We start from the raw sequence: 56931 nt of genomic DNA, 5'->3' as shown, positions 1-56931 counted from the left end.
CCGACGATGAGTACTGAGCGCTGGACACCATTTGGACACAAAACGTGTCCAAGCAGGCCGATTCCCGTTGATCTAGGTTGACCAATAATGCCAGGTGAGGGCACATATCGGCAGGTGTCAACGGGGCCATTTTCTAGTTCACACCGGGAAGGTCGCTGGTTCGATCCCAGCCGGGACCACAAGGTCACAGCGATATTCAGCCGGCCCGGCAATAAGCGGGCAATTTCCGAGGGAAGTGCCCACCGTGAGCGCCGCCTCGAGTCCATGCGGAGCTCCCCAGCCTCATGGCCGACGCCCTCTGGCGAGACGCCGCTGACCGGCTGCCGTCGCCGCGACATTCCGGGTTGACCGTCGAGTTCAACGAGGCCGCGATCTCCACTGACCCGAGTGCCTGTCCTGCGAAGCTCCTCGGGTAGGGCGACGGTCCGCCGTGGGCAGTTCGTCGGTGGTGCGGCTGAGGGGGTCCCACCCGCAGCATCCTGCTTACGAGCGCTCGAACCCAGATGCGCTGTGGAACAGGTGATTACTCCTCACCGGTGTGCGCTGTGCGGAACCAGCGATACGAGCACCCCCATGAGGCCATGGGGTAGTCGTGTGTTCAGCTCCCTGATTCGAAATAGGGTGTGATCTCGCGGACGAAACCCTTTGTGCCAGAGGCGGATAGGGATTCCAGGAATGCCTCCGTGGTCACCGGCGGGTGACCACGTTCGTCTGCGGTTTGGGCTACGCGGGCCACTGCGCGCGCCGGGTTGCGGTGGAGCAGGTCCACGAGGAACCGGTCGGAGCTGCGTGTGTGGAGCCCCGGCGGCTCTAGGACCGCCTTCGGGAAGTGCTCGGTGTTGTCGGTGACGATTGCAGATGCGTGGCTTCTCACGGCGGCTGCGACAACGTGGCGGTCGTCGGGGTCGGGCATCCCGGTGATCGCCGCTTCGACCGGCTCCCAACCTTCCACGCAGGCGTCCTCGAACGCGTCGTTCCTGGCATCGACTCGTGTGCGCGCTCGCTCCTCGGAGGCACGGCCCTTCGTCGCTCGGTGGATACCGCGCACAGTCTCGTCCATGATGCGGTCGCTCCACAGAGGGAAACACGCCTGTTGCCCGGCGAATGTGAGGAGCAGATCGACTCTGCGGATCGGCACCAGGACACAGGCGTCGAGCACCACGCGAAACCCTGCCAGGGTGCGGCGGCTGTGCTCATGTGGCCGGCTTTCCGACCAATCGAAATAGACGCAATACCTGGCGGTCGGCTGTGGATAGTCCACGGCTACCCACGAAGGTCGAGAGGAACAGGGCAGTTGCCGCTGGTGTCGGCAACCATCGGCGTTCGACGCCGATCGCAACGAGGGCCGCAACGTTGTGGAACGGTCTTTCTCCTGGCCATGGCAATGGCGGGGGCCGGCCACCTGATACGGCACACTCGCCGTCACCTACCGGGCAGGTGTGACCCGCAACGCCATCGTCCAGTGGCTACCGCACTGAGGGGACATGCCCGCTCACAGAGCGGAAGTGACCGCCCGTCCCAGACCAGAACCTTCGGGAGTGGTCCTCGGTCTGTCGGGAAGGGCGGTCGCGGCACACCTACCGTCCGAGGAGATGGTCTGAGATCAACTTCAGCTGGATTTCCGAGGTGCCCTCGAAGATCTTGGTCAGGCGCGCATCCCGCCAGTACCGTTCAGCGGCGTACTCACTCGTATAGCCGGCGCCGCCATGGATCTGGAGTCCCTCGCTGGTAACCCGCTCCGACATCTCACTCGCGGAGTACTTGACCATTGAGGCCTCGAGGTCGGCGCGACCGCCGGCATCTATCGTGGTGCACACGTGATACATCATCTGGCGGTTCGTCTCGATCTGCGTGGCCATGTCTGCGAGTTTGAAGCGGATCGCCTGCAGGTCGCTGATCGGCCGGCCGAACTGTCGCCGGTTGAGCGCATACTCGGTGGCGTCCTCGAGGGCGCCGCGGGCGAGCCCGATGCTGCGCGCGGCGGTGTGGGCGCGCGCGGTCTCGAGCTTGTGCATCGCCGCATAGAAGCCGCGGCCCTCCTCACCGATGAGGGCGTCCGCTGGAAGGCGGAAGCCGTCGAAGGAGAGCTCCCAGGTCTTCCAGCCGCGGTAGCCGATCTTCCGGATCGGGGTACCGCTGATGCCCTCGGGAAAGCTGCCGCGTTCCTTGTCGATCAAGAAGACGCTGATGCCGCGGTGCCGCTTGGTCGGATCCGGATCGGTGGATGTGCGGGCGAAGAGCATGATGAAGTCGGCCTGGTCGGCGTAGGTGCACCACATCTTGTTGCCGGTGATCACCCAGTCGTCGCCGTCGCGCCGGGCGCGGCAGCTGATGTTCGCGACATCGGAGCCCGCCTCGTTCTCGGACAGGGCGAAGGCGCAGAGGTACTCGCCGCGGGCCATCCGGGGCAGGATGTCGCGCTCCTGCTCCTCGGTAAAGCCCGGCAGCAGTGCGTTGCCGCGGGCCATCAGGCTGCCGACGCTCATCCAGGCGCGCGAGAGCTCCTCGGCGATCATGCAGTATTCGAACGCGCCCATCCCGAGGCCGCCGTACTCTTCCGGAATCAGGATTCCGAAGAAGCCGATGTCGGCCATCTTCTGCCGAAGTTCGTCGGGGATCAGGCCGTTGACCGGATCCAGCTCGTTGGCCGCGGGGAGGACCTCGTCGATGGCGAACTGGCGCGCGAGCTGCTGCAGCTCGCGCCGCTCCTCGGTCATCACAGTGTTGCCGCCTCCTCGAGAACCGGTGTCACGTACTCCTTGAACTTGACCGGGTCCTCCGACATCGGGAAGTGGCCCATGCCCGTCATTTCGACGAAGTGGCAGCCCTTGACCTTGGCGGCCAGCTCGCGGCCCGCGGACGGGGGCGCGGACCAGTCGTACTCGCCGCTGAGGACCCACATTCCGACTTTGGTGGTGTCGATCAGGGGCGCGGAGTCGGTGAGGTCATGCCCGATCATGTAGTACGCGAGGTCGCCCTTGAATACGGGCGGGGCGCCCTGGCTGTAGACCCAGACGGTCTCCCGGACGTACTTCTCCGGGCTGGTGGGCGAGCAGAGGGTCTGCATCAGCGCCGGCTTGGTGTCGTTGCTGATCTGGGGATGGTAGAGCCACGGGAGGATGCGCTCCATGCCGTGCGAGTGCAGCGCCGCCTCGATGCCGACGACTGCACGGTACTTCTCCGGACACGCCAGGGCGAGGTCCGCGGCGAGGTGACCGCCCATCGAGCAGCCCATGAAGATCGGGCGGTCCAAGCCCAGCTGGTCGGCGAGCTGGTTGTGGAATTCGATGAAGAACTCCTTGGACAGCGAGTACTCGGCTTTCCACCACTCGACGTCCTCGGGGGGCAGCGAGCGGCCGTGGTACGGCGCATCGGCGGCGATCAGGCGGTACTTGGAAGTGAAGTCTGGGTCCTCGAGGAGGTGGCGCCACTGTCGGCTGTCACAGCCTGCGGTGTGCTGGAGGACGATGGGGATGCCTGCGCCGGCCTCCTCGAAGTAGATCCGGTAGTCGACACCCTGGACGGTGAGCGTGACGTAGCGACCGACTGCGGTCGAGAGCTGGGCGGTCATGCGGCGACCTCCTTGTTGGCGAGAGTGCGGAGGACGTCCAGCGAGCGCCGGATCGCTGGGTAGTAGGCCATGATCTGCTGCATGTCGCCTTCGATCGCGAAGCCGTGGTAGAGCATGGCGGCGTAGTAGTCCTGGAAGAACGCGGCAGGTACCGGTGCGAGCAGCTGTGCCCAGTGTTCGGACGTCCCGGAGAGCTGGAAGTCCCACGCGTCGAAGGGGGTTGCATCTGTGTCGATTGCGGTGACGACTCCGTCGATGATGCGGACGAGCCAGTTGCGTCCGTCTGAACCGATGCGGACGGTGGTGTTCCAGTACCGGGCCTGGAGGCTGAATTCGGGATCGTCGTTGAGTGCCTCGCGCAACTCGACTGGATCGAAGACGAGGGGTGTTGTGGCGGTCATAACTGCTCCTACTGTTCCGACTAGCAGCACGTCGTGCTGTATAACGGTACGAAGCAGTGTGTGATGGATCACGTCAGATGTCAAGCCGCTACGGCGTACATCGCAAGAAGGGCCCAGGCGGTTGCCTGGGCCCTTCGGGCTGGTGGTGGATGGTGAAGACGTCAGACGGCGTAATCGTCGGTGATCGCCTGGGCGGTTCTGTGCACCATTGCTCCCCACTCGGGCACTCTGGATTCCTCGAATCTCGAGTCGGGCATGCTGATCGAGACCGTCGCGACAGGCCGCCCTTCCGCGTTGACCACCGCGGACCCGATCGCGCGCACACCTGCGCGGTTCTCGGCACGGTTGACCGCATAGCCGTTGGTGCGTGCTTGATGGACCTGCTGAACTATCGCGGCCGGGTCGGTGATCGTGTTCGGTGTCGTCGGGTCGAGTGGTGCCGCCAGGAACTCCATGAACTCGGATTCGGGGAGCGCGGCGAGCCAGGCCTTTCCGGCCGCGCTGTTATGGAATCCCGTACCCGCACCGATCGGATTGAAGGTTCGTACGGGGTGTATCGAGTCGACGCGCTCAATGAGCACCAGCTGCTGGGCGCCATCCGGAAGGCAGAAGTGGATCGTCTCCCCGGTCGCCCTGCCGAGCTCGGTGATGTGGGGTAGCGCGACGTCACGAATGCCGCGAGCTGGAACGCCATGACGAGCGATCGACAACAGGCGTGGGGTCAGTTGCCAACGTGTGATGGGCTCCGACGAGGTTTCCGCCCACCCCTCGAGTTCGAGTGTCCGGAGGAGCCGCTGAACCGTCGACTTCGGCAGCTGTAGCGTGCGCGACAGTTCCCCAACACCGACCGACGGCGTCGACGACGCGATCGCCTCGACCACCCTCAAGCCGCGAATGAGGCTCTGCGTTCCGCCCGGCGTGCCATTCTGCTCATTGTCGGCGGGCGTGTTCTCGCTGTTAGGGGGCATCGTGGCCTGTTCTCCGGTGATCTAGCTGGCGAGCCTCGCTTGTCGGAGGTCGTTCCAGCATACGGCACGGTGGGAGTTGTGGCCGCTGTAGATCGCGCGGGCCGGTGGGTGGCGATCTTGACATGGTGTGACTGCGGTTACATACTGGTCGTGCCGACAAGTAGCACAGCGTGCCGATCGATGGAACGAAGGAGAGAAGATGTCGAAGATCGACGTGACCGCCTGGCCTCTTCGAGAGAGGGGAACCTACTTCGAAGATCACGAGATCGGGCGCTCCTTCGACCACCACTGGGGTCGGACGCTTCACGCGAGCGACAACATCGAGTTCAGCACGCAGATGCTGGCGTTCAACCCGGAGTACTTCAACCGAGAAGTGGCGCTCGAGCGTGGGCACCGCGACGAGGTGGTCAACCCGCTGCTCGTCTTCGGTGTGGTGTTCGGCCTCAGCGTCGAGGACCTGAGCGAAGCAGGCGGGCCCTTCCTCGGGGGTACCGACCTCATCTACCACCGCTCGGTCTACCCGGGTGAAACGCTGTACGCGCGAAGCACGGTGGTCGACGCCCGTGCGTCGACGTCCCGTCCTGACACCGGAATCGTCACCTGGCACACGGAGGGGAGAACCGCTGACGGTGAGATGGTCGTCGACTTCCGCCGCACGAACCTGGTACGCCGCCGGCCCGCCGAGCAGAACCTCGCACCCGAGTTCGACGGCTATGCAGAGGACTTCGTTCCCGGAGCGAGGTTTCGTCACGCGCGCACCCGCACCGTGACGGACCTGGATCTCAACGGCTTCACCCTGCTGGTGATGAACAGCGCCGTGGGTCATTTCAGCGACGGCGCGATGGCGGAGAGCGAGTTCGGCGAGCGGATCAACTTCGGCGGCATGTCGCTGTCGCTGACCATCGGCCTCGCGACGCAGGACACCAGCGGCCAGGCCATCCGTGAGGTCGGCATGACCGACATCAAGTTCCCCGCCCCGGTCAAGCGCGGCGACACCATCGGCGCCGCGACCGAGGTGCTCGACGTCGCCGACGACGGCATCGTTGCGTTCCGGCACATCGGCGTCAACCAGCGCGGCGATCTGGTCGTCGAGGTCACCCGCCGCGTCCAGCTCAAGCACCGCCCCTGATCGCACTTCACCACCTCGCACAACGGAAATGAGATACCGATGACAAGCACTCGCCCCCTGCGTCCGCGTCGTTCCTGCATGGCCGTTCCCGGCAGCAGCGAGAAGATGATCGCCAAGGCGCAGACCCTGCCCGCCGACCAGATCTTCCTCGACCTCGAGGACTCGGTCGCCCCCGTCGCCAAGCCCGCGGCGCGCGCCACCATCGTCGAGGCCCTCAACCACGGCGACTGGTCGGGCAAGGCGCGCGTCGTCCGCGTCAACGACGCGGACACCGAGTGGGCCCACGAGGACGTGCTCACCATCGTGCGCGGCGCAGGCCGCAACCTCGACTGCATCATGCTCCCGAAGGTCGAGAAGGTCGCCCACATCAACTGGCTCGACATCCTCCTCTCGCAGCTCGAGCGCGAGCTCGGCATCGAGGAGGGCGCCATCGGCATCGAGGCCCAGATCGAGGGCCCCGCGGGCCTGAGCGAGATCGAGGCGATCGCCGCCGCCACCGCGCGCACCGAGACCCTGATCTTCGGCCCGGGCGACTTCATGGCCGCCATGAAGATGCCGGCGCTGACCATCGGCGCCCCCGGCGCCACCGGATTCGACCCGTTCGACACCGTCCTGATGACGATCGCGATGACCGCCCGAAAGTACGGCCTCCAGGCGATCGACGGCCCCTACGCCATCATCAAGGACACTGCGGGCTACCGCGCCGCCGCCGAGCGCGCCGCTGCGTACGGCTATGACGGCAAGTGGGTCCTGCACCCGGCTCAGCTGGAGACGGCCAACGAGGTCTTCGCGCCGGCGCAGGCCGACTACGACAAGGCCGAGCTCATCCTCGAGGCGTACGCGCACTACACCTCCGCGGACGGCGGCGGCCGCGGCGCCGTGATGCTGGGCGACGAGATGATCGACGAGGCCAGCCGCAAGCTCGCGCTGGTGACCGCGGAGCGTGGCCGCATCCTCGGCATGGCGCGGACCACGTCGTTCGTGCCCGAGGCCTGAGCCCTATTCCGAGCGACTTGAACCCTCCAAAGGAGCCAATCATGGTGCTACAGCTCGAACACTGGATCTCGGGGGGCAGCACGCCTCCGTCCGGCGGTGAGTATCTGACGGTCGACAGTCCACTCGACGGGCAGCCCACGACGAAGGTCGCGGCGGGCAACGCCGCCGATGCGGAGGCCGCTGTTGCAGCCGCCGTGGCGGCCCGGTCCGGGTGGCGTCGGCAGAAGCCGATCGAGCGGGGGCGGCTGCTCCTGCGCCTCGCGCAGGCGATCCTCGACGATCAGGCGGAACTGGTGAGCCGCGAGCGGGCCGAGACCGGTAAGCCCACCTGGCAGGCTCCGATGGAGGTTCAGGGCGCGGCGGGGTACTTCGAGTTCTACGGCGGTCTCGTGAACGTGTTCGAAGGCGAGACGATTGACCTCGGGCCGGACCATCACTGTTTCACCCGCCGGGAGCCCTTCGGCGTGGTCGGTGTCATCACCCCGTGGAACGCGCCGCTCAACCAGGCGGCCCGGGGCGTGGCCCCCGCGCTCGCGGCCGGCAACACCGTCGTTCTCAAGCCCTCCGAGTTCACCTCGAGTTCGGCGGTCCGCCTCGCCGAGCTGGCGACGCGGGTGGGCTTCCCGGACGGCGTCGTCAACGTGATCACCGGTACGGGTCTCGACGTCGGCGAGCCGATGATCAAGAACCCGGCCGTGCGTAAGGTGGCCTTCACCGGTTCGGTGCGCGCGGGCCGCGAGATCGGCCACATCGCTGCCGACCGGATCATCCCGTTGACCCTCGAGCTCGGCGGTAAGTCCGCGAACGTGGTCTTCGCCGACGCCGACCTGGACAAGGCGGTTGCGGGCTCGCTCAACGCATTTGCCCTCAACACCGGGCAGGTCTGCTCGGCCGGAACGCGCCTGCTCGTAGAGCGCTCCATCCACGACGAGTTCGTGCAGCGCCTCGTCGCCGCCTGCCGCGAGCTGACCGAGAGCGGACGTCTCGGCCCCGTGTCGACCGCGGCCCAGTACGACAAGGTCATGGAGTACTTCGGTGTCGCCAGGGACGACGGTGCAGTCGCGGCCATCGGTGGCGAGCCCGTCTCCTCCGACAGCGGCGGGTACTACGTCGCGCCGACGATCTACACCGGCGTCGACAACTCGATGCGCATCGCCCAGGAGGAGGTCTTCGGACCTGTGCTCGCCGTCATCCCGTTCGACACGGAGGAGGAGGCGATCGCCATCGCCAACGACTCCGACTACGGCCTCGCATCCGGCGTGTGGACGCAGAACATCTCCCGTGCGCTCCGCATGGCCGACCGGCTCGACGCCGGCCAGGTGTACGTGAACACCTGGATGGCCGCCGCCATCGAAACGCCCTTCGGCGGCAACAAGAACAGCGGCTACGGCCGCGAGAAGGGCATCGAAGCCCTCCGTCATTACACGGAGACCAAGTGTGTGGTGGTGCAGCTATGAGTGGACCGTTGGCCGGAGTGAGAGTGCTCGACATGACGCACGCGCTCGCGGGTCCGTACTGCACGATGATGCTCGCCGACCTGGGGGCGGACGTCCTCAAGGTCGAGTCACCGTCGGGCGACCTGTCCCGGACGTCGGGCCCGTACCTGCCCGACGACGAGGCGAAGGACTTCGGGGGCTACTTCCAGAGCGTCAACCGGGGCAAGCGCAGCATCGTGCTGAACCTGAAGGACCCCGCGGACGTCGACGTGTTCACGAAGCTGATCGTCGAGTCCGACGTGCTGGTGGAGAACTTCACGCCCGGTGTCATGGACCGGCTCGGCCTGCCGTACGAGACGCTGGCCGAGATCAACCCGAAGCTGGTGTACGCGGCGCTGCGCGGGTTCGGTGACGCACGCAGCGGCACCAGCCCGTACCAGGAGTGGCCGGCCTTCGACATCGTCGTGCAGGCGATGGCGGGACTGATGGGGATCACGGGCCTGCCCGACGGTACGCCGATCAAGGTCGGGCCGGGCGTGGGCGACATCTTCCCCGGCACGCTGCTCTCGCTCGGTGTGGTTTCCGCGTTGTATGAGACGCGGGGCAGTGGCGTCGGCCAGTTCGTCGACGTCGCGATGTACGACGCCGTGCTCTCGCTCTGCGAGCGTATCGTCTACCAGTATTCGTACGACGGCACGATCCCACGCCCCGAGGGCAACCGGCACCCGCTCCTGAGCCCATTCGATATCGTTCCGGCGGCTGATGGCTGGGTCGCGATCGCGGCGCCCAACAACAACCGATGGAAGCTCCTGTGTGAACTGATCGGTCGCGACGACCTGGCAGCCGATCCGGGGTTGCAGACCAACGAGTCCCGGGTCGCCCGCCGCGAGGATGTCTTCGGTGCGCTCGCGGGGTGGACGTCCACTCGGACGACCGACGAGATCCTGGAAGTGCTCGGCGGCAAGGTGCCGGTCGGTGCAGTGCGCGACGTGAAGGAAATCCTCGAGGATCCGCACGTCGAAGCGCGCGGCATGGCCGTGCGACTGGAACACCCCGGTAGTGGCAAGGTCGTCACCGTCGCCGGCCAACCGATCAAGTTCTCACGCACGCCCGCGGTGCCGACCAAGCGCGCCCCCTTGCTCAACGAGCACGGGCCGGAGATCCGGGCGCACCTCGCCGGCTGACCCCAGGCTGAAGCCGATCGTTTCCAGCGAGATCCAGATCCGCGGTTCACCACGAAAAGGACACGCGTCGAACCGAGCGCTGGTGATCGCCCGCGAGTGCGCGCCCACCTGCTCAAGCATCATCGGTGGTACGAGAAACAGATTGTGGTGGTAGGCATTGGGGGAATGCGTTCCGGACGTATCGGCGCACGACGCCGGCCGGCGTATGGCACGGTCGGAAAGATCACGGGGACCGGGCTGCGGCCGGCAACGATCTCAGCAACCTCGGACCGCAGCCACGCCAACTCCGCCCGCTCTGTCGCCGCCACTGCTCCGTCGGGTGGCGCCTCTCGGAAGTCGGTGATCGCACCATCACGAAAGGCGTTCTGTCCGAACTCATCTACCCGACAAGTTCTCGTGCACGGTCACCTCGCGTGCCACCTCGGTGACCGGCCGGCCGCCATCGATCACCCGACGAGCAGCCTCCACCTTGAACTCGGGGAACTCGGGCGTATGACGACCGACGCGCCGTGGACACGTCGAATCCTTCCGGCAGGACCCGTCGTTTGTGGATCGCGATCGTCACCTGGATCGAACGCGCCTACCACCGACGGGGCCGGCAGGCCCGCCTCGGCCGATTGTCACCCATCGAGTTCGAGACCATTCTCAACACGGCCGCCTCCGCGGCATGACACCGGACCGGCACCTGTCGGTGCAGCAGTCCCACCGACCGGCGACGATGTCGTTCGCCTTGGTGTGCGCGCGCCGGGTAGCGAGTCACTCGCTCTCGCGCGCATGGGCGCTGGAGACCCTCCAGGCTGCGTCGATCATACGAAATACCGCGTCGAGCACCTGTCCTGGTTGCCGTGATTCTCGACCGAGAGAGAACGAATCGACCACGAATCGTGCGACAGCGCGACACTCGACATCCGCCGGCGGCAGTTGAAGGTCGGCGGCGATCGCTGCGCCGAGCGACTCGGCGTGCCTGAGCCGCATGGACCGTTCGTAGTCGCGGAGAGACTGCGAACCATCGATCATTCGCCAATACGGGGCCGCGGCAGGTCCCGTGCAGTGTTCGATCAGCGCATCGATCTCGCGCCGCAGCGGAACAAGGATCGACTCGCCGGGCGAGCAGTCCGCGATTGCGCCGACAAGGCGTTCTTCGAAGTCGACGTCGTGCTCGAACGCAAGCGCTTCTTTCGACGCGAAGTGAGAGAACACAGTGGTGACGGCAACGTCTGCATCTGCCGCGACGTCCCTGATTCCGACCGTGTCGAAACCCCGCTCGAGGAACAGTCGTAGCGCCGAGTCTGCGATCGCCCGGCGGGTAGCCGCCTTCTTCCGCTCGCGGCGTCCTGGCAACGATCCCGTCATGACCTGACACTATCAGGGCCGTTTGACTATCCGTTAGTTAACTGTAACCGTTAGTGTTATGTTCCAATTATGAAAAAGGTGATCTTCGCTGAGTATGGTGGCCCCGATGTCCTGCGGCTCGTCGAAGCCGACGAGCCGCACGCGCGCCCTGGAACAATCCGCATCGCAGTGCGCGGCACCGGCGTCAACGCTCACGACTGGCGCAGTCGCGAAGGGCAATTCCGTGCTGCGCATCCCGATGTGCTCCCGACCGGGGTCGGGCTTGACGCCTCCGGGGTGGTGGATGAGGTGGGAGAGGGTGTCACCGGAGTGGCCATTGGTGACGAGGTGTTCGGCGAAGGTCATGAGACGTACGCGGAGAACGCGGTCCTCAGCGCGTGGGTACCCAAACCCGCGAACCTGTCGTTCGAGGAGACAGCCGGCTACGCGTCGGTCGTCGAGTCTTCGTTGCGGGTCATGCGCGAAGTGGGCATTCAGCCGGGTGAGACGCTCTTGGTCAGCGGCGCGTCCGGGGCCGTCGGATCGACGGTGTTACAGGTGGCTCGTGAACGAGGCGTCACGGTCATCGGAGTCGCCGGACCGCACAACCAGGACTACCTCCGTAGCCTCGGTGCGCACGCCACTTCCTATGGAGACGGATGGTTGGCGCGCGTGCGGGCGATCGGCAGGGTCGACGCGGCGCTCGACGTCGCGGGCTCGGGGGTGATCACGGAACTGGTTGCGCTCACCGGCGATCCCGACAGAGTCGTTTCACTGGCCGACCTGTCGGCGCCCGAGCTCGGTGTCCGCTTCTCCGGCAATGCCGGCAGCGTACAGGCTGCACTGGATGAAGCGCTGGAACTCATTGCCGGCGGTCGACTGCGGATACCCGTCGAAAAGACCTACTCCCTATCGGAATCCGCCCAGGCACAGGCTGATAGTCAAGCCGGCCACGCCCGCGGCCGCCGGGTGATCGTCATCTGAGCCTGGCCATGCGAGGGCCACCGCTCCCACGAGGTGCGGGTCGTAGGCTTCGACGAGGTTCATCCAGGAGGCGCGGGATGGGCTGAAGTGCACGATGATTCGCGGCTACAAGTGGGTGAAGACCGGCAACGTCGAAAGGTACCGCGCCGCAGCACCGGACGCTCGGCTGGCGGCTGACCCGTTCGAATCGTGGTCACTCGCGTACGGAATCCGTGGGTGAGTGACCACGATTCTCTCGTTCGGTCAGGCGACGTGGATGACGACCTTGCCTGCGGCGTGCCCGTTCTCGACGGTAGCGAGCGCCGCCAGGGCGTCGGAGAACGGATGGACCTTGGAGATCACCGGGTTCAGGACTCCGGAGAGTGCCAGATCGGCGGCCTGCTCCAGATGTGCCCGGTCGAGGCGCCGCTCGACGAACCGCCCGCCGAGATCGGTGACGGATGCATCGCCCACAGCCAGGACCTGGTGGGGTTCACGGGCCAGCGGCGCGACGGTCCGTAGCGAGCTGCCGCCCACGAGGTCGACGATCCCGTCGAAGCCTTCCGGGACGAGCTCGCGTCCGGCGGCGGCGACGTCCGTGGAGGTGTAGTCGATGAATCGCACGGCGTTGGCCACTGCCTGCTCTCGCTTGGCGGCGCTTCCAGTGCCGATCACTTGCAGTCCGCGGGTGAGTGCCAGCCGCGCCACGGCGAGGCCGACTCCGCCGCCGACTCCGTTGACGAGGAGGGTGGCGCCGGCCGGGAGATCGAGCTGGTCGAGCACGTCGACGGCGGTCGTACCGGCGACCGGAAGCGTTGCGGCCGCCGTTACGGACAGGCCTCGCGGGATACGCGCGGTGTTCGATGCGGACAGAACGGTCGTCTCGGCGTACGTGCCGCCACCGGTGAGCGCGAACCCGAAGACCTCGTCACCGACCTCGAGACCCTCGACGTCGTCACCCAGCGCGAGGACGCGCCCGGCGGCCTCCATGCCGAGCACACGTGGAAACGGACGCCCTCCGTCGAGCCCGGGGACACCGCCGGCGCGCAGGATGTGGTCGAGGGGGTTGACGCCGGCGACATCGACCCGGATGAGCACTTCGTCGCGAGAGGGTTCGGGGTCAGGGCGATCGAACAGTGCCTGTACCTCGGGCCCGCCGTAGCGTACGAATCCCCACGCTTGTCCCATGTGCTGTCCTCACTCGATTCGGATCCGGAGTTCCCGGCTCGACACCCATGCTCGCCGCTGACATTGATGTCAGGGGCAAGCGACCGTGGGGAGGGTCACACTCTGGGCACCAGGGGCACCAGGGGCACCAGGGGCACCAGGGGCACCAGGGGCACCAGGGGCACCAGGGGCATCCGGCTCCGGCCGTGCGGAGAGGTTGGCGCGGTGCCGGGAATTCGCCTGCAGGAGAACGTCGAGCGCGTCGCGGGCATCCGTCAGATGTGCGATGTCGTCGTTGATTCGTTCCCGCTCCCTGGTCATCGTCGCGTACGTTTCCTCGGCGACCTCCATGTCCGTCGGGGTGTCCACGCAGGGAAGGACAGTGGCGATCACGCGGCTGGACATGCCCGCAGCGAACAGCTGCCGGATGAGCTCGACGCGCTTGATCGCCGCGGTCGAATAGATGCGTTGGCCGGCATCGGAGCGGGAACTCGGTAGCAGGCCCTGCTCCTCGTAGTAGCGCAGCGATCGTGGACTGACGCCGGTACGCCTGGACAACTCGCCGATCCGCACCCCGGGTAGTTTACGCGCGTCCGCGTCGAGCGGACGCCGCCTCCGGGGTGCGCCGAGGCGGCGGCGTCGGTGGTGGAAGGGGTGCAGGTGGGCGTCAGGGGTGGCGCAGGAGAGCTGCGACCGCTGCCTCGACCTTCGTCCAGTCGGGCTCGTCGCCGGCGATGAGATCCGCGTATACGAATGACTCCAGGATCCGGAGCAGAAGGTAGGCCAGATCGCGAACGGGCAGCGGCATCCCGATCGGACCCCCCCTCTCGGCCTCGTCCACCAGTAGTTGCTCGATGACCTCGACCACGTGCTGCTGCAAGGGACTGGCCTTGGAGGTCAGCAGGCGCAGGGCGCGTTCCGGGTCGCGTTCGATCCACACACGGAACCACTGCGCCTCGATCGAGATCCGGGCGTACTCACCGAAGATCCCCGCGACCTTTGTGGCGCCGGCCCCCTCTGCCTCGACGATGATTCGCCGCAGGCTCGGCACGGTGATCGACATGATCGCGCTCATCGCGAGCTGGTCGCGGTTGCCGACCCATCGGAACAGGGTGGTCCGGTCCACGCCCAGCTCGGCCGCCAATGCGTTCAGGTCGAGGCGTTCGCCGGACAGCAGCTTCGTGCGAGCCAACGCCAGCGCCCGTTCCGTACCCGGTCGGGTCACGGCAGCGCGGTCGGGCGTGGCGGGGAGGCTCACGGACCCATACTAGCGGTCCGGAGACGGGCAACCTCGGAGCAGGCGAGGCCGGTGATCGAGAGCGGCGTCAGCTGATCGGGATCGTGATCGAGCGCTTCAGGATCTTGCCGGTCGCACTTTTCGGGAGTGCATCGACGATGTGCACGATGCGCGGAATCTTGTACGGTGAGAGGCGTTCGCGTGCCCATTCGGTCACCGCTTCCGGAGCCAGTGCACTGTCGGCGCGCAGGACGACCAGCGCGGCCACCTCTTCGCCGTAGTAGTCGTCCGGTACGCCGAGGACGGCGGCTTCGACGATGTCGGGGTGGGTATACAGTACTTCTTCCACTTCGCCGGGGTAGACGTTGTAGCCGCCGCGGATGATGAGGTCTTTGAGGCGGTCCATGATCCGCAGGCCCCCGTCGGTGTCGCACACACCGATGTCACCGGTGCGGAACCATCCGTCCCGCATCACTTCGGCGGTCGCCTCCGGACGTCGCCAGTAGCCCTTCATCACGGAGGGGCCGCGGACCCACACTTCACCGGGTTCGCCTGCAGGCAATGTGGTGCCGTCGTCGGCCCTGATCTCGATCTCGGTCCGCGGTACCGCGGGGCCCACCGATCCGATCCTGACCGGTTTGCCCGGCCGGCTGAAGGTCGCCAGGGATGTCGTTTCGGTGAGCCCGTAGCCCTCGAGGACTTCGCACTCGAACGTCTGGGTGAGGCCGCGCCACACTTCGGCCGGGAGGGATGCACCCCCTGAGATGGCGATCGCCACGGTTGAAAGGTCCTCGGGGCCGAAGCCGTCGGAGGCTCTGAGGATCGCATTCCACATCGTCGGTACCCCGGCGACCACGGTGATCCGGTCGCGGCGGATGAGATGGAGCAGATGCACTGGGTCGAAGGGGCTCAGCAGCGAGATCGATGCGCCGGCGGTGAGTGCCGCCATCATCACCGTGATGTACCCGTAGATATGGAAGAGCGGCAGGGCGGTGGCGAATCGGTCTTCGGTGGTCGTGGCCCGAGCCTCCACCGCGATCTCGGCGGAGACGAGGATGTTCTCGACGCTGAGCTCCGCACCTTTCGGGCGTCCCGACGTGCCGGAGGTGTACAGGATCGCGGCCGTAGCGTCCGGCTCGAGGTCATGGACGGTGTGGCCGTGCCCTCGAGAGGTGTCCGGGTGCAGGGTGCCGAGTTCGTCGATGGGGATGCGGCGCGCCACTGCGGCGTCGTATGCCGCCGTGCTCGCCTCATGCCAGACGATGATCCGGCCGGCGTCGGAGTCGCCCAGGACGTAGTCGACCTCCGAACTCCGTGACATCGGGTTCATCGGAACGACCACGCACCCCGCTGCGTGGATGCCGAGGTAGGCCACGACGAACTCCGGGACCGCCGGCGCGATGAGGACGACACGGTCTCCGGGTCCGATCCCCGCGGTGCTGAGGTGTGCGCCGAACGCTGCAGCGGCGTTCATCAACTGCTGGTACGACCAGTTCTCTTGGTCGCCGCGTATCGCGACCGCGTGCGGAGTCTGTTCCGCGTGGCGCTGGACCGGATCCACTGGATTGGGCATGTGACCTCCTCATTGTGGTGATTGTGGAGCGAACACCCCGATGCTGCAACATATCGATCAGATGTTGCACTGACACTCTGGAGGAGGTTTGCAGCCCTGTCAAGCGGTCCTGCCGGACTTCGGTGTTGACCGATGCAACGTTTAGACATAACGTTGCGTGTGACGCGGGTCATATCCGTCTTCACTCCTCAGGAGGTAGCACCATGAGTCAACTCGTCCACGGACATGCGGATCCTCGGCTCGAGGGGGTGCGCGCCATGCTGGACCAGAACCTCGAGTCCGGTGCGGAGGTGGGCGCTACGCTCACGGTCGACCTCGACGGTCACCGCGTGGTCGATCTCTGGGGTGGGCACACCGACGCCGCGCGTACTCGGCCGTGGACCGAGGACACGATCGTCAACGTCTGGTCCTCAACCAAGACCGTGACCAACCTTGCCGCGCTCATCCTGGTGGAACGCGGCTTGCTCGACGTGGGCGAGCCGGTGGCGACCTACTGGCCCGAGTTCGCTGCCAACGGCAAAGAGGGTATCGAGGTGCGGCACATCATGTCCCACACCTCGGGTGTGTCCGGATGGGAGCAGCCCTTCGAGATAGTCGACATGTTCGACCGTGAGGCCGCGACTGCGCGACTTGCCGAGCAGTCTCCCTGGTGGAAGCCGGGTACGGCCTCCGGTTACCACGGCGCCAACCTCGGACACCTCGTTGGTGAGGTTGTCCGCCGCGTCAGCGGACTGACGCTCACGGAGTTCGTTCGCACGGAGATCGCCGAGCCCCTCGGCGCCGACTTCCAGATCGGCGTTCGGCCCGAGGACGACTCTCGCGTCGCCGACATCGTCCCCTATGAGAAACGCTCCTTCGACCTCAGCGCCATGTCGCCGGGTTCGCCCGCGTACAAGACGTTCTTCGGTCCGGTGTCCGACCCCGCGGCCGCCAACTGGCCGCAATGGCGTCGCGCCGAGATAGGAGCGACCAACGGGCACGGCAACGCGCGATCCTTGGCGCGGGTGATGTCCGTGATCTCCAGGGGCGGCGAGGTCGGCGGCGTCCGTCTGCTCGGCCCTTCGACGATCGACCTCATCTTCGATGAACAAGTCCGCGGCATCGATCTGGTGCTCGGAGTCCCGCTCCGCTGGGGTATCGGCTATGCGCTCCCCGAACCCGCCACGGTTCCCGCCATTCCTGATGATGGGCGCATCTGCTTCTGGGGTGGCTGGGGCGGGTCGATGATCGTGATGCATCCCGATCGCGGCCTGACGATCTCGTATGTCATGAACAAGATGGCGTCGGGGGTCATCGGTTCGGAGCTGTCGAACGCATACCTGGCGGCGATCTACGAAGGTCTGGAGTAATCGTGCGGCTCGCCCGCTCATCTGTACAAACCTGATCGAGTTGACTGCACTTGCTCCGGATCTGACTCGGCAATGACGTGTGACAGTGCTTCGTCGCGGCGAAGCGGGCGGTCACTGTCGTCAGGGCGACCATATCGGTCTTCGCAGCGCAGGAACGCTTTTCGGTGCCCTTCTGTCACCGACCACGGTGAAGGGCCCTTCGCTGGTCGACGCGCGTCCCGGCGCGGTGGCACGCCATCAGGATGCGGCCGCGAGCGACGATCCTCATCGGACCGTTGGGCGATCGAACCTGTCGCGGTCGGTACACCGGGCGCGCCTTGTGTGGCGCGGCAGTGCTGCGTCGATTGGACGACCTCGCCAGGCCGTTCTCACGATCATGGCGCGTTGACGGTCAACACACGGGCCAGGTCGGCGACCGAGCCGTCGGTGAGAAGCCGCTCGATCTCCGTGAGAATCTCTCCGGCGCGAGACTGCCGAACCCCGGCCGAAGCGAGAGCAGCGAGCTTGTCGCGAGCCACCTGCCGTCGGCGATGTGCGGGCATGGGCTGGGCCGAGTCGTGTTCGGCCCGAAGGACCTGGCCGTTGTCGAGGGTGACTTGCACTCGTGCCCACTGCGGTGACACATCCTCGTCGAAATGGAGGCGGACCTTCCGGCTCACCTCGCGAAGATCGGATGCCTGTACGGCCTCGTCCGTGAAGTCCGCCACTCGGCAGTGCCCGCGGACCACCGCGAGTGCGGTGGTGAACGCCAGGCTGAACTTCCCCTCGAGCGCAGTCATCGGGACGGGAATCGCACACACCGTGCGCATCACCTCGGAGACAGTGACTTCGATGGTGGCGATCCGATTGATCGGAAGATGATCTCGGAGGGCCAGAACTGCATCGATCGGTGCGTGGGTTCCGAAGCAAGAGGCATGCTCCTTCACCGCGACTTCACTCAGATACCAATGTGATTCGAAGGGCTCCGTCGCGATCGAGTGATCGACGGCGTGGCCATGACTCGCGGCGAATCCGCGGTCGTCGAGCACGGGGATGGGCAAGGGCGAGAGACCGGAACGGGCCAGTTGCGCCGCGACAACGCCGTTCCGTGCGGCGTTCCCGACCTGAATGGACTTTGCGGCGGTGCCGAAGGCAGCGCGAAGCCCCGCCGCACTCGTGGCGGCGAGTCCCCACGCATCGGCCATCTCCACGGGCGAGGCGCCGGAGATATGCGAGGCCGCAGTGGCGGCACCGAGAACACCGATCGTCGCTGTGGGGTGAAAGCCCGCGTCGTAGTGCGAGGGACCGAGCGAGGCACCGATGCGCGCCTGAATCTCGAATCCTGCAACGTATGCCGCGACCAGTCGTTGTCCCGACACCCGTGCCGCTTCTCCGTGGGCAGCGGCGAGTGCCGCTGCGGTGAGGGCGGCGGACGGGTGTATGCGCGCCGCCGGAAGCCAGTCATCGAAGTCGAGGACGTGCGCTGCGATCCCGTTGACCAGTGCGGAATCCGGCGGGCTGGCCATCGTGGCTCCGCCGATCATGACGGCGCTTCCCGTGGATGCCAATGCTGCTGCAACAGCCTGGGGGACAGGGTCGTCAGCTCCGGCGAGCGTGACGGCGACCGTGTCGACGATGCAGTCGAGCGCTGCCTCCTGAACGTCGCGAGGAACGTGCTCGAGACGCAGGTCGGCAGCCATTCGTGCGAGCTGAATGTCAATTGGCTTGCCCGACTGTGTCATTGCGTATCCTCGCGGTTCTCATCTCGGGGACTTGACGTCCGGGTGCCGATGCGCTGTGATTAGCGCCACACCGCAGAACGGTACAGTGTGCCAATCAGTGAAACAAGAGGAGATTCTGTGAACGTCGAAACCCAACTCGGCCCCGAGCTGATCGGTGGCAGGCTCAACCGGATACCGGCCATGACCCGTACCCACCGACGATGGCTTGCCGTGCTTGCCGCCCTTCTCGTGGTCGACATGGCGGACCTGAACACCTTCGCGTACGCCGCACCCGGAATCCGTAAGGACTGGGGCCTTTCGGTGAGTGACATCGGAACCATCACCGCGGCGTCGTTCCTCGGCATGTTCGTCGGTTCGGTGATCGGTGGCCGTGTCGCGGACCGGGTCGGCCGGAAGCGGGCGATCATGGGTGCGACGGTGATCTTCTCCGTGTTCTCGCTGCTGTCGGCATTCTCCTTCGGCCCCACGGATCTCGCGATCTATCGCGTGCTGACCGGTGTCGGGCTCGCGGCGCTCACGGTGATCGTGCTGACCTACGTCTCGGAGATGTTCCCGCAGAGCTACCGGGGCAGGGCGCAGACGTGGATCGTCGTCATCAGCCTGATCGGCATCCCGATCATGGCCTGGGCGGCGCGATCGATCGTTCCGCTGGGGCTCGACATGTGGCGGTGGATCTTCGTCCTCGGATCGGTGGGGATCCCGCTGATTCTCGTCGTCTCGCGCTACCTTCCCGAGTCCGCCCGCTGGCTCGCGGAGAACGGCGATACTGCCACCGCCGATGCGATCGTCTCCGGTCTCGAGCGCGAGGCGAAGGAGAAGCTCGGCGGCGAGCTGCCCGCCCCTGAGACGTTGCCGATCGTGGTGACCGGACACATCCGCGACCTCTTTCATGGCGCATATCGTCGGCGCACCATCGTGCTCGCGGCAGCCATGGCGCTGGCGCTGTCGGGCTTCTACGGCTACAACTCCTGGGTTCCCACCCTGCTCACCGAGCACGGCTTCACGACGAAGGAGAGTCTCACCTATACGTCCGTCATGTCGCTCGCGACCGTCCCGGGGGCGATGTTCACGGTGTTGTTCATCGACCGCATCGAGCGACGCGCAGCCGTGTTCCTCGTCTACTCCGCAGTGGCGGTCCTCATGCTCGTCTTCGGCTTCACCGGAAGCAACCTGATCCTCGTCGCCAGCGGCACGCTCGTGACCATGCTCCTGCAGAGCGCGACGCCGATCATGTACACCTATCTTCCCGAGATCTTCCCCACGGGCCTCCGTGGTCTCGGCGCCGGCCTGTGCAACGGCATCGGCCGTCTCGCGGTGTTCGGAACCAGCTTCCTCATCGCGGCGATCCTGTCGATCTTCGGATTCACGGCCGTGTTCCTCTACCTGGCCGGTGCGGTGTTCTGCGCGGGTCTGGTGATGCAGTTGTTCGGAGAGCGCACACTCGGTCGCACGCTCAGCGACATCAACTCGACTGTCGGTACGTCAGGCCGGCAGTAGCGCCAGGAAGCAAGGACGGCGGGATTCATTGACCGCGCAGGATCGGCTGGAGCGGGCGCGACCGGCCTTCCAGGGCTCGGCCGCCGGGATCACCCTGGTCCGAGGAGCTGGGAATGGACCCGGCTCGGATATGCCCACCGCATTCGCCGGGGGGGGGGCCGCCGCGGTAGGGGTCCCATCCGTGCGGGTCGTGGTGCTCGACGCAGAGGGAACCGTGTTCTGTGTGGGGGGATCTGCGTGCCTTCGCCGACGCGAACGACCGTGGCACCCCGCCGAGATCGCGGGAGGAATGCACCGCGGCACCGTGACGGTATTCGGGTCGTCGATCCCGGTGATGTCGATCGTGCACGGCACCATCACCGGCGGAGGTGTCGGTGTGGCGCTGTGTGCGGACATCGTTCTGATGGCTTGAAGATGCCGTGCTGAAGGCCGCCTACGTCGCGGCCCGCTGCGGCCCCGATTGGTGGAGCGACCTGGTTCCTGACCACTCGCGCCGGCGCGGCGGTCGCGCTCGACCTCACGCTTACCAACCGCTCTACGACGGGCGCCGACGCCGCCCAGTGTGGCCTCGTCAGCACGGTGGTCCCCGCCGATCGGCCTGCCGTACGACCACGATTCGTCACCCGCCGGCCACGAGGATCGGCAGACGGCGACGGTCCACATATCAGTTCGGCGACGCGGTTCTGCCAATTCGGCTCGACGTCACCGACCGGGATGCGGCCTTCGCCGCAGTCACATCGGCACACGAGCATTTCGGGCAGCTCGATGTGGTCGTCCACAACGCAGGCTGCGGGCGGTACGGCGCCGTCGAAAAGAGCTCAGCGAGAACGAGATCAGGGATCAGCTCGTGACCAACCACTGCGGCGTGTGGTGGGTCACGCAGGCCGCGCTGCCGATGATGCGCGCCCAGCAGCGCAGGCGCATCGTCCAGGTCTCTACGATCGGCGGCCTGGTGACCTTCGTGAACCCGGGTGGGTGCCACACGTCGAAATGCGCGGTTGAGGGCCTCACCGACAGCGTCGGCCAGGAGGTCGCGGCCGAGGCCTCCCGCCCTGTTCGCCGAGGCGTCCCGCCCTGTTCGCCGCGACCTCCCGCTCTGTTCGCCGAGGCGTCGGCGAGCACGGTCCCGGGAAGCCCCGCAGCTGTGGGCGGTGCCTTGCCTGAGATCGTCGACGCGGAGAACCCGTCACTGCGGGTCTTCTGCGCCTCGGGTCTTCTGCGCCTCGGGTCTTCTGCGCCTCGGGTCTTCTGCGCCTCGGGTCTTCTGCGCCTCCGACCCGCTGTAGATCGTCCGGGGCTGTGTACGCCGACCGGATCAACACCTGGCAGCAGTGGCCGAGGTCTCGGCCGCAGCGCAGGGCTGACGCGCCGAACGAACGAGAGAAGGGGCGCCGTCATCGGATCTCGATGACGGCGCCCCATCTCGTTGCTCGCGCGGCCCGGGCTCCCTCACCGAACCCGGCTCCCGCGCGATCACGCGCGAACGTCAGGCGTCGAGACCCGTCGTGTCGAAGATGTACCCACCTGACCCGTCGGAGACGATCCGCCCCATCGAGGGCTGCGCGAAGTGATTGCCGAGCACGATCGTCGGGGTGTCGACGAACTCGGCGAGGATTCGGCGGCGCGTCGCGGTGCTCTGCTCGCCGTCGACGTCGCTGAGCGCGGCCCACTCGGGATGCGCGACCTGCCCGGGGTGGTGGAAGGCGTCGCCGGTCAGGAAGAGGTGATCGTCGCCCGAACGGATGCTGACGCTGGTGTGGGCGGGTGTGTGCCCTGGGTTCAGGACCAGGACGACGCCGGGGGCGATCTCGCCGTACTCGTCGACGAGGTCGATCTGGCCAGCGTCCTGCACGCGGCGGACCGACTGCTCGATAGTATTGACCTGGGTATCCTGGGACAGCGCCAGCACGTGGTCGAGGCCAGCACGTGGTCGAGCTCGGGCGCGTCAGCGGCGGGGTGGGCCACCTCCTGCTTGCTGGCCTCCTCCCAGTGCCGGAACTCGACGCCCATGAAGAGGTAGCGGGCGTTTGGGAAGGTCGGCTTGAGCGCCGCGGGCTGAGCGTCCGCGACGACGACGGCGTCCAGCGGCTGCTCGTGGACCGGGTCGACGGTGCTTCATTCAAGGGTGATGGCCATGGTGGCTTTCTCTCGTTCGGATTGCGGGATACGTCCCGCGACGGTGGAGCCGCCCGATGTGGCGAGCATCATCGCCGCGCCCTTTTCGGCGATCAGATACGTCGGGGCGTTGGTGTTGCCGGAGGTGATGCTCGGCATGATCGACGCGTCGATCACCCGCAGCCCGCGGACGCCGCGCACCCGCAGTTGCGCGTCGACGACGGCCTCGTCCTCGGTGCCCATGCGGCATGTCCCGACCGGGTGGTACACCGTCGAGACCGTGTTGCGCAGGTAGTCGGCCATCTGCTCGGGGGTACTCACGTCGGGGCCGGGTTCCAGCTCGGCCTCGATGTGCGAGGCCAGCGCCGGCTGCGCGGCGATCGAGCGCACCTTGGCGATGCCCGCGGAGAGCAGGTCGATGTCGCGCTCGTCGGTGAGGTAGCCGGGGTCGATCAGGGGTCGCACCGTCGGGTCGGCGGAGACGATGCGGGTGACGCCTGCGCTGAACGGGCGCGCGGCGATGGACGAGATCATCATGCCGGGGAACGGGTCGATGCCCAGCACGCCCTGTTCGGAGATGCCGAACGAGTACGGGCGCATCGCCAGCTGGACGTCGGGGTTGGTCTGCCCGGGGTCCGCGGCAAAGAAGATGAGTGCCTGCGAGGAGGTGCTGCTGAGGGTGCCGGTGCCGTGCTCACGCCACTCCTCGATGGCCTCGTCGAGCCGACCCTCGTCGCTCATGGTCGCGTTGATGCTGTCGCTCTCGTCGCGCAGCTTGAACTTGACGTGGCCGAACAGGTGGTCCTGGAGGTTCCGGCCGACGCCGCGAAGGTCGGAGACCACCTCGATGCCGAGTGAGCCGAGGTGCCCCGCGTCGCCGATGCCCGATAGCTGCAGGATCGTGGCACTGCCGATCGCCCCGGCCGACAGCACGACCTCCTTGGCCGCGCGGATCTCCCTTGTGGCCCCGCCATCCTCGATCACCTCGACGCCGACGGCCGCACCGTCCTCGATGAGGACGCGGGACACGCGGGCGTCAGTGAGCACGTCGAGCGTGTCGCGGTCCCGGATGGGATCGATGAAGGCGACGGACGATGACTGGCGTCGGCCATGATGGATGTTGCCCATGACGACCGCGACGCCGACTTGGTCGCCGCTGTTCTGGTTCTTGTTGAGCGGGACCCCGGCCTCCTGCGAGGCCTCGATGTAGGCGACGGTGGTGGGGTGCACCGTGGTCAGCGAGCTCAGTTTGAGCTCACCGTCGGCGCCGAAATAGGTGGGGTCGCCGTCGGGGTATGACGTCTGCTTGCGGAAGTACGGGAGCACCTCGTCCCAGGACCAGCTCGCGTCGCCGGCCACCTCGGCCCAGCTGTTGTAGTCCTCGCGCTGGCCGCGGACGTACATCATGCCGTTCACGGAGCTCGAACCGCCCATGATCCGACCCTGTACCAGCGGAATCGAGCGGCCGGCGATCTCCTCGGCCGGCTCGGTCCGGTCGGGCCACACCGCGGTGGGGTCGCCGAGGAGGCGCTGCATCCCGAGGGGGATCTCCACCCACGGGTTGTCATCGGGGCCGCCGGCTTCGATGAGCAGCACCCGGTGCTTCTCGCTGAGCCGGTTGGCGACGAGACAGCCCGCCGAGCCCGCTCCAGCGACGATGTAGTCGTACATGTTGTGACTTCCTCTCACTGTGACTCTGTTCTGTGGCTCGACGCCACGGGTTTGCGTGCCCGTCGGGGCCGGCCGGTGCGCTCAGATGACGGTCAGGACAGGCGTGTTCACGTCGGCGGCCTCATGGCCTCGACGGCGTCGCCGATCCGGTCGACGGGGAACGCCGTCATCGGCCCGTCGATGGGGAACCGGCCATCGGTGGTGTAGGAGATCAGCTCGGGGATGAACTCCTGGGGAAAGCGAATCGCTCTCCAGCACTCCCTGCAGGGTGATCCGATGCCCATGTCCGCCAACGCCGGAACAGGCTTGACCCACTGGTGGGTGCGCAAGCCCGGCGCAGTCGCGGAGTTCCTGTGCGGGAAGGCCCACGTGCACCCATCGTGCGAACCGGACCGGCGCGTTGTTCTCTCTCGAGGGCAGCTCGGCGAGTTCCTGGATCCGTGCGTCGGTCCGTGCGTCGAGCGGCGCAGCGACCCGGTCGAGCACGTCCGCGCGCTCGGCCGGCGGCCGGTCGCACCAGACACCCGACTCGACGCTGGTCGTGGCCAGGGCCACGGCGGAGTCGGCGTGGCCGGTACGGCCCGTCGCCACGGTGGCGACGAGATCCTTCGTCGCGGGGCTGCGGATCTCGACTCGCCCATCGGAGTCGACGGCCGCGCCACCGATCCACATCGGGGGGTGGGAGACGGCTGCCGACGTCGTCGCGACGGGAGCTGCTGTTGTCGTCACCTGGCCTTGCCTTTCGGGGCTCACCTACGCACTGGACCGCTGTGCGGCATAACATGCCGTTGAACGGTACGACGAAGTGTGTCGCGTATCACCTTCGATGTCAAGGCCTCATGTACAGCCTTGCTGCGACCTTTGGGGTGGGGCGGCCGAGTGCGCATGCGGACCGTGTGCCGCTGGACGAGTCCGTATGCCCGCTCACGGACCGCCCGGGCTCGTCGGTGAGCACTGATGATGGAACAGAAGGGGCGGGGGCATCGAGCACGATGAGAAGGAGCGTTGTGGCAAAGGTGGGCGATCGCCGGTGCTGACGCCGACCGCTACAAGGGCCGACCCGCTGCCCCGGCCGTCGCACTGGAGGTCGGCGACAACGCCCGGTGCCGGCGAACGGTGAAGGGGATGGTCACGGTTCCGCAGCCGGTGGCGGTTGGATCGTCCAGGTGCCGCAACGGGGTGGAAGAGTGACTCTAGTGATCGTTCTGCAGGTCAATGATGCTGCGGGAGAGTCGGATACGCAGCTCGATCGTCCGCCAGGGGTCGTTGTGCTTGCCGTGGAGAAGATTCCGTGGAACAGATGCCGTGGTTGCTCGTGGAGTTGACACGCACGGGCCAACTCGCCGTTTGCCCGAGAACCGACTGTGTGCTGCAGATCCGAACCGGGTGTCGGTCAGGTTCTCTGGATCGTTCAGCAACGCCCACCGCAGATTCCGTCGTTCAACTCTGCTCAGGCCCGGGATCCGATGTATGTCCCGTTGTCGGGTTCGGTCCACAGCTCTTGTCGCCCACTGGACCACGTGGAACGGGTCCATGCACCTGATGGCGTCTGGGGCGCGCTCGGTGACGATCGTCGTCATGTATTCGGCGGCGTCAGCGCCGACATGGGTCAACGGCGCGGTGCGTTGTCACGTATCGGTGACCTGTGCGGTGGGCGATCTCATCGCTGGCGATGCGCCGCAGGTCGTCCAGGTGGTCGATGGTTCTGAGTGCCGGCCACCCGGGTCGAGATGGCGCCGACGTTGTGGCTGGTTGTTCTGATCGTAACCAGGACAACGCTTATGACATCGAGGACATCGAGGACATCGAGATCGAGTCGCCCTGCGGTGGTGTCGTCGGCCCTGGCCGCGAACGTTCCCCGTGTTTCACCGGGCGGTCTCGTACGCCGCCACGCCGCAGTCTCCCTCGCGAGTGTCACCGATAGCAGCCCTGCCATCCCTGGCTGCGCAGCACGTCGACCCGGCAGTAGGTGCCGCGTGGGTAGTACGCGCCCATCGACGTCGCGGGATCGGAGTGGGCGGCCTGTGACGCCTGGACCGACTGCGGATAGAACCCGGCCGACGGGAGCATGTTCCGCATGATCAGCACCTTGTCGGCGACGGCGGTGCTGCCCCAGCCGATCAGGGTCTGGCTCGCATCGGTCGGCACGGCCAGATCCTGCGGTGCGGCGACCACATACGTGTAGTACCCGTCGGCGTCGAGCGCGGTCTGGTGATCGGCCGCACAGCCGACGACGGGGTAGGGGCTCACCCTGTCGTTCTGGCACATCGACCAGTACCGCAGGTCGCGCGGCACCGCCGCCGACGTCCCGGCGGTGGTGTCGGGGAACGAGGGTGCCTTCCCGCGGACCACGACGACCCGGCCGGGCTGGTAGGTCACCGCCGCGGCGAGATACTTGTTGTCGCCGTTGGGAAACAGTCCGCCGGTCGTCGTCGGATTGGTGAAGGTGGCCTCCGGCGCGGAACCGCCGCCGGTGCTGACGAGGCGGTCGAACAGCGCCTTCATCAGTGCGGAGTCGCCGGAGAGGGCGAGCGGGGATGCGCAGGGGCGCAGGGGGATGGTCGCGCCGCCCAGATGCATCGTCATGGTGGGCAGGGCGACATCACCGTTGGGCGAGTTGGGGTCGTCGGGGACGTAGACGCGCACGATGAGGAAGCCCACCGGGACGCGCTGGGTGCCGGTGGTCGGGAGGCCGCTGATCTCGTTGCGCGACGGATCGGCCGCCCGCGGGACCACTGTCGCGTGCCAGCTGCGCCCCGATCGGTTCGGCGACACCTGGGCGAACGGGTTGGAGCTGCCACGATCCGGCGTGATCTGGTTGTCGCGCAGGGTGTCGATGGTGTCGAAATCGGTGCCGTAGGTGTTCAGCGAGAAATACCGGGCCTGCGGGAACTGTCCCGACAGGCTGATCGAATCGCCGGCGCCGAGCGCGTACGGCATCACCCAGTAGGTGGCGTTGCTGTCGGGGAACGCGACGTTCAGATCGTTCGCGTTGGACATGAACTGCCAGGCACACACCGGCCCGGGTGTGGTGCCCTGCGGGGTCGGCGCGGCGTGGGCGGCCGACGCGCCCAGGACGGTGAGCAGTACCGCTGCCGACACCATGCGGAGAAGCCGGAGTGTGCGAATCACCTGCTCAGTCTCACAGAGGCGACCCGGATGCGCCCTGCAGTTGGGTGGACTCGGATCACGGCACTCGCGGGTGCGCGCCCTGAGATCGATGTCGCGCGGCCCACGTATCCTGACCCGAACGGGTGACACCGGCCCGGAGCGATCTCAGGGGAGTGGTCGAGCATGTCGGCGTGGAAGCGGCTGCGGATCTGGGCGCGCAAGCGGCGCTACGTGATCCGGCGTCGACCGGAGTTGAATCTCACCTACCGCATCACGGTCGGTGTAGTGGGCGCGCTCGTGCTGGCCGGCGGCATCGTCGCCATCCCGTATCCGGGACCGGGCTGGCTGATCGTCTTTCTCGGCCTGGGCATCCTGGCGTCGGAGTTCTCCTGGGCGCACCGGCTGCTGGGATTCGCGCGCACCAAGTACGACGCCTGGGTGGAGTGGTTCCGTCAGCAGCACTGGGCGGTGCAGGGCGTCTTCGGGCTCGGCACCTGCCTGGTGGTGCTGGCGTCGATGTGGATGCTGGGTGTGTTCGGCACCGTCGCCGGATGGGTCGACGTCGATGCGGACTGGGTACATAGTCCCATCCTCTGACCGAACCCGATCCTCTGACAGGGCCCGATCCTTGACGTGATTCGCCCGCGACGGGTGTCACCTAGAGTCGGGGACCGTCGCGCAGGAATCCGTGCAACGCCGCGCGATACCCGCGCGAGTAGCTCGACGCCGACAGGCCGGCCTCGGCATCGACGGCGAGCGACTCGACACCATGCGCCGAGGGCTCGGCGTCCCGTGGGGGATCGGCCCGTGGGGGCTCGGCGTCCGACGGTCGGCCGGCCAGGGTGCTCGCCGCGTGGTGGCGCGCCCACGGGAGCGGCAGCGCCCCGAGGTCGGCGTAGGCGGCCTCGATACCGCGCCGGAACTCGAGGGCGTCGAGGTGGGCGGTGTCGCACACCGCCGTGATACTGATCACCGGGCCTCCTTGGTGGCGAGGGTGCGATACAACGTCGCGCGACTCACTCCGAGCGCCGCGGCGATCCGGGGCACGGGCTCGCCGTTGGCACGCATGCGTTCGGCCTGCTCGATCTGGTCGGGGGTGAGTGCGCGGGGACGCCCGACGGTCGCGCTGGTGCGGCGGGTGCCTCGAGCGGCCACCCGCCGACCGGGTGCCTGCTCGTCGTCGAGCTCCGACAGCGACGCGAGCACCCCGACGATCATGTGGCCGGCCGGTTCGGTGGTGTCGATCCGTTCCCGCAACGAGCGCAACCGCAGCCCTCGTTCACCCAGGTCACGCACGGTGGACATCACCTCAGGGGTCGACCGGCCGAGCCGATCCATACCCGCCACGACGACGGTGTCGCCGCGGCGGGCGTAGTCGAGCAGGGCGGTCATCCCGGGCCGTTCGGCCCCGGGCAGGACCGCGGTGTCGGTGTAGATGCGGTTGGCGGCGACGCCGGTCCCGGTGAGCTCGTCGATCTGCTCGTCGAGGGAACCGGCACGGGGCCGGGCGCGCGCGTACCCGAGGAGGGTCGCGGTCGATGCGTCGGAGGACATTGACCGAATCTATCTCGAAACACGATCAGGTATCGGTATTGAGACCCCGTGTGTTGTGAGACGTCGTCGAAGGACGCAGCAAAACACTTGTAAATGGCGACCATACGCAACATGAGACGTCGCGAAAAAATTCGAGATGTTTTCTCGAATGTCTCGAAATACGGAGTGATGCGCCGGGAGGGGGAACCGGCGACCCGGAATGTCGGGTCCACTCGATACGATCGACGTCGGAAACCCGTTTTGCCGACGGGCGCCGTGTGGTGTCCCGAGGCCGATCCCCGGAGGAGCGTTCGCCGTGCCCGACGAAGTCAAGGTGAGTCACCCAGCCACGATCCGTGTGCCTGCTGGGACCACCGCGGGCACCGCGCTGCGGGAGCACGACCTGCCCAACAAGGGACCCGAGGCGATCGTCGTCGTCCGTGACGCGTCGGGCATGCTGCGCGACCTGTCGTGGGCGCCCGAACTCGAGACCGAGGTGGAGCCCGTCGCGGCCAACACCGAGGCCGGCCGCAGCGTGATCCGCCACTCCACCGCACACGTCCTCGCGCAGGCCGTGCAGGAGCTGTTCCCGGAGGCCAAGCTCGGTATCGGTCCGCCGATCAAGGACGGCTTCTACTACGACTTCGACGTGACCGACCCCTTCACGCCCGAGGACATCGCCGCCCTCGAGAAGAAGATGAAGCAGATCGTCAAGTCGGGGCAGAAGTTCTCCCGTCGTGTCTACGCGTCCAAGGCCGAGGCCAAGGTCGAGCTGTCGAACGAACCGTTCAAGCTCGAGCTGATCGACGACAAGGGCAGCTTCGACGAGAAGGAGGTCATGGAGGTCGGCGGCAAGGAGCTGACCGTCTACGACAACCTCAATCCTCGTACCGGCGAGCGCATCTGGTGCGATCTGTGCCGTGGCCCGCACGTACCCACCACCAAGTACATTGCCGCGTTCAAGCTCACGCGCAGCTCGGCCGCCTACTGGCGTGGTGACCAGGAGAATGCGGCCCTGCAGCGTATCTACGGCACCGCATGGGAATCGGCCGACGCCCAGCAGGAGTACCTGGACCTGCTCGCCGAGGCCGAGCGTCGCGATCACCGCAAGCTCGGTGCGGAGCTCGACCTGTTCAGCTTCCCCGACGAGCTCGGCTCGGGTCTGCCGGTGTTCCACCCCAAGGGCGGCATCATCCGTCAGGAGATGGAGAACTACTCGCGTAAGCGGCACGTCGAGGAGGGCTACGACTTCGTCTATTCGCCGCACATCACCAAGGGTCATCTGTACGAGGTCTCCGGCCACCTCGACTGGTACCGCGACGGCATGTTCCCGGCGATGCACATCGACGAGGAGCTCAACGAGGACGGCACGGTCCGCAAGCCCGGCCAGGACTACTACCTCAAGCCGATGAACTGCCCGATGCACAACCTGGTGTTCGGGTCGCGCGGACGTTCCTACCGCGAGCTGCCGCTGCGCCTGTTCGAGTTCGGTTCGGTGTATCGGTATGAGAAGTCGGGCGTGATCCACGGACTCACCCGCGTCCGCGGCATGACACAGGACGATGCGCACATCTACTGCACCAAGGAGCAGATGCGCGACGAGCTGACCACCACGCTGAACTTCGTACTGGGGCTGCTCAAGGACTACGGGCTCGACGACTTCTACCTCGAGCTGTCGACCAAGAACCCCAACAAGTTCGTCGGCGACGACGCACTGTGGACCGAGGCCACCGACACACTGCGCGAGGTCGCCGAGGCATCGGGTCTGAACCTCGTCCCCGATCCGGGAGGCGCCGCGTTCTACGGCCCCAAGATCTCGGTGCAGGTGCAGGACGCACTCGGCCGCAGCTGGCAGATGTCGACCATCCAGCTCGACTTCAACCTGCCCGAACGCTTCCAGCTCGAGTACACCGGACCTGACGGCACCAAGCAGCGTCCGGTGATGATCCACCGCGCGCTGTTCGGATCGATCGAGCGGTTCTTCGGTGTGCTCACCGAGCACTATGCCGGTGCGTTCCCGGCGTGGCTCGCACCCGTGCAGGTGGTGGGCATCCCGGTGGCCGAGGCCTTCGCCGACCACCTGCAGGGAGTCGTCGACGCACTCCGCAAGCAGGGCATCCGCGCCGAGGTCGACTACTCTGACGACCGCATGCAGAAGAAGATCCGCACCCACACGACTGGGAAGGTGCCGTTCATGCTGCTGGCGGGGGAACGCGACGTCGAGGCGGGCGCGGTGAGCTTCCGATTCCGTGACGGTACCCAGGTCAACGGGGTGCCGGTGGCACAGGCGATCGAGACCATCGTCGACTGGGTCGGTTCCCGACGCAACGAGTCGCCCAGCAAAGACCTGGTGAACCCCGAGCCCGTGAGTGCGGCCGCGGGGAGCAGCGATGGCTGACGGCCCGGACGCGCTGGAGACCGAGATCCGCGACTGCGGGACCGGCGACGCCGATCGGCTCCAGCGTCTGTGGACCCCGCATCGGATGACCTACATCACCGCCGAGGTACCCCAGACCCGGGATGCCCCGAGTGGGGATTCGGAGTCGGGAGACGCGGACACCGAGACCGGTGCGGCCACGTCCGGCGAACCCCAGACCGGCGAACCCCAGACCGGCGAACCCCAGACCGGCGAACCCCAGGCCGGCGAACCTCAGACCGGCGAACCCAAGACATCGGGCCATCCCTTCCTCGACATCCCGCGGATGTCGGATGAAGACGGACTGGTCGTCGCCCGCGGCGAGCACGTGTACGCGGTGCTCAACCTGTACCCGTACAACCCGGGCCACACCATGGTGGTGCCCTATCGGCAGGTCGCCGACCTCGAGGAACTCACCCCCGGGGAGTCCGCCGAACTGATGGCGTTCACCCAGCGGATGATCCGCACCATCAAGGCGGTGTCCAACCCGAACGCGTTCAACGTGGGACTCAACCTGGGCTATGCGGCCGGCGGATCGCTCGCCGAACACCTCCACCAACACATCGTGCCGCGATGGGTGGGTGACGCCAACTTCATCACCGTGGTCAGCGGAACCAAGGTGATGCCGCAACTGCTCCGCGACACCCGCGCGCTGCTCGCCGACGCCTGGCACCGATTCGACGACGTCACGGCCGGAGGGCCGGAAGGAGCAGATCGGTGCTGAGCATTCGGGGCCGCGCCTCGGTGTCCAAGGTGACCCTCCCGATCGGCCGGGCCCTGCTGCGCACCGGGCTGACCCCCGACATGATGACGCTGATCGGCACGGTCGCCACCGTGGCCGCGGCGTTGACCCTGTTCCCCACGGGCCACCTGTTCTGGGGAACCATGGTCATCTGGCTGTTCGTCATGTTCGACATGCTCGACGGTGCGATGGCCCGCGCCCGCGGCGGCGGCACCCGGTTCGGGTCGGTCCTCGACGCCACCTGCGACCGCATCGCCGACGGCGCGATCTTCGCCGGACTCGCCTGGTGGTGTGCCTGGAACGATCCGCACCAGCTGCTGTTCGTGGCGACCCTGATCTGCCTGGTCACCTCGCAGGTCATCTCGTATGCCAAGGCACGCGCGGAGGCTGCGGGCCTCAACGGCGACGGCGGACTCATCGAGCGCCCGGACCGGCTGATCATCGTGCTCGTCGGTGCCGGGTTGACCGGACTGGGCCTGTGGTGGGCCATCCACGTGGCGATGTGGCTGCTCGCCGTCGGCAGCGTGATCACCGTCGGCCAGCGCATGTGGTCGATCGCATCGTCGCCGGGGGCCCGCGAGCTGATCCCGTTGGCCAAGCCGGCCGGCCCCGACACCGAATCCGGCCCCGACACCGAATCCGGCACGGGTGCCGATTCCGACTCCGACGAGCCGGCCCAGTGAGTCTCGGTGGGCAGTTCGGGCGCCTGAAGGAATCGGCCACCGACCTCGGATACCGGACGGGGTGGGCGGGTGTCCGCCATGCCCCGGACGGACTCGCACGCGCCGCGTTCGACCGGATCGGCCGCTATGCCGGCCGCCGCAACGGTGGTCCGGAACAGTTGCGCCGCAACCTTGCCCGCGTGGTCGGCACCACGCCCGATCAGGTACCCGACGATCTCGTCGCCGACGCCATGCGCTCGTACGCCCGCTACTGGTACGAGGCCTTCCGGCTGCCCGCCCAGGACCTCGCCGAGACCGCGGCCACCGTCGACGTTCCGCCGCCGGACCGCGCCCGCCTCGATGCGGCGCTGTCGCAGGGTAAGGGCGTGATCCTGTCGTTGCCGCACACCGGCAACTGGGATATGGCCGGGGTGTGGCTGGTGCAGAACCACGCCAGTTTTGCGACCGTCGCCGAACGGTTGCGCCCGGAGTCGTTGTTCAACCGGTTCGTCGAGTACCGCGAGTCCCTGGGATTCGAGATCTTCCCGCTCAGCGGGGGAGACCAGCCACCGTTCGGCCTCCTTGCCGACCGCCTCCGCGACGGCCAGATCGTGTGCCTGTTGGGGGAGCGTGACCTCGCCCGCCACGGTGTGCCGGTCACGTTCTTCGGGGAGAAGACCCGGATGCCCGCCGGCTCGGCGCGGCTGGCGATCGAGACCGGTGCGGTGCTGTTGCCGGTGCACCACTGGTTCACCGACGCGCCCGGTTCGATGGTCAGCTGCGGTGAGGAGATCGACGTGTCGGTCGGTGTGGAGGCCGCGACCCAGGCCCTCGCCGACGCATTCGCGGTGAACATCGCTGCACATCCGACCGACTGGCACATGCTGCAGCCGCTGTGGGAATCGGACTGGACCGATCGGCAACGTGCCCGGATCGCAGGCGACGCATGAGGATCGGGATGGTGTGCCCGTACTCCTTCGACGTGCCCGGCGGTGTGCAGGCCCATGTCGTCGAACTCGCACAGGTCTATCTCGAGCGGGGGCATCACGTCAGCGTGATCGCGCCCGCCGACGCGGACACCCAGCTGCCCGAGTACGTCGTCTCGGCGGGCCCGGCGCTGGCACTGCCGTACAACGGGTCGGTGTCGCGGGTGAACTTCAGTCCGCGCGGATACCGACGGCTTCGACGGTGGATCGACGACAACGACTTCGACGTGCTACACGTACACGAGCCCAATTCGCCGAGTCTGTCGATGATGGCCCTGATGGTGGCGCTCGGACCGATTGTCACCACCTTCCACACGTCGACCTCACGATCGTTGTGGCTCACCGTCTTCCAGGGAATTCTGCGGCCGTACCACGAACGGATCTCCGGCAAGATCGCCGTCTCCGAGCTCGCCCGGCGCTGGCAGATGGAGGCCCTCGGCTCCGACGCGGTGGAGATCCCCAACGGCATCAACTACCCGTTCTTCGCCTCCGCCGAGCCGCTCGACGGATACCCGTGGCCGGGACGGTCGATCCTGTTCCTCGGGCGCTTCGACGAGCCGCGCAAGGGCATCGACATCCTGATGCGGGCCCTGCCGAGGGTGGTCGCCGAGTTCCCGGACGTCCGGGTGCTCGTCGTCGGGGGCGGCAACGAGAAGGCGCTGCGCCGCCGTGCCGGGGAGCTCGCCGACCACCTGGTGTTCCTCGGCCGTGTCGACGACGTCACCAAGGCCCGGGCCTTCGCGTCCACCGACGTGTATGTGGCACCCAACCTCGGCGGTGAGAGTTTCGGCATCGTGCTGGTGGAGGCGATGGCCGCCGGGGCCGCGGTGATCGCGTCCAAACTCGACGCGTTCCGCCGGGTGCTCGACGACGGCCGCGCCGGGATGCTGGTCGGGGTGGGAGCCGCGGACGAACTCGCCGACGGCATCATCACCCTGCTCGGTGACGACGAGGCACGGTCCGAACTGGTCGCCGCCGGGGAGGCCCGGGCCGAACGCTACGACTGGTCGCGGGTGGCCGATCAGATCATGCGCGTCTACGAGACCGTGACCGTGGGGGCCGGCCCGGTGGTGGTGTCCGACTGAATCGGTGGTGTCCCACCCGAACCCCCGTCGGACCGAGCCGTGTGCCCGACCGAGCCGTGTGCCCGACCGAACCGTGTGCCCGACCGAACCGTGTGCCCGACCGAGCCGATTGACCAGCAGGAGATGACGACGTGACGGACTCTGCAGTGATCACGATCGTCCTGGTGGTCGTGCTGGTGCTGCTGATCGCCGGCGGCTGGCTCTACGGCCGCGCCAATCGGCTCGACCGACTCAATGTGCGCGTCGACCTCGCCCGGCAATCACTCGAGTCGGCGCTCGATCGTCGCACCGTGGTGGTCCGGGCGATCGCGGCATGGATGGCGACCGTCGACGACCCGCAGACGAGGGCTGCCGCGCATGAGCTCCTGACCTGTGCGGATGCGGCCGAACATGCGTCCTGGGAGACCCGAGAGGACGCCGAGAACGCGTTGTCGGTGGCCTTGGGCCGCGTCGACGCCGACAGTCGACCTTCGGGCCTCGTCGGTGAGCTCGCCGACGCCGAGACCCGGGTGATGATGGCCCGCCGGTTCTACAACGACGCGGTCCGCGACACCCGTGCCCTCGCCGATCGATTCCTGGTGCGGGCCCTTCGACTCGGTGGCCGCTCGGCCCGCCCGCACTACTTCGAGATCGTCGAACGGATGACCCCGGGGTCGGGCGACGCACCTGAGTGACCGAGTCGGGCGGTCGGCTGCGGGTGCCGCGACCGTGACCGGTCGCCACCTGCCGGAACCCCGTCGATCTGCTCACCTATCCTGGTACCAGGACGATCCGCATCCCACGCGGATCGGGATCAATGCGAGAACCAGGAGACTTTCAGTGAGCCAATCCCAGTCAGGCAACGTTCCCGGGTCGGACACCGGTCAGGGCACAGCGCGAGTGAAGCGCGGGATGGCCGAGATGCTCAAGGGCGGCGTGATCATGGACGTGGTCACCCCCGAGCAGGCGAAGATCGCCGAGGACGCCGGTGCGGTCGCGGTGATGGCGCTCGAGCGTGTGCCGGCCGACATCCGGGCCCAGGGTGGCGTGTCGCGCATGTCGGATCCGGACATGATCGACGGCATCATCAACACCGTGTCCATCCCGGTGATGGCGAAGGCCCGGATCGGTCACTTCGTGGAGGCGCAGATCCTGCAGAGCCTCGGTGTCGACTACGTCGACGAGTCGGAGGTGCTGACCCCGGCCGACTACTCGAACCACATCGACAAGTGGGCGTTCACCGTGCCGTTCGTGTGCGGTGCCACCAACCTCGGTGAGGCCCTGCGCCGGATCACCGAGGGCGCGGCGATGATCCGGTCGAAGGGTGAGGCCGGAACGGGTGATGTGTCCAACGCGACCACCCACATGCGCAAGATCCGCGACGAGATCCGCCGGCTGACCTCGCTGCCCGAGGACGAGCTGTATGTCGCGGCCAAGGAGCTGCAGGCGCCGTACGACCTGGTGGTAGAGGTCGCCAAGGCGGGCAAGCTGCCGGTGACGCTGTTCACCGCCGGTGGGATCGCCACCCCGGCCGATGCGGCGATGATGATGCAGCTCGGCGCCGAGGGCGTGTTCGTCGGTTCGGGCATCTTCAAGTCGGGCAACCCGGCGCAGCGGGCGGCGGCGATCGTGCAGGCCACCACCTTCCACGACGATCCCGATGTGCTGGCCAAGGTGTCGCGCGGGCTGGGCGAGGCAATGGTCGGCATCAACGTCGACGACATCCCGCAGCCGCATCGTCTGGCCGAACGCGGCTGGTGACCACACCGACGGCAGACCACACGTGAACCGCTCGAATGAACCTGGGCGCACCGGTGTGGTCTGCCGTCGTCCGGCGGGTGCTCGCCGGTAGTATCTGCTGATCATGGATTCGGTGAGTATCGTCCGCGACGAATCGACCTCGGGGACGCACTTCGTCGGCGATCTGCGACTGGAGTGGGCGGTGCGCTGCAGCGTCGGCATGGTCCGGGAGACCAACGAGGACGCAGCACTGGCGCTGCCCGGCACCTATCTGCTCGCCGACGGCATGGGCGGACACGACAGCGGTGAGGTCGCCAGCGAGGCGGCACTGCTCACCCTGGCCGGGGTGGAGAGCTCCGGCGAACTGATCGAGACCCAGAAGTCGCTGATCGACCTGCTCGACCAGGCGCAGACCCGGATCTCGGAGATCGAGACCGCCTCCGAGCGGCGCGCGGGCACCACCGCGACCGGTGCGGTCCTCGTGACGGTCGACGAGGAGCCGTACTGGCTGATCCTCAACATCGGCGATTCCCGCACGTACCGCTACCAGCACGGCACGCTACAACAGCTGACCCGCGACCATTCGCAGGTCCAGGACTTCATCGACGCCGGCTTCCTCACCCCCGAGGACGCGCGCACCGACCCGCGCCGCAACGTGATCACGCGGGCCCTCGGGGCCGGGATGATCGACCCGGTCGCCGACTACTTCTCCACCGTCGCCCTGCCCGGCGACATCCTCCTGATGTGTTCGGACGGCCTCACCGGGGAACTGCCCGACGACGAGATCGCCCGGATCCTGGGCGAGGGGGAGGCCGCCGTCCAGACCGCCGACGACCTCGTCGAGGCGGCTCTCGCGCTCGGGGCACACGACAACGTGACCGTGATCGTCGTCGACGTCCACGAGTCGGTGTCGACCATCCGCATGCCCGCCGTCGACGGTGCCGACGTGGCGACCATCACCACCGACGGCGTCGAGACGACCGCGGACGCCGACGCGTCCGAAGCCGACACAGGTGCCGAGGCCCCCGCGCCGACCGGAGAGTCCGCCGAACCCGCCGAGATCGCCGAGGCGGTCGCAGCACCCGAGCTCGGCGCAGAGGAAGCGGGCGACCCGACCGGGGATCGATGATGGCCGCATCCGTACCGGCCGGGATGACCTACGTCGAGTTCTGTGGCGAGCGATTCCCGCTGAGCGGCGACCGCCGGTTCACCATCGGTCGCGAGGCGGACCTGTCGGTCGACGACAACCCCTACCTGCATCGCCAGTTCTTGGTGCTGCACAACGAGAATGGCCTGTGGTGGCTGAGCAATCTCGGTAGCCACCTGTCGGCGACGGTCTCGGCCGGTGACGTCGGGTTCTCGGCCACCCTCGGTCCCGGTGCACGGATGCCCCTGGTCTTCGGCGAGACCACCATCGTCTTCACCGCCGGACCCACCACCTACGAACTGAGTGTCTACGCGACCGCCCCGCAGGTCCGGCCGGTCACCCAGCAGTCGTTTTCCGGGGGCCGCACCACCCAGGGTGTCCCGACTCTCACCGAGAGCCAGAAGCTGCTCATCATCGTGCTCGCCGAGGAGGCACTGCGCCGCGAGGGCAGCGGATCGAGCTCCATCCCGTCGTCGGCACAGGCCGCCGCCCGCCTCGGCTGGCCGATCACCAAGTTCAACCGCAAGCTCGACAACGTCTGCGACAAGCTCGATCAGCTCGGCGTCAGCGGTATGCGGGCCGGCGGCGGGAAGCTCGCCAGCAACCGTCGGGCCAAGCTCGTCGAGTACGCCGTGGCGTCCCGGATGGTCACCCGGGCAGATCTACCCCTCATCGACGCCGAGGCTGCGCGTAACGCCGCGAGTTGACCCTTCTGACCTGCGACGATGGCATGGGTACTTCTCCCCGTGGGCAGGGGAGTTCTCCCCATCGACCGACCGTGGAATCCCTCATAACGTTGCGTGCAACACCGGAGATCGCACCGGGTCGCACCGAACGGAACACGAGGAGAACACGATGACCGCCATCGCCACCCCCATCTCGCCGAGCCGCATCGCCCACGCCCCCGGCGCCTTCACCTCCCGCGCCGCCGGCTCCCGGACCCCCGGAGCCGTCACCACCGACGCGCGCCGCCGGGCCGACGCCGACCGTCGCCGGACCGAGGCCCTCGCCCGGCTGGCCGCCCGGCGGATGCCGCTGCCCGGTCAGCAGGTCCCGGTTCCGGCGCCGGTCCGCCCAATGTGCGCGGTGCCCGCCCCCGAGCCCGAGGCCCCGGCCGTTCCCGAACTGCCGCGCCCGAGCCTCACCACCCGCGAGGTCGAGGTGCTGCGTACCTGGCTGATGGTCGATTCCAAGCCCGCTGTGGCGCAGGAACTGTTCATCTCGCTGGGCACCGTCAACACCCACCTCACCCGGATTCGCGCCAAGTACGCCGAGATCGGTCGCGCCGCCCCGACCAAGGCCGGCCTCGTCGCCCGCGCCGTGCAGGACGGGCTGGTCTCCCTCGACGAGCTCTGAGGGACGGGTGGGGGATACTGTTCCGGTGGCAGACATCGAGGACATCCTCCGCGTCGAACGGATCGAGACCGACATCTACCGTGGCGGCGCCTTCGAGAGCTATCTGCGTCGCACCTTCGGAGGGCAGGTCGCCGGTCAGGCCCTCGTGTCGGCGACCCATACCGTGGGCGACGAGTTCGCCGTCCACTCCCTGCACGGCTACTTCCTCCGGCCGGGCAACCCCGACATCCCGGCGGTCTTCCTGGTCGACCGTATCCGCGACGGCCGGTCCTTCGTCACCCGCCGCGTGACCGGCATCCAGGGCGGCGAGGCGATCTTCATGATGTCGGCGTCGTTCCACGTCACCCACGACGAGGGCATCGAGCACCAGGACCGCATGCCCCCGGCGCCGGAACCGGAATCACTGCCGGACCGGATCGACGAGTACGGCGACGACGCCAACGCCGTCCTCAAGGAATGGAACAACTTCGATCTGCGCGTGGTCCCGCGCGAACAGATGGTGACCTCCGACTACTTCGCCGCCCAGCAACGCGTGTGGTTCCGCTACCGCAAACCGCTGCCCGACGACCAGACGATGCACGTCTGCACCCTCGCCTACATGAGCGACATGACCCTGCTCGGATCGTCGAAGGTGCCGCATCCGGGCATCGAACCCCAGATCGCCTCACTCGACCACGCCATGTGGTTCATGCGCCCCTTCCGCGCCGACGACTGGCTGCTCTACGACCAGACCTCGCCGTCGGCCGGCGCCGGACGCGCACTGACCCAGGGCCGGATCTTCGACCGCAGCGGCCGGATGGTCGCCGCGGTCACCCAGGAAGGGCTGAGCCGCACGGGCCGTCTGATGCCCGCCGATCAACACGCCCGGACGGATCGGTGAACCCGCGCATGACCACCACCCCACGGATCGGTGTCCTCGCCCTGCAGGGCGACGTCCGCGAGCATCTCGCCGCCCTCGACTCCGCCGGAGCCGAGGCGATCACGGTTCGCCGCGCAGCCGAACTCGAATCGGTCGACGGCATCGTCATCCCCGGGGGCGAGTCGACCACGATGAGCCACCTGCTCGGCGTCGTCGGCCTCTACGAACCGCTGCGGGCCCGGCTCGCCGACGGACTGCCGGCCTACGGATCGTGCGCAGGCATGATCATGCTCGCGTCGAACATCCTCGACACCCGGCCCGATGCGCGTCACCTCGATGCCCTCGACATCACGGTGCGCCGCAACGCATTCGGACGTCAGGTCGAATCCTTCGAGACCGATCTGGAGATCGCCGGCATCACCGACGAGGTGCCGATGCGTGCGGTGTTCATCCGTGCACCATGGGTGGAGAAGGTCGGTGACGGGGTGGAGGTGCTGGCCAAGGTGCCCGACGGCCCGGCCGCCGGCCGCGTCGTGGCGGTCCGTCAGGGGCAGGTACTGGCCACGTCGTTCCACCCCGAGGTGACCGGTGATCGGCGGGTCCACGCATATTTCGTCGACATGGTGCGTCATCCACGCCACCCGGCGCCGTAGACTGGACTGTCGACGTCAGGAAGTTGGTTTGCCCGTGGCCGGTCGTTCGGCGGAGGTCGCGGTGCACGGGAAGGATCGGAACAGCGTATGAGCGGCCATTCCAAATGGGCCACCACCAAGCACAAGAAGGCGGTCATCGACGCCAAGCGCGGCAAGATGTTCGCGAAACTGATCAAGAACATCGAGGTGGCGGCCCGAACGGGCGGTGGTGACCCGGCCGGTAACCCGACGCTCTACGACGCGATCCAGAAGGCCAAGAAGACCTCGGTCCCCAACGACAACATCGAGCGGGCGCGCAAGCGCGGAGCCGGTGAAGAGGCCGGTGGCGCCGACTGGCAGACCATCATGTACGAGGGCTATGGCCCCAACGGTGTGGCGATCCTGATCGAGTGCCTCACCGACAACCGCAACCGCGCCGCCGGTGAGGTCCGCACCGCGATGACCCGCAACGGCGGCAACATGGCGGATCCGGGTTCGGTGGCCTACCTGTTCACCCGCAAGGGTGTGGTGACCCTCGACAAGGACGGTCAGAGCGAGGACGACGTCCTGATGGCCGTGCTCGACGCCGGTGCCGAAGAGGTCACCGACCTCGGCGAGCAGTTCGAGATCGTCAGCGAGCCCACCGACCTCGTCGCCGTGCGCACCGCGCTGCAGGACGCCGGAATCGACTACGACTCGGCCGAGGCCAGCTTCCGCGCCTCCGTGGAGGTCGCCGTCGACGCCGAGGGCGCCCGCAAGGTGTTCAAGCTGATCGACGCGCTCGAGGACTCCGACGACGTGCAGAACGTCTACAGCAACGTCGACATCAGCGATGAGGTCCTCGCCGAACTCGACGACTGACGAGTTCCCCGGCGCGCAGCAGGTCGGCGTTGGACCACCTGCTGACGCAGGCAAGCGTTGGACCACCTGCTGCCGCAGGCAAGCGTTGGACCACCTGCTGACGCAGGCAAGCGTTGGACCACCTGCTGACGCAGGCAAGCGTTCGACCGCCTGCTGACGCAGGCAAGCGTTCGACCGCCTGCTGCCGCAGGCAAGCGTTCGACCGCCTGCTGCCGCAGGCAAGCGTTGGATCACCTGCTGAAACCGCAGGTCACCGGACGGCGATCGCCGGCCGTGCCGGGTGGTCGTAGCGGACCTCGATGTCGGCGGGCCCGGCACCCGCGGCGTGCTCGAGCAGTGGATCGACCGTCCAGTGCTCGTCGCCGGGCAGGTGTCGCCGCAGCGCGGCCCCCGACATCCGCAGGGCGATCGTCACATCCGCGTCGTGACCTCGACCGAGCAGCATCGGGCCGCCGACCAGCACGATCTGGTCGGCGGTCGCCGCTTGCGTGGAGTCGCGAAACGAGCGGTCCCGCTGCGCATCCCACAGTCGGGGCAACCAGCGGCCGTGCCGGTGCAGCGCGGCGATCACCTCGCGGTCGATCGCCGCATGGTCGACGAATCCGTCCCGGAAGGTCAGCGGATCGGCGCGGCCGTACTCGAAACGCAACGACGCCGGCCGCAGGTAGTCGTCGGTGCGGACCACACCCGCCGCACGTCCCTCGGCGCGCAGCCGCCGGGCGATCGTCTCGGCGAGGTCGTCCGGACGCGCGGGGGCGGGACCGTCGACGATCACCACGCCGGCCCCGTCGATCCGTCGGATGCGTGTGATGCACTCGTCGACGAGTCCGTCCGGGGTGCTCGGATGGAAGGTGGTCATGTCGCATCCAGTCTGCCCGTCGTGCCGTGTCGGTGCGCGTGACCGTCGCACCCACTCGGTAAGATCTCGAACAACTGTTCGTTGTGAAGAGGGGTGCGGTCTTGCGGGTGATGGGTGTCGACCCCGGCCTGACCCGGTGCGGTATCGCACTGGTCGAGTCGGGGAACGGTCGGCAGGTGACGGCGCTCGACGTCGACGTGGTGCGCACGCCCACCGACATGGATCTCGCCGAACGCCTACTCGCGGTGTACACCGCGGCGTGCCACTGGCTCGACGTCCACCAGCCCGACGTGGTCGCCATCGAGCGAGTGTTCGCCCAGAACCAGGTGTCCACCGCGATGGGCACCGCCCAGGCGGGCGGTGTGATCGCCCTGGCGGCCGGGCAGCGCAACATCCCCGTGCGGTTCCACACCCCGTCGGAGGTCAAGGCTGCGGTCACCGGCAGTGGCCGGGCCGACAAGGCGCAGGTCACCACCATGGTGACCCGTATCCTCGGGATGCAGACCAAGCCGCGCCCGGCCGACGCCGCCGACGCGCTGGCACTGGCCATCTGCCATTGCTGGCGTGGGCCGATGATCGAACGGATGGCGGCCGCCCAGCGCAAGGCCGACGAGATGGCGAAGATCCACAGACAACGGGTCGCCGCGGCCCGGGCCGGGCGCACCGCCGGCGACGAGGGGAGAAGTGCATGATCGCGTCGGTACGCGGACCGGTGGTCGAGGTGGCCCTCGACCACGTCGTGATCGACTGTGCCGGTGTGGGTTACCGCGTACTGGCCACCCCCGACACCCTCTCGCGGCTGCGCCGCGGTGACGAGACCACACTGCTCACCACGATGATCGTGCGCGAGGACTCGATGACCCTCTACGGGTTCACCGAACCCGACGCCCGTGCATTGTTCGCCCTGCTGCAGACGGTGACCGGCGTCGGTCCACGCCTGGCGATGGCCACGCTCGCGGTCCTCGTCCCCGACGCCCTGCGCCGGGCCCTGGCAGACTCCGATGTCAAGGCGCTGACCACTGTGCCCGGCATCGGCAAACGAGTGGCCGAACGGCTCGTCGTGGAACTGCGCGACAAGGTCGACCGACCGGTGTCCGAGTCCGCCACAGGGGCCGGACCGGCCGGCCTCGGCGGGATCGGGCCGCAGGTCACCGAGGCTCTCATCGGACTCGGTTTCACCGCCGCCCCGGCGGAGAAGGCGGTGGCCGCGGTGCTCGCCGAGGACCCCGACGCCAACGCGTCCGAGGCACTCCGACACGCACTCAAGCGGCTGGGTAGGACCGCGTGAACGCCCCCCGGGATTTCGGCGCTGGGGATTTCAACCCTGGGGATTTCAACCCCGAGGACCTCGAACGCGAGGTCAGTGCCACCCCGGTGCGGGCCGACGCCGACTTCGACGCCGGGCTGCGGCCGCGGTCGCTGGCCGACTTCATCGGCCAGCCCCGTGTGTGCGAGCAGCTCGAACTCGTCCTCCATGGCGCCAAGAAGCGTGGCGGCACCCCCGATCACATCCTGTTGTCGGGACCGCCCGGCCTCGGCAAGACATCCCTCGCCATGATCATCGCCGCCGAGATGGGATCGGCCATCCGCGTCACCTCGGGTCCGGCACTCGAGCGGGCCGGAGACCTCGCGGCGATGCTGTCGAACCTGATCGAGGGCGACGTCCTGTTCATCGACGAGATCCACCGCATCGCGCGCCCCGCCGAGGAGATGCTCTACCTCGCGATGGAGGACTTCCGGGTGGACGTGGTGGTGGGCAAGGGCCCCGGCGCCACCTCCATCCCGCTCGACGTCGCACCGTTCACGCTGGTCGGCGCCACCACCCGGTCCGGATCGCTCACCGGACCGCTACGTGACCGGTTCGGCTTCACCGCGCACATGGAGTTCTACGACACCGACGAGCTCGTACAGGTGCTCCGACGCTCGGCAGGCATCCTCGGCATCGACCTCCGGCCCGAGGCCGCCTCCGAGGTCGCGAGCCGCTCGAGAGGGACCCCGCGTATCGCCAACCGACTGCTACGCCGGGTCCGCGACTACGCCGAGGTCCGCGGCGACGGGGTGATCACCGTCGACGTCTCCCGGGCCGCGCTCGCGGTCTACGACGTCGACGAACTCGGTTTCGACCGGCTCGACCGCGCCGTCCTCGACGCGCTGATCAGGGCATTCGGTGGGGGACCGGTCGGTGTGTCGACCCTGGCCGTGGCGGTCGGGGAGGAGCCCGCGACCGTCGAGGAGGTGTGCGAACCATTTCTGGTGCGTGCCGGGATGATCGCGCGCACCCCGCGCGGCCGGGTCGCGACCGCCGCCGCCTGGCACCATCTCGGCCTGACGCCGCCGGCGGGTGCGATGAACGCCACCTTCGGGGTCCGGCCCCGGGAGGTGGGCACACGATCGGTGTCGGACGACCTCTGATCGGACAATTCCGACGCGGGCTCGGTGGTGGGCTTGCCCCCGCATGGCACACTGGAAGAAGTGTGTGTGCGGCCCGACGTGGCCTCGCCGAAGTGATGAAGGAAGACGTCTCTCCATGGAATCCCTGTTTTTCCCCGTGCTGCTGGTCCTGCTGGTCGCATTCATGTTCTTCTCGGTGCGCAAGCAGAAGAAGCGCGCGACCGAGATGCAGGACATGCAGAACTCGGTGCAGACCGGTGCCCGGGTGCAGCTGACCTCGGGCCTGTTCGGCACCGTGATCGATTCGTCGTCGTCGGACTACGTCGACGTCGAGATCGCCACCGGTGTGGTGACCCGCTGGAACCGTCTCGCGATCATGCGTGTGGTCCTCACCGAGGATGCCGCCGCGACCTACCCGGGCCACACCCCGGTCGAGACCGACGACGACGATCTGGACACCCCGCCGCTCGACGGCCCCAACCTGAACAAGTCGGGTGGCGACAGTTCGGCCGATTCGGACAAGTGATCGGACCGTCGATCCGACAAACCGGACAGCTCGCCTGAACGGTCCCGACTCTCCGCCCCCGGCGACGCCGGGGGCGGAGGCATGTCGGTTGCCGACACGCATCTGACGGAGCAGTAGAGTGGCGGCGCCGGAGTCGACCGTCAGCACAAGAGGAGATCGAGAACACCGTGACAACCCCCCGCCGGGCCGCCCAGAAGGGTGCTGCACAGAAGCGGTCCACCTCACGCGAGGTCCCGCCGTGGCAGCCACTCACGGCGTTCATCGCACTTCTGGCCCTGGTCTATCTCCTGATCTTCTTCACCGGCGGCGGCTCCCCGGAGCCGAAACTCGGCATCGACCTGCAGGGCGGCACCCGCGTCACGCTGACCGCGCGCACCGAGAACGGGCAGCAGCCCAGCCGCGAGCAGCTCGATCAGGCCAAGCAGATCATCGAACAGCGCGTCAACGGCCTCGGTGTGAGCGGCTCGGAGGTCGTGGTCTCCGGCAGCAATCTGATCATCACGGTGCCCGGCCAGGACGGTTCACAGGCCAAGTCGCTCGGCCAGACCGCACGCCTGTACGTGCGTCCGGTGCTCACCTCGACGCCGGCCACGCCGCAGAAACAGACAGGTCAGAGCGCCGACGCGGTCGACAAGAACCTGCCCGCCGACCAGGTCGCCGCGGCCATCGCCGAGCAGAAGAAGCTGCGCCAGGCACCCGCCGGGGCCAACACCGAGGCCCTGGCGCAGTACATGGCGAAGATGAACTGCGACCCCGGGGCCAACGACCCACTGTTGGGGAACGACGACCCCAACCAGTACCTGGTGGCGTGCTCCACCGACGGCAAGACGGTCTACCTGCTCGAACCCAAGATCATTGACGGGCGCGACATCAAGTCCGCCAGTTCGGGAACCCAGCCGGACACCGGCGAGTGGGTCGTCAGTCTCGAGTACAAGGGTGACGCCGCCAAGACCTGGCCGCAGTACACCGCCGGCAACGTCGGCAAGCAGACCGCCTTCACCCTCGACACCCGCGTGGTGTCGGCTCCGGTGATCAACCAGGCGATCACCGGTGCCACCCAGATCACCGGCAATCCGTTCACCGAGACCGAGGCCACCGACCTGGCCAACGTCCTGAAGTACGGTTCACTGCCCTTGTCGTTCTCGACCTCCGACGCCGAGACCGTGTCGGCCACCCTGGGCCTGTCGTCGTTGCGTGCCGGTCTGATCGCCGGTGCGGTCGGTCTGATCGCGGTGCTGATCTACGCACTCGCGTACTACCGGATGCTCGGCTTCCTGACCGTCCTGTCGCTGTTGCTGTCGTTGGTCATGGTCTACGGCATCATCGTGCTGCTCGGACGCTGGATCGGGTTCACCCTCGACCTCGCCGGTATCGCAGGTCTGATCATCGGTATCGGCATGACCGCCGACTCCTTCGTCGTCTACTTCGAACGCATCAAGGACGAGATGCGCGAGGGACGCAGTTTCCGCTCCGCCGTTCCACGCGGTTGGGCGTCGGCCCGCCGCACCATCTGGTCGGGTAACGCGGTCAGCTTCATCGCGGCCGCGGTGATCTACATCCTCGCGGTCGGAGAGGTGCGCGGCTTCGCGTTCACCCTGGGCCTGACCACCATCCTCGACATCGTGGTGGTGTTCCTGGTCACTCATCCGCTGGTCGTCCTGGCCAGCCGCTCGGACTTCCTGTCCCGCCCGAAGATCAACGGTCTCGGTGCGGTCAGCGAGGTCGCCCGGCAGCGTCGCATCGAACGCGCCGATCGCGTCGCGAAACTGCACAAGACCACCGAGGCCACCACCGAGCCCGCGCCCGCGGAAGGATCAGCGAAATGACCAGCGGTAACGGCGCGAACACGCGTACCCCGGCCGGCCCGACAGGCGCCGTGACCGACCCCGCAGCCGATCCGACCACCGGATCCGACGCGGACTTCCGCGCCGACACCTCGCGGTCGTTCCTGTCCCGGCTCTACACCGGCACCGGTGCCTTCGAGATCGTCGGCAAGCGACGCATGTGGTACCTCGTCACCGGTGTGATCCTGGCGATCTGCATCCTGTCGATGGCGATCCGCGGCTTCACCTTCGGTATCGACTTCGAGGGCGGCACCCAGATCTCCATCCCGGTGTCGCAGGGCATCACCAGCCAGTCGGTCGAGGACGTCGTCGGCAAGGCGATCGGCAAGGCGCCCGACTCGGTGCAGACGGCAGGCACCGGCTCCAGCCAGACCGTCCAGGTGCGGACCGACGCGCTGAGCCTCGAGCAGGCCCGTGCGGTCACGGTCGCGCTGACCGACGCCCACCCGCAGTTACAGGCGTCCGATGTGAGTATCTCCGAGGTCAGCTCCACCTGGGGCAAGGAGATCACCCAGAAGATGCTGATCGCCCTCGTGGTGTTCCTGGTGATCGTCTTCGTCTACATCGCGGTGCGCTTCGACCGGGAGATGTCCCTGGCTGCGCTCGCGTCACTGTTCTTCGACATCATCTGCACCGCCGGTGTGTACTCCCTGGTCGGCTTCGAGGTGACCCCGGCGACCGTCATCGGTCTGCTCACCATCCTCGGCTTCTCCCTCTACGACACCGTCGTCGTGTTCGACAAGGTCTCGGAGAACACCCGATCGGTGCTACAGACCACCCGCCGCACCTACGGTGAGCAGGCCAACCTGGCGATCAACCAGACCCTCATGCGGTCGATCAACACCACCGTCATCTCGGTGCTGCCGATCATCGCGCTGATGGTGATCGCGGTATGGCTGCTCGGCGTCGGCACACTCAAGGACCTCGCGCTGATCCAGCTCGTGGGCGTCGTGGTGGGCACCTACTCGTCGATCTTCCTGGCGGCACCGCTGCTGGTGACCCTCAAGGAACGGCGCGCCGACATCTCCAAGCACACCGCACGGGTGCTGGCGCGGCGTGCCGCTATCGACGCCGGCGAGAACCCGGACGACGTCCGGGCGGCCACCCGACCGACCCGGTCACGTCGCGCACGCGCAGCCGACGACGACACGACCGCCGTGCCCACCGGGAAACGGCGCCGCAAGCACTAGGGTCGGCAGACGTGACTTGGTTCGATCGGCGGCACACCCGCATCGCCGCCGCGGTGATGGCGTGCGCCGTCGTCACCGGGCTGGCCTCGGCGTGTGGTGAGGACACGCCGCCGACCGTCAACTATGTGGTCGACGCCGACATCAGCAGTTACAACGCGAACACCGTCGACGGCAACGCCGACGGTGTGCTGATGGCCACCACACGGGTGCTACCCGGTTTCAGCCTGCTCGGCAACGCCGGGCAGGTCACCCCCGACCGCGACATCGGCACCGTCACCCGCCAACCCGGTGCGCGGCTGACGCTGCGATACGAGTTCACGCCGCAGGCCGCGTTCTCCGACGGGCAGCCACTCGACTGCGACGACCTCGTCCTGGCGTGGGCGGCGATGAGCGGCAGGTTCGCCGGTTTCACCCCGGCCACCACCGCGGGATACCGCGACATCGACGACGTCGCGTGCAATCCCGGGGACAAGACCGCGACGGTCAGGTTCGCGGCCGGCCGCGATTACCGCGACTGGCTGTCGCTGTTCGGGGCGGGCACCCTGCTGCCGGCGCATGTCGTGGCCCGGGCCGCCGGGACCGGGGACGTCCTGGCGGCGATCCGCACGCGCAACGCGTCGGTGCTCGCACGGATCGCCACCGCCTGGAACACCGGATTCGATCTGAAACCGGGACCGATCGACGCGGCCACGTTCCCGGCGGCGGGCCCGTACAGGATCGACAGGTACTCCATGTCCGAGGGACTCGTGCTGGTCCGCAACGACACGTGGTGGGGGGACCAGGCCGCCACCGATCGGGTTGTCGTGTGGGGACGCGGATCGGATCCGGCACGCCGCCTGTCCGAGGGTGGACACGATGTGGTCGACGTGACCGCGGGCATGGTCGCAGGGAACGATCGCACCGATACCTCGGCGGTCGACACCTCGGTCACCGGCAGCCCCGGCGATGCGCTCGGCGTGGAGGGCCTGGTGCTGTCGGGCAAGGGGGTCTTCGGCGACGTCCGCGTCCGCCGCGCCTTCGCCTCCTGCGTGCCCCGAGACGCGCTGGCCAGGCAGTTCGGTCAGGGCGCCCAGATGTGGAACCTGCGTACCCTCGCTCCTGCCGACGATCTCGCCGGCAGCCTGAACGGCGAGTTCGGACGGCAGTATCTGCGGCCCGATCTCGACCGCGCGCGCACCCTGCTCGCCGATGCGGCCGGCACCGCCGACGACGGCACCGCCCGTCCGGCGGCACGGACCGTGCGGATCGGATATCTGGCACCGACCCCGCGGTGGCAGCAGATGGTCACCGCGATCGCCGATTCGTGCACACGGGCCGGGATCACCGTGACCGACGTGTCCTCCGACACCATGGGGCCGAAGGCCCTGGGAGGCACCGCCGATGTCCTGCTGGTCGCCAACGGGGCGTCCTTCGCCGCCGCCGGAGCCGCCGACCCCATCCGCGACGCCTACCAGCTGCGTGGTGGAGACCCTCTGGACCTGGGCGATTTCCGCAACGCCGACGCCACCCGCGCGATCGACGAACTCGCGGTCGCCAGCCTGGAATCCGAGCGGCTCGGCCTGGTGCGCACGATCGAACGTGCGGCGTGGGATCAGGTCCCGTCCATCCCTCTGTTCGCATCCCCTCGGGTGCACCGGTGGAATGATCGGGTCGGCAATGTCGTCGCCGGCCTCGGACGGAACGGCACAGGATGGAACATGGATCGGTGGGTACTCAAGTGACGCGTGAACCGCGGACATCGGAATCGTCGGACCCGGGCTCGATGGTGGCACACGACGTCACCACCGATGCGCTTGCGCGGGCGCGGGCGGCCATCTCCGATCGGGCCCGACGGGTCGCCGACTTCCCGAAGCCCGGTATCGCCTTCAAGGACCTCACACCGGTGCTGGCCGATCCGGAAGGGCTGTCGGCGATCGTCACCGCGCTGACCCACGGCTGCAGCCGGGTCGACCTGGTCGCCGGTATCGACGCGCGGGGCTTCCTGCTGGGCGGCGCCGTCGCCCGCGAACTGCAGGTCGGTGTCCTCGCGGTCCGCAAGGGCGGCAAATTGCCCCCGCCGGTGCTCGCGATCGACTACGAACTCGAGTACGGCACCGCCCGCCTGGAGATCCCTGCCGACGGCATCGACGTCGCCGGGCAGCGAGTGCTCGTGGTCGACGACGTGCTGGCCACCGGTGGCACGTCGGTGGCCGCCGCCCGGCTGTTGGAGCAGGCCGGTGCCGAGGTGATCGGTTTCGCGGTGATCATGGAGCTCGCCGGCCTGGGCGGCCGCGAGACCATCGCCGCCGGACTCGGTGACATCCCGGTGCACAGCGTCACCCTGGACTGATCCTCTCACCCGGATCGACCCTGACCCGGATCGACCCTGATCCGGATCGACCCTGACCCGGATCGACCCTGACCCGGATCGACCCTGACCCGGATCGACCCTGACCCGGATCGACCCTGACCCGGATCGATACCGCCGCATGACGGGCCGTCGGGCACATGGCCCATCCGACCGGGGGCCGATGAGACCGCGGACTAGAATCAGACGGGTCCGGTGTCATGCAGAGGACTGCATCCGTGACCGACGTTGGGAGGTCCCATGGCCGACGAGCCGAACTCCGCAGGCCGTCTCGCCGCGCCCGGCGCGCCCGAGGACGAGATCTCACCGGCAGCTGCCGGGACGCCCCCCACAACCAACGGCACCGACACCCCCGGCGTGGGTACGCCGGGCACGGTCCCGCAGCATTCGTCGGCATCACGCCGGGTACGGGCGCGTCTGGCCCGTCGGATGACCGCCACCCGTGGACCGGTCCGTCCGGTGCTCGAACCGCTGGTGGCCCTGCACCGCGAGATCTATCCGAAGGCCGACGTCGCCACCCTGCAGCGCGCCTACGACGTCGCCGAGGAACGCCACCGCGGGCAGAACCGCAAGTCCGGTGATCCGTACATCACCCATCCGCTCGCCGTGGCCACGATCCTCGCCGACCTCGGAATGGACACCACCACGCTGGTCGCGGCCCTGCTCCACGACACCGTCGAGGACACCGGCTACGGGCTCGACGAGCTCGAGAAGGACTTCGGCGCCGAGGTGGCGCACCTGGTCGACGGTGTCACCAAACTCGACAAGGTGGCGCTCGGCAGCGCCGCCGAGGCCGAGACCATCCGCAAGATGATCATCGCGATGGCGCGTGATCCGCGGGTGCTGGTGATCAAGGTGGCCGACCGGTTGCACAACATGCGCACCATGCGGTTCCTGCCGCCGGAGAAGCAGGCCCGCAAGGCCCGCGAGACCCTCGAGGTGATCGCACCGCTGGCGCACCGCCTGGGGATGGCGACCGTCAAGTGGGAGCTCGAGGACCTGTCGTTCGCGATTCTGCACCCCAAGCGGTACGAGGAGATCGTGCGGCTGGTCGCCGACCGTGCACCGTCGCGCGACACCTATCTGGCGCGGGTGCGTGCCGACATCAACAACGCGTTGAGTGCGGCGAAGATCTCGGCCACCGTCGAGGGCCGGCCCAAGCACTACTGGTCGATCTATCAGAAGATGATCGTCAAGGGTCGCGACTTCGACGACATCCACGACCTGGTCGGCATGCGCATCCTGTGCGACGAGGTGCGCGACTGTTACGCGGCGGTGGGCGTGGTGCATTCGCTGTGGCAGCCGATGGCCGGCCGGTTCAAGGACTACATCGCCCAGCCGCGATTCGGTGTGTACCAGTCGTTGCACACCACCGTGATCGGACCGGAGGGCAAACCCCTCGAGGTGCAGATCCGCACCCACGACATGCACCGCACCGCCGAGTTCGGCATCGCGGCGCACTGGCGGTACAAGGAGGGCGGCTACCGCAAGGGCCGTCGCTCGGACTCCGCCGAGATCGACGACATGGCGTGGATGCGGCAGCTGCTCGACTGGCAGCGTGAGGCCGCCGACCCGGGGGAGTTCCTCGAGTCGTTGCGGTTCGACCTCGCGGTCAAGGAGATCTTCGTGTTCACCCCCAAGGGGGACGTGATCACGCTGCCCGCCGGATCCACCCCGGTCGACTTCGCCTATGCGGTGCACACCGAGGTGGGACATCGATGTATCGGTGCCCGCGTCAACGGTCGGCTGGTCGCCCTCGAACGTCAGCTCGAGAACGGTGAGGTGGTCGAGGTGTTCACCTCCAAGGCCGCCAACGCCGGACCGAGCAAGGACTGGCAGAACTTCGTCGTCTCACCGCGCGCCAAGGCCAAGATCCGGCAGTGGTTCGCCAAGGAACGTCGCGAGGAGGCCCTCGAGGCCGGCAAGGACGCCATCGTCAAGGAAGTACGCCGCGGCGGACTGGCGTTGCAGCGCTTGATGAGTGCCGATTCGATGGCGGCGGTCGCCAAGGAACTGCGCTACGCCGACGTCACCGCGCTCTACACCGCTGTCGGTGAGAACCACGTGTCGGCACGGCACGTGGTCAATCGCCTCGTCGCCGCGCTCGGCGGGATCGAGGAGGCCACCGAGGCCCTCGCCGAACGGTCCACGCTGTCGACGATGACCGCACGGCCGCGGCAGGGCGGTGACGCCGGTGTCGTGGTCGAGGGTGTCGACAACGTGATGATCAAACTCGCCAAGTGCTGCACGCCGGTACCCGGCGACGAGATCCTCGGTTTCGTGACCCGCGGCGGTGGGATCAGCGTCCACCGCACCGACTGCACCAATGCGTCGTCATTGCAGGACCAGTCGGAACGGATCATCCCGGTGTCGTGGGCGCCGTCGCCGGAGTCGGTGTTCCTCGTCGCCATCCAGGTGGAGGCACTCGACCGGCATCGCCTGCTGTCGGATGTGACCAAGGTGCTCGCCGACGAGCGTGTCAACATCCTGTCGGCATCGGTGACCACCAGCCGTGACCGGGTGGCCGTCTCCAAGTTCACCTTCGAGATGGGTGACCCCAAGCACCTCGGGCATGTCCTCAACGTGGTGCGCAACGTGGAGGGTGTCTACGACGTGTACCGGGTGACTTCGGCAGCCTGACGTCGCGCAGGTGTCCGGGGTCGCGGCGGACTCACGTCACGGCTGGTTTCGGCCGTCACGGGAGTTCGACCGTCACGGGGCCTGGCACCGCGACGTGACGAGACCAGCACCGACGAGAGCGCCGGTGACCTCCACGGTCACCGGCGCTCTCCTGTGTTCGAGGGTGAGCGCGATCAGGACACGGTCGCGGTGGTGATCGTCACCGGCAGCTTGGGGGTGCCGTCGGTGGTGGCGGGCTCGATCGCACCGGTGGTCTGGTTGGTGGTCAGACCCGGATCGATGCCGCCCGCGAACACCTTGTCGACGACCTCCATGCCGGCCGGCTCCACATGACCGACCACCGCATAACTCGCGGGGAGCGTGGAGTCCTGGATCATGATGAAGAACTGGGCCGCGCCGCCGGAGTTGCTCTCACCCTGCTGGGCCTGGCCGCTGTTGGCGATCGCGACGGTGCCGCGCGGGTAGGTGACCGGCTGCTGTCCGGTCATCGGGTTGGCGTCACCGGCCGACTTCAGGTTGGTCGGCGGCTCGTCGGGGCTGGTCCAGCCCGGGCCGCCCGCACCGGTGCCGGTGGGATCACCGCACTGCAGCACCTTGAGGTCGGCGGTCGTCATCCGGTGGCAGGTGGTGCCGTCGTAGTACTTGTTGTCGGCGAGGGAGATCACCGCGCCCGTGTTGCAGGGTGCGCCACTGCGATTGAGCTCGATCGGGACGGCGCCCTGGGTGGTGTCCAGGGTCAGCGTCGACGTGCCGTCCTTGGCCTGGGTGGCGTCGGGCTTGGGCGATTGCTTCTGCTTGCCCTTGCCGGCGAGCAGCTTGTCGATCTGCTCCTGGTAGAGCTTGCGTTGCGCCGGGTCGGTGATCTGCTCGGGGACCTGGGTGTTGATCTGGTCGAACCGGCTGGGCACCGTGGTGTACTCACAGGTCAGGTGCGCCGCATCGAACCGGTCGGTCTGGATCTTGTCGACGATGAAATAGGTCGCCACCGCGACGATCGCGACGACGACAACACCCGACACCGATCCGATGATGATCTTGCGCTTGCGTGCCGCCTGGTGCTCCCGTTCGAGACGCTCCTCCAGCTTTCGCTTGGCCGCCTCGCGGCGTTCCTCGTTGGTGGACACGCTGGTGGATCCCTCCTGAACCTCGACGGTATCGACTCGCAAGTGTGCCAGTTCTTTCTGAGAGTTCGCTCACCAGGGTGCTCGGCGCGTCGGCTGTTCGGATGCCGACGGGCGGTGCCCAACGCCGACCACCACGCAAGCCGAACCGGACGTTGCGCCACAATGGAGGGCATGGTGATCACGGGGTTCCCGGCAGGAATGTTCCAGACGAACTGCTACATCGTGGCTGCCGACCGGGGCAGCGAGGCCCTGATCATCGATCCCGGTCAGGACGCTGCCCCCACCGCGCGTGAACTGCTGGCCGAGCACGAGCTGACGCCGGTCGCCGTCCTGCTGACCCACGGACATCTCGATCACACCTGGAATGCCACCGAACTGTGTGACGAATACTCCATCCCCGCCTACATCCACCCCGACGACCGGCCGATGCTCGCCGACCCCGGGATCGGCCTCGGGCACGCGCTGGGCGATCTGATCGGATCGATGGTGTTCCGGGAACCGGAGAAGGTCATCGACTTCGTCGACGGTGAGGACGTGGAGATCGCCGGCCTGCGGTTCGCCGTCGACCACGCTCCAGGCCACACCCAGGGGTCGGTCCTGCTGACCCTCGACGTGGAGGTGCCGGCCGATGCATCCGACGCCGACATTGCAGGGGAGACCACCACGGTCCCGGTGTGTTTCAGCGGTGACGTACTGTTCTCCGGGTCGATCGGACGGACCGACCTGCCCGGCGGTGACCATCAGCAGCTGCTCGACTCGATCGCGCAGCGCCTGCTTCCCCGCGCCGACCACACCCAGGTGTTGCCCGGCCACGGCCCGCAGACCTCGATCGGGCAGGAGCGCGCGACCAACCCGTTCCTGGCCGGCCTGACCCCGGGCCGAGGTCCCCGGACAGACACAGACCAGACCACAGACACGTCGAAGAAGGGACGATTCGGACTGTGAGCGCAGAATTCGCGGCCCCCCGCGGTATCCCGGACTACTACCCGCCGAACTCCGCGGACTTCCGCAAGGTGCGCGACACACTGACCGACGCCGCCCGCCGCGCCGGCTACGGGCACATCGAACTGCCGGTGTTCGAGGACACCGCCCTGTTCGCGCGGGGTGTCGGCGAATCCACCGACGTCGTCAGCAAGGAGATGTACACCTTCGCCGACCGTGGCGACCGCTCGGTCACGCTGCGTCCGGAGGGCACCGCCGGTGTGATGCGCGCGGTCATCCAGCACGGCCTCGACCGCGGCCAGTTGCCGGTGAAGCTGTGCTACGCGGGACCGTTCTTCCGCTACGAGAAGCCGCAGACCGGCCGCTACAGGCAGCTACAGCAGGTCGGTGTCGAGGCGATCGGCGTCGACGACCCGGCCCTCGACGCCGAGGTCATCGCTGTCGCCGACGAGGGTTACCGTCGGCTCGGGTTGTCGGGGTTCCGGCTGGAGATCACCTCGCTGGGTGACGACGAGAGTCGTCCGCGGTACCGGGAGGCGTTGCAGCAGTTCCTGTTCGGGCTCGACCTCGACGAGCAGACCCGCAAGCGCGCCGCGATCAACCCCCTGCGTGTGCTCGACGACAAACGCCCGGAGATCAAGGAGGCGACCGCCGACGCCCCGCTGCTGCTGGACTACCTCGGCGACGACGCTCGCGCACACTTCGACACCGTGCTGACCCATCTCAAGCGTCTCGGTGTGCCCTACGAGATCAACCCGCGCCTGGTGCGGGGACTGGACTACTACACCAAGACCACCTTCGAGTTCGTCCACGACGGTCTCGGCGCGCAGTCGGGGATCGGTGGCGGCGGCCGCTACGACGGCCTGATGCAGCAGATCGGCGGTAAGCAGGATCTGTCGGGCATCGGATTCGGCATCGGCGTCGACCGCACCATGCTGGCGATGGAGGCGGAGGGTGTGGCCGGCGCGGACGCGGCGCGGTGCCAGGTGTTCGGCGTCCCCCTCGGGTCCGACGCGAAGGCCGAGTTGGTGGGTGTGGCAGGCCAGTTGCGCAGCGCCGGGATCAGTGTCGACCTCGCCTACGGCGGCCGCGGACTCAAGGGCGCGATGAAGGCGGCCGACCGCTCCGGGGCCCGCATCGCGTTGGTCCTCGGTGACCGCGAGCTCGAGGAGCGCACCGTCGAGGTGAAGAACCTCACCAACGGTGAGCAGCACAAGGCATCGCTGGACGGCATCGTCGACGAGGTACGCCGCCTGCTCGGGTGAACCGATACTCCGCCGAATAGGCAAGTGGGAAATGGTGGTTGAGCGTCTCCCCGGGTATCGACACGGGTCCTGGCCCAATCACCAACGGCTGGTTGGTGGTTGAGCCGCTGAGGAGCGCAGGGCGGCGAGGGGTGTCGAAGCCTCGGTCGGCCGGGCTCGGAACGTTACCATCTCGGGGGTGGTCACTGCCGGGCGTGGCTGCGGGGATTTCGACTCGGGTCCTCGCGATGCTCGGTCCCGGCTCAATCATCAACCGGGCGTTGGTGGTTGAGCCGATGAGGAGCGCAGCGGCGAGGGGTGTCGAAGCCTCGGTCGGCCGGGCTCGGAACGTTACCATCTCGGGGGTGGTCACTGCCGGGCGTGGCTGCGGGGATTTCGACTCGG

At 67.6% G+C, this 56931-nt stretch carries 56 protein-coding genes and 1 pseudogene (1 of these 57 running past the window's edge); 37 read left to right on the top strand and 20 right to left on the bottom strand.

Going from position 1 to position 56931, the window contains the following annotated elements:
- Positions 1-17: the 3' end of a hypothetical protein gene (locus ACWDUA_RS03195; protein WP_449749548.1), read on the top strand. 268 nt of this gene lie to the left of the window's left edge; only the last 17 of its 285 coding nucleotides appear in the window; its start codon lies beyond the left edge, outside the window; it ends in the stop codon at positions 15-17.
- A 581-nt stretch (positions 18-598) separates the two neighbouring features.
- Here ACWDUA_RS03195 and ACWDUA_RS03190 read toward each other — a convergent pair.
- From ACWDUA_RS03190 to ACWDUA_RS03170, 5 genes are all read right to left on the bottom strand, one after another.
- Positions 599-1162, bottom strand: a complete 564-nt coding sequence (locus ACWDUA_RS03190; protein WP_449749547.1) for a PIN domain-containing protein — start codon at positions 1160-1162, stop codon at positions 599-601.
- 415 nt (positions 1163-1577) lie between these two features.
- Positions 1578-2717, bottom strand: a complete 1140-nt coding sequence (locus tag ACWDUA_RS03185) for an acyl-CoA dehydrogenase family protein (RefSeq protein WP_449749546.1) — start codon at positions 2715-2717, stop codon at positions 1578-1580.
- Positions 2717-3571, bottom strand: coding sequence for an alpha/beta fold hydrolase (locus tag ACWDUA_RS03180; protein WP_449749545.1), 855 nt, complete (start codon positions 3569-3571; stop codon positions 2717-2719). The genes ACWDUA_RS03185 and ACWDUA_RS03180 overlap by 1 nt, the downstream gene beginning before the upstream one ends.
- Positions 3568-3972, bottom strand: a complete 405-nt coding sequence (locus ACWDUA_RS03175) for a hypothetical protein (RefSeq protein WP_449749544.1) — start codon at positions 3970-3972, stop codon at positions 3568-3570. The genes ACWDUA_RS03180 and ACWDUA_RS03175 overlap by 4 nt, the downstream gene beginning before the upstream one ends.
- Before the next feature lie 161 nt (positions 3973-4133).
- The gene (locus ACWDUA_RS03170) at positions 4134-4940 is read right to left on the bottom strand and encodes an IclR family transcriptional regulator (protein ID WP_449749543.1); all 807 of its coding nucleotides are present in this window, start codon (positions 4938-4940) and stop codon (positions 4134-4136) included.
- Positions 4941-5139: 199 nt separating this feature from the next.
- Between ACWDUA_RS03170 and ACWDUA_RS03165 the strand changes: the two genes are divergently transcribed.
- From ACWDUA_RS03165 to ACWDUA_RS03145, 5 genes and pseudogenes are all read left to right on the top strand, one after another.
- The gene (locus tag ACWDUA_RS03165) at positions 5140-6069 is read left to right on the top strand and encodes a MaoC family dehydratase (RefSeq protein ID WP_449749542.1); all 930 of its coding nucleotides are present in this window, start codon (positions 5140-5142) and stop codon (positions 6067-6069) included.
- A gap of 39 nt (positions 6070-6108) precedes the next feature.
- Entirely contained in the window at positions 6109-7065 is a 957-nt protein-coding gene (locus tag ACWDUA_RS03160; RefSeq protein ID WP_449749541.1) for an HpcH/HpaI aldolase/citrate lyase family protein, read from the top strand.
- A 41-nt stretch (positions 7066-7106) separates the two neighbouring features.
- A complete protein-coding gene (locus tag ACWDUA_RS03155; protein WP_449749540.1) occupies positions 7107-8522 on the top strand; it encodes an aldehyde dehydrogenase family protein in 1416 nt (471 codons plus the stop codon).
- Positions 8519-9685 carry a CaiB/BaiF CoA transferase family protein gene (locus ACWDUA_RS03150; protein ID WP_449749539.1) on the top strand — a complete coding sequence of 389 codons (1167 nt, stop codon included), beginning with the start codon at positions 8519-8521 and terminating at the stop codon, positions 9683-9685. The genes ACWDUA_RS03155 and ACWDUA_RS03150 overlap by 4 nt, the downstream gene beginning before the upstream one ends.
- 545 nt (positions 9686-10230) lie before the next feature.
- Positions 10231-10356: pseudogene (locus ACWDUA_RS03145) on the top strand (IS3 family transposase); the annotation flags it as partial.
- A gap of 85 nt (positions 10357-10441) precedes the next feature.
- Here the strand turns inward: ACWDUA_RS03145 and ACWDUA_RS03140 are convergent.
- Entirely contained in the window at positions 10442-11038 is a 597-nt protein-coding gene (locus ACWDUA_RS03140; RefSeq protein WP_449749538.1) for a TetR/AcrR family transcriptional regulator, read from the bottom strand.
- 69 nt (positions 11039-11107) lie between these two features.
- On the opposite strand from ACWDUA_RS03140, the gene ACWDUA_RS03135 reads away from it, so the two are divergent.
- Positions 11108-12001, top strand: a complete 894-nt coding sequence (locus ACWDUA_RS03135) for an NADP-dependent oxidoreductase (protein WP_449749537.1) — start codon at positions 11108-11110, stop codon at positions 11999-12001.
- Between the two features lie 243 nt (positions 12002-12244).
- On the opposite strand, the gene ACWDUA_RS03130 is transcribed toward ACWDUA_RS03135, so the two are convergent.
- The 4 genes from ACWDUA_RS03130 to ACWDUA_RS03115 form a co-directional block, all read right to left on the bottom strand.
- Positions 12245-13168: an NADP-dependent oxidoreductase gene (locus ACWDUA_RS03130; RefSeq protein ID WP_449749536.1), complete on the bottom strand. Its 924-nt coding sequence runs from the start codon at positions 13166-13168 to the stop codon at positions 12245-12247.
- 69 nt (positions 13169-13237) lie between these two features.
- Positions 13238-13720 (bottom strand): MerR family transcriptional regulator, encoded by a 483-nt coding sequence (locus ACWDUA_RS03125; protein ID WP_449749535.1) that lies wholly within the window; start codon positions 13718-13720, stop codon positions 13238-13240.
- 94 nt (positions 13721-13814) lie between these two features.
- A complete protein-coding gene (locus tag ACWDUA_RS03120; protein WP_449749534.1) occupies positions 13815-14405 on the bottom strand; it encodes a QsdR family transcriptional regulator in 591 nt (196 codons plus the stop codon).
- A 67-nt stretch (positions 14406-14472) separates the two neighbouring features.
- The gene (locus ACWDUA_RS03115; protein ID WP_449749533.1) at positions 14473-15957 is read right to left on the bottom strand and encodes an AMP-binding protein; all 1485 of its coding nucleotides are present in this window, start codon (positions 15955-15957) and stop codon (positions 14473-14475) included.
- A 203-nt stretch (positions 15958-16160) separates the two neighbouring features.
- On the opposite strand from ACWDUA_RS03115, the gene ACWDUA_RS03110 reads away from it, so the two are divergent.
- Complete coding sequence (locus tag ACWDUA_RS03110) at positions 16161-17306, top strand: serine hydrolase domain-containing protein (protein WP_449749532.1); 1146 nt, start codon at positions 16161-16163, stop codon at positions 17304-17306.
- Between the two features lie 374 nt (positions 17307-17680).
- On the opposite strand, the gene ACWDUA_RS03105 is transcribed toward ACWDUA_RS03110, so the two are convergent.
- Complete coding sequence (locus ACWDUA_RS03105; protein WP_449749531.1) at positions 17681-18985, bottom strand: MmgE/PrpD family protein; 1305 nt, start codon at positions 18983-18985, stop codon at positions 17681-17683.
- Between the two features lie 159 nt (positions 18986-19144).
- Here ACWDUA_RS03105 and ACWDUA_RS03100 point away from each other — a divergent pair, with 159 nt between their 5' ends.
- From ACWDUA_RS03100 to ACWDUA_RS03085, 4 genes are all read left to right on the top strand, one after another.
- Entirely contained in the window at positions 19145-20524 is a 1380-nt protein-coding gene (locus tag ACWDUA_RS03100) for an MFS transporter (protein ID WP_449749530.1), read from the top strand.
- A gap of 130 nt (positions 20525-20654) precedes the next feature.
- Positions 20655-20936 (top strand): enoyl-CoA hydratase-related protein, encoded by a 282-nt coding sequence (locus tag ACWDUA_RS03095; protein WP_449749529.1) that lies wholly within the window; start codon positions 20655-20657, stop codon positions 20934-20936.
- A 7-nt stretch (positions 20937-20943) separates the two neighbouring features.
- Positions 20944-21375: an SDR family oxidoreductase gene (locus tag ACWDUA_RS03090; RefSeq protein ID WP_449749528.1), complete on the top strand. Its 432-nt coding sequence runs from the start codon at positions 20944-20946 to the stop codon at positions 21373-21375.
- Entirely contained in the window at positions 21261-21935 is a 675-nt protein-coding gene (locus ACWDUA_RS03085) for an SDR family NAD(P)-dependent oxidoreductase (protein ID WP_449749709.1), read from the top strand. Before ACWDUA_RS03090 ends, ACWDUA_RS03085 begins: the two co-directional genes overlap by 115 nt.
- A gap of 75 nt (positions 21936-22010) precedes the next feature.
- Here the strand turns inward: ACWDUA_RS03085 and ACWDUA_RS03080 are convergent, their stop codons facing one another.
- The 5 genes from ACWDUA_RS03080 to ACWDUA_RS03060 all read right to left on the bottom strand — a co-directional run bounded on the left by ACWDUA_RS03080 (position 22011) and on the right by ACWDUA_RS03060 (position 27415).
- A complete protein-coding gene (locus tag ACWDUA_RS03080; RefSeq protein ID WP_449749527.1) occupies positions 22011-22376 on the bottom strand; it encodes an MBL fold metallo-hydrolase in 366 nt (121 codons plus the stop codon).
- A gap of 263 nt (positions 22377-22639) precedes the next feature.
- Positions 22640-24310: a GMC family oxidoreductase gene (locus tag ACWDUA_RS03075; RefSeq protein ID WP_449749526.1), complete on the bottom strand. Its 1671-nt coding sequence runs from the start codon at positions 24308-24310 to the stop codon at positions 22640-22642.
- An 81-nt stretch (positions 24311-24391) separates the two neighbouring features.
- On the bottom strand, positions 24392-25039 hold the full coding sequence (locus ACWDUA_RS03070; RefSeq protein ID WP_449749525.1) for an aldehyde dehydrogenase family protein: 648 nt from the start codon (positions 25037-25039) through the stop codon (positions 24392-24394).
- Positions 25040-25503: 464 nt separating this feature from the next.
- Positions 25504-25923 carry a transposase gene (locus ACWDUA_RS03065; RefSeq protein WP_449749524.1) on the bottom strand — a complete coding sequence of 140 codons (420 nt, stop codon included), beginning with the start codon at positions 25921-25923 and terminating at the stop codon, positions 25504-25506.
- 301 nt (positions 25924-26224) lie between these two features.
- A complete protein-coding gene (locus ACWDUA_RS03060) occupies positions 26225-27415 on the bottom strand; it encodes a hypothetical protein (RefSeq protein ID WP_449749708.1) in 1191 nt (396 codons plus the stop codon).
- A 189-nt stretch (positions 27416-27604) separates the two neighbouring features.
- Between ACWDUA_RS03060 and ACWDUA_RS03055 the strand changes: the two genes are divergently transcribed.
- Positions 27605-28018 (top strand): TIGR02611 family protein, encoded by a 414-nt coding sequence (locus ACWDUA_RS03055; RefSeq protein ID WP_449749523.1) that lies wholly within the window; start codon positions 27605-27607, stop codon positions 28016-28018.
- A 61-nt stretch (positions 28019-28079) separates the two neighbouring features.
- Here ACWDUA_RS03055 and ACWDUA_RS03050 read toward each other — a convergent pair whose 3' ends face one another.
- Together ACWDUA_RS03050 and ACWDUA_RS03045 are read right to left on the bottom strand one after the other, a co-directional pair.
- On the bottom strand, positions 28080-28394 hold the full coding sequence (locus ACWDUA_RS03050; RefSeq protein ID WP_449749522.1) for a hypothetical protein: 315 nt from the start codon (positions 28392-28394) through the stop codon (positions 28080-28082).
- Positions 28391-28975: a recombinase family protein gene (locus ACWDUA_RS03045; protein WP_449749521.1), complete on the bottom strand. Its 585-nt coding sequence runs from the start codon at positions 28973-28975 to the stop codon at positions 28391-28393. Before ACWDUA_RS03045 ends, ACWDUA_RS03050 begins: the two co-directional genes overlap by 4 nt.
- Before the next feature lie 295 nt (positions 28976-29270).
- On the opposite strand from ACWDUA_RS03045, the gene thrS reads away from it, so the two are divergent.
- The 13 genes from thrS to ACWDUA_RS02980 all read left to right on the top strand — a co-directional run bounded on the left by thrS (position 29271) and on the right by ACWDUA_RS02980 (position 41419).
- Positions 29271-31352: a threonine--tRNA ligase gene (gene thrS / locus ACWDUA_RS03040; RefSeq protein WP_449749520.1), complete on the top strand. Its 2082-nt coding sequence runs from the start codon at positions 29271-29273 to the stop codon at positions 31350-31352.
- On the top strand, positions 31345-32094 hold the full coding sequence (locus ACWDUA_RS03035; protein ID WP_449749519.1) for an HIT family protein: 750 nt from the start codon (positions 31345-31347) through the stop codon (positions 32092-32094). Before thrS ends, ACWDUA_RS03035 begins: the two co-directional genes overlap by 8 nt.
- Positions 32088-32795 carry a phosphatidylinositol phosphate synthase gene (gene pgsA, locus ACWDUA_RS03030; RefSeq protein WP_449749518.1) on the top strand — a complete coding sequence of 236 codons (708 nt, stop codon included), beginning with the start codon at positions 32088-32090 and terminating at the stop codon, positions 32793-32795. The genes ACWDUA_RS03035 and pgsA overlap by 7 nt, the downstream gene beginning before the upstream one ends.
- Positions 32792-33724, top strand: a complete 933-nt coding sequence (locus tag ACWDUA_RS03025) for a phosphatidylinositol mannoside acyltransferase (protein ID WP_449749517.1) — start codon at positions 32792-32794, stop codon at positions 33722-33724. Before pgsA ends, ACWDUA_RS03025 begins: the two co-directional genes overlap by 4 nt.
- Positions 33721-34845 (top strand): glycosyltransferase family 4 protein, encoded by a 1125-nt coding sequence (locus ACWDUA_RS03020; protein ID WP_449749516.1) that lies wholly within the window; start codon positions 33721-33723, stop codon positions 34843-34845. The genes ACWDUA_RS03025 and ACWDUA_RS03020 overlap by 4 nt, the downstream gene beginning before the upstream one ends.
- Positions 34846-34976: 131 nt before the next feature.
- Entirely contained in the window at positions 34977-35519 is a 543-nt protein-coding gene (locus tag ACWDUA_RS03015; protein ID WP_449749515.1) for an NUDIX hydrolase, read from the top strand.
- A 145-nt stretch (positions 35520-35664) separates the two neighbouring features.
- The gene (pdxS, locus tag ACWDUA_RS03010; RefSeq protein ID WP_449749514.1) at positions 35665-36585 is read left to right on the top strand and encodes a pyridoxal 5'-phosphate synthase lyase subunit PdxS; all 921 of its coding nucleotides are present in this window, start codon (positions 35665-35667) and stop codon (positions 36583-36585) included.
- Positions 36586-36688: 103 nt separating this feature from the next.
- Positions 36689-37693, top strand: coding sequence for a PP2C family protein-serine/threonine phosphatase (locus tag ACWDUA_RS03005; protein ID WP_449749513.1), 1005 nt, complete (start codon positions 36689-36691; stop codon positions 37691-37693).
- Positions 37690-38418, top strand: coding sequence for a hypothetical protein (locus tag ACWDUA_RS03000; RefSeq protein WP_449749512.1), 729 nt, complete (start codon positions 37690-37692; stop codon positions 38416-38418). The genes ACWDUA_RS03005 and ACWDUA_RS03000 overlap by 4 nt, the downstream gene beginning before the upstream one ends.
- Positions 38419-38566: 148 nt before the next feature.
- Positions 38567-39067, top strand: a complete 501-nt coding sequence (locus tag ACWDUA_RS02995) for a response regulator transcription factor (RefSeq protein ID WP_449749511.1) — start codon at positions 38567-38569, stop codon at positions 39065-39067.
- A 25-nt stretch (positions 39068-39092) separates the two neighbouring features.
- Positions 39093-39947: an acyl-CoA thioesterase gene (locus tag ACWDUA_RS02990; protein WP_449749510.1), complete on the top strand. Its 855-nt coding sequence runs from the start codon at positions 39093-39095 to the stop codon at positions 39945-39947.
- 8 nt (positions 39948-39955) lie between these two features.
- Positions 39956-40579, top strand: coding sequence for a pyridoxal 5'-phosphate synthase glutaminase subunit PdxT (gene pdxT / locus ACWDUA_RS02985; RefSeq protein ID WP_449749509.1), 624 nt, complete (start codon positions 39956-39958; stop codon positions 40577-40579).
- A gap of 87 nt (positions 40580-40666) precedes the next feature.
- Positions 40667-41419 (top strand): YebC/PmpR family DNA-binding transcriptional regulator, encoded by a 753-nt coding sequence (locus ACWDUA_RS02980; RefSeq protein WP_449749508.1) that lies wholly within the window; start codon positions 40667-40669, stop codon positions 41417-41419.
- Positions 41420-41669: 250 nt separating this feature from the next.
- Here ACWDUA_RS02980 and ACWDUA_RS02975 read toward each other — a convergent pair whose 3' ends face one another.
- Positions 41670-42278 carry a hypothetical protein gene (locus tag ACWDUA_RS02975; protein ID WP_449749507.1) on the bottom strand — a complete coding sequence of 203 codons (609 nt, stop codon included), beginning with the start codon at positions 42276-42278 and terminating at the stop codon, positions 41670-41672.
- A 101-nt stretch (positions 42279-42379) separates the two neighbouring features.
- Here ACWDUA_RS02975 and ruvC point away from each other — a divergent pair, with 101 nt between their 5' ends.
- The 9 genes from ruvC (at position 42380) to ACWDUA_RS02930 (ending at position 53216) form a co-directional block, all read left to right on the top strand.
- Positions 42380-42970, top strand: a complete 591-nt coding sequence (gene ruvC / locus ACWDUA_RS02970; RefSeq protein ID WP_449749707.1) for a crossover junction endodeoxyribonuclease RuvC — start codon at positions 42380-42382, stop codon at positions 42968-42970.
- A complete protein-coding gene (gene ruvA / locus ACWDUA_RS02965; protein ID WP_449749506.1) occupies positions 42967-43566 on the top strand; it encodes a Holliday junction branch migration protein RuvA in 600 nt (199 codons plus the stop codon). The genes ruvC and ruvA overlap by 4 nt, the downstream gene beginning before the upstream one ends.
- A gap of 86 nt (positions 43567-43652) precedes the next feature.
- Positions 43653-44690: a Holliday junction branch migration DNA helicase RuvB gene (ruvB, locus tag ACWDUA_RS02960; protein ID WP_449749706.1), complete on the top strand. Its 1038-nt coding sequence runs from the start codon at positions 43653-43655 to the stop codon at positions 44688-44690.
- A gap of 115 nt (positions 44691-44805) precedes the next feature.
- Positions 44806-45195, top strand: coding sequence for a preprotein translocase subunit YajC (gene yajC / locus ACWDUA_RS02955; RefSeq protein ID WP_449749505.1), 390 nt, complete (start codon positions 44806-44808; stop codon positions 45193-45195).
- 167 nt (positions 45196-45362) lie between these two features.
- A complete protein-coding gene (secD, locus tag ACWDUA_RS02950) occupies positions 45363-47021 on the top strand; it encodes a protein translocase subunit SecD (protein ID WP_449749504.1) in 1659 nt (552 codons plus the stop codon).
- Positions 47018-48229, top strand: a complete 1212-nt coding sequence (gene secF, locus ACWDUA_RS02945; RefSeq protein WP_449749503.1) for a protein translocase subunit SecF — start codon at positions 47018-47020, stop codon at positions 48227-48229. Before secD ends, secF begins: the two co-directional genes overlap by 4 nt.
- A gap of 56 nt (positions 48230-48285) precedes the next feature.
- Positions 48286-49950 (top strand): ABC transporter substrate-binding protein, encoded by a 1665-nt coding sequence (locus ACWDUA_RS02940; RefSeq protein WP_449749705.1) that lies wholly within the window; start codon positions 48286-48288, stop codon positions 49948-49950.
- Between the two features lie 41 nt (positions 49951-49991).
- Complete coding sequence (locus ACWDUA_RS02935; protein WP_449749502.1) at positions 49992-50558, top strand: adenine phosphoribosyltransferase; 567 nt, start codon at positions 49992-49994, stop codon at positions 50556-50558.
- Positions 50559-50816: 258 nt separating this feature from the next.
- Positions 50817-53216 (top strand): RelA/SpoT family protein, encoded by a 2400-nt coding sequence (locus ACWDUA_RS02930; protein WP_449749501.1) that lies wholly within the window; start codon positions 50817-50819, stop codon positions 53214-53216.
- 173 nt (positions 53217-53389) lie between these two features.
- Here ACWDUA_RS02930 and ACWDUA_RS02925 read toward each other — a convergent pair whose 3' ends face one another.
- Positions 53390-54340, bottom strand: a complete 951-nt coding sequence (locus tag ACWDUA_RS02925; RefSeq protein ID WP_449749500.1) for a peptidylprolyl isomerase — start codon at positions 54338-54340, stop codon at positions 53390-53392.
- 171 nt (positions 54341-54511) lie between these two features.
- On the opposite strand from ACWDUA_RS02925, the gene ACWDUA_RS02920 reads away from it, so the two are divergent.
- Together ACWDUA_RS02920 and hisS are read left to right on the top strand one after the other, a co-directional pair.
- Positions 54512-55285: an MBL fold metallo-hydrolase gene (locus ACWDUA_RS02920; RefSeq protein ID WP_449749499.1), complete on the top strand. Its 774-nt coding sequence runs from the start codon at positions 54512-54514 to the stop codon at positions 55283-55285.
- A complete protein-coding gene (gene hisS, locus ACWDUA_RS02915) occupies positions 55282-56547 on the top strand; it encodes a histidine--tRNA ligase (protein WP_449749498.1) in 1266 nt (421 codons plus the stop codon). Before ACWDUA_RS02920 ends, hisS begins: the two co-directional genes overlap by 4 nt.
- The last annotated feature ends 384 nt before the right edge of the window (positions 56548-56931 follow it).

Source organism: Gordonia sp. NPDC003376 (genome assembly GCF_053589235.1).
Note: the sequence above shows the minus strand (reverse complement) of the source record. Positions and strands in the feature narration are given on the sequence as shown.

Excerpts from the sequence above, each read along its gene's own strand:
- ACWDUA_RS03105 (WP_449749531.1), bottom strand. The coding sequence starts at position 18,985 with ATGGCTGCCGACCTGCGTCTCGAGCACGTTCCTCGCGACGTTCAGGAG.
- ACWDUA_RS03155 (WP_449749540.1), top strand. The coding sequence starts at position 7,107 with ATGGTGCTACAGCTCGAACACTGGATCTCGGGGGGCAGCACGCCTCCG.
- ACWDUA_RS02980 (WP_449749508.1), top strand. The coding sequence starts at position 40,667 with ATGAGCGGCCATTCCAAATGGGCCACCACCAAGCACAAGAAGGCGGTC.
- ACWDUA_RS03165 (WP_449749542.1), top strand. The coding sequence starts at position 5,140 with ATGTCGAAGATCGACGTGACCGCCTGGCCTCTTCGAGAGAGGGGAACC.
- ACWDUA_RS02930 (WP_449749501.1), top strand. The coding sequence starts at position 50,817 with ATGGCCGACGAGCCGAACTCCGCAGGCCGTCTCGCCGCGCCCGGCGCG.
- ACWDUA_RS02975 (WP_449749507.1), bottom strand. The coding sequence starts at position 42,278 with ATGACCACCTTCCATCCGAGCACCCCGGACGGACTCGTCGACGAGTGC.
- yajC (WP_449749505.1), top strand. The coding sequence starts at position 44,806 with ATGGAATCCCTGTTTTTCCCCGTGCTGCTGGTCCTGCTGGTCGCATTC.
- pdxT (WP_449749509.1), top strand. The coding sequence starts at position 39,956 with ATGACCACCACCCCACGGATCGGTGTCCTCGCCCTGCAGGGCGACGTC.
- ACWDUA_RS03000 (WP_449749512.1), top strand. The coding sequence starts at position 37,690 with ATGATGGCCGCATCCGTACCGGCCGGGATGACCTACGTCGAGTTCTGT.
- ACWDUA_RS03130 (WP_449749536.1), bottom strand. The coding sequence starts at position 13,168 with ATGGGACAAGCGTGGGGATTCGTACGCTACGGCGGGCCCGAGGTACAG.
- ACWDUA_RS03115 (WP_449749533.1), bottom strand. The coding sequence starts at position 15,957 with ATGCCCAATCCAGTGGATCCGGTCCAGCGCCACGCGGAACAGACTCCG.
- ACWDUA_RS03140 (WP_449749538.1), bottom strand. The coding sequence starts at position 11,038 with ATGACGGGATCGTTGCCAGGACGCCGCGAGCGGAAGAAGGCGGCTACC.
- ACWDUA_RS03160 (WP_449749541.1), top strand. The coding sequence starts at position 6,109 with ATGACAAGCACTCGCCCCCTGCGTCCGCGTCGTTCCTGCATGGCCGTT.
- ACWDUA_RS03110 (WP_449749532.1), top strand. The coding sequence starts at position 16,161 with ATGAGTCAACTCGTCCACGGACATGCGGATCCTCGGCTCGAGGGGGTG.
- ruvA (WP_449749506.1), top strand. The coding sequence starts at position 42,967 with ATGATCGCGTCGGTACGCGGACCGGTGGTCGAGGTGGCCCTCGACCAC.
- ACWDUA_RS03135 (WP_449749537.1), top strand. The coding sequence starts at position 11,108 with ATGAAAAAGGTGATCTTCGCTGAGTATGGTGGCCCCGATGTCCTGCGG.
- ACWDUA_RS02920 (WP_449749499.1), top strand. The coding sequence starts at position 54,512 with ATGGTGATCACGGGGTTCCCGGCAGGAATGTTCCAGACGAACTGCTAC.
- ACWDUA_RS03180 (WP_449749545.1), bottom strand. The coding sequence starts at position 3,571 with ATGACCGCCCAGCTCTCGACCGCAGTCGGTCGCTACGTCACGCTCACC.
- ACWDUA_RS03150 (WP_449749539.1), top strand. The coding sequence starts at position 8,519 with ATGAGTGGACCGTTGGCCGGAGTGAGAGTGCTCGACATGACGCACGCG.
- ACWDUA_RS03060 (WP_449749708.1), bottom strand. The coding sequence starts at position 27,415 with ATGGTGTCGGCAGCGGTACTGCTCACCGTCCTGGGCGCGTCGGCCGCC.
- ACWDUA_RS03175 (WP_449749544.1), bottom strand. The coding sequence starts at position 3,972 with ATGACCGCCACAACACCCCTCGTCTTCGATCCAGTCGAGTTGCGCGAG.
- ACWDUA_RS03035 (WP_449749519.1), top strand. The coding sequence starts at position 31,345 with ATGGCTGACGGCCCGGACGCGCTGGAGACCGAGATCCGCGACTGCGGG.
- ACWDUA_RS03055 (WP_449749523.1), top strand. The coding sequence starts at position 27,605 with ATGTCGGCGTGGAAGCGGCTGCGGATCTGGGCGCGCAAGCGGCGCTAC.
- ACWDUA_RS03005 (WP_449749513.1), top strand. The coding sequence starts at position 36,689 with ATGGATTCGGTGAGTATCGTCCGCGACGAATCGACCTCGGGGACGCAC.
- ACWDUA_RS03075 (WP_449749526.1), bottom strand. The coding sequence starts at position 24,310 with ATGTACGACTACATCGTCGCTGGAGCGGGCTCGGCGGGCTGTCTCGTC.
- ACWDUA_RS02935 (WP_449749502.1), top strand. The coding sequence starts at position 49,992 with ATGGTGGCACACGACGTCACCACCGATGCGCTTGCGCGGGCGCGGGCG.
- ACWDUA_RS03020 (WP_449749516.1), top strand. The coding sequence starts at position 33,721 with ATGAGGATCGGGATGGTGTGCCCGTACTCCTTCGACGTGCCCGGCGGT.
- ACWDUA_RS03045 (WP_449749521.1), bottom strand. The coding sequence starts at position 28,975 with ATGTCCTCCGACGCATCGACCGCGACCCTCCTCGGGTACGCGCGCGCC.
- ACWDUA_RS02995 (WP_449749511.1), top strand. The coding sequence starts at position 38,567 with ATGACCGCCATCGCCACCCCCATCTCGCCGAGCCGCATCGCCCACGCC.
- ACWDUA_RS02940 (WP_449749705.1), top strand. The coding sequence starts at position 48,286 with ATGGCGTGCGCCGTCGTCACCGGGCTGGCCTCGGCGTGTGGTGAGGAC.
- ACWDUA_RS03170 (WP_449749543.1), bottom strand. The coding sequence starts at position 4,940 with ATGCCCCCTAACAGCGAGAACACGCCCGCCGACAATGAGCAGAATGGC.
- ACWDUA_RS03095 (WP_449749529.1), top strand. The coding sequence starts at position 20,655 with ATGCCCACCGCATTCGCCGGGGGGGGGGCCGCCGCGGTAGGGGTCCCA.
- ACWDUA_RS03185 (WP_449749546.1), bottom strand. The coding sequence starts at position 2,717 with ATGACCGAGGAGCGGCGCGAGCTGCAGCAGCTCGCGCGCCAGTTCGCC.
- secF (WP_449749503.1), top strand. The coding sequence starts at position 47,018 with ATGACCAGCGGTAACGGCGCGAACACGCGTACCCCGGCCGGCCCGACA.